The sequence below is a fragment of the Streptomyces glaucus genome (genome assembly GCF_039533365.1).
GTDB classification, from domain to species: Bacteria; Actinomycetota; Actinomycetes; order Streptomycetales; family Streptomycetaceae; genus Streptomyces; species Streptomyces glaucus.
The window spans coordinates 244,527-301,095 of sequence record NZ_BAAATK010000002.1 but is presented as its reverse complement, the minus strand read 5'-3'; the positions used below and the strand labels follow the sequence as shown (position 1 = coordinate 301,095).

The 56,569-nt window shown below is 73.1% G+C and carries 49 protein-coding genes and 1 pseudogene (2 of these 50 only partly in view); 30 read left to right on the top strand and 20 right to left on the bottom strand.

Annotated elements, in window-relative coordinates; genetic code table 11:
- The 3 genes from ABD363_RS02860 to ABD363_RS02850 all read right to left on the bottom strand — a co-directional run.
- Positions 1-248, bottom strand: the 5' end (the start) of a protein-coding gene (locus ABD363_RS02860; RefSeq protein ID WP_344599732.1) for a DUF5667 domain-containing protein. It extends 988 nt beyond the left edge of the window; only the first 248 of its 1,236 coding nucleotides appear in the window; the start codon lies at positions 246-248; the stop codon falls past the left edge of the window.
- 227 nt (positions 249-475) lie between these two features.
- A complete protein-coding gene (locus ABD363_RS02855) occupies positions 476-1,249 on the bottom strand; it encodes an ECF subfamily RNA polymerase sigma factor, BldN family (protein WP_344599731.1) in 774 nt (257 codons plus the stop codon).
- Between the two features lie 434 nt (positions 1,250-1,683).
- On the bottom strand, positions 1,684-2,595 hold the full coding sequence (locus ABD363_RS02850) for an HAD family hydrolase (protein WP_344599730.1): 912 nt from the start codon (positions 2,593-2,595) through the stop codon (positions 1,684-1,686).
- A gap of 163 nt (positions 2,596-2,758) precedes the next feature.
- On the opposite strand from ABD363_RS02850, the gene ABD363_RS02845 reads away from it, so the two are divergent.
- The 5 genes from ABD363_RS02845 (at position 2,759) to ABD363_RS02825 (ending at position 8,540) form a co-directional block, all read left to right on the top strand.
- Positions 2,759-3,037: a glutaredoxin family protein gene (locus tag ABD363_RS02845; protein ID WP_344599729.1), complete on the top strand. Its 279-nt coding sequence runs from the start codon at positions 2,759-2,761 to the stop codon at positions 3,035-3,037.
- Positions 3,038-3,386: 349 nt separating this feature from the next.
- Positions 3,387-4,148 (top strand): redox-sensing transcriptional repressor Rex, encoded by a 762-nt coding sequence (locus ABD363_RS02840; RefSeq protein ID WP_344599728.1) that lies wholly within the window; start codon positions 3,387-3,389, stop codon positions 4,146-4,148.
- Complete coding sequence (locus ABD363_RS02835) at positions 4,145-5,845, top strand: glutamyl-tRNA reductase (RefSeq protein WP_344599727.1); 1,701 nt, start codon at positions 4,145-4,147, stop codon at positions 5,843-5,845. The genes ABD363_RS02840 and ABD363_RS02835 overlap by 4 nt, the downstream gene beginning before the upstream one ends.
- Complete coding sequence (gene hemC, locus ABD363_RS02830; protein ID WP_344599726.1) at positions 5,842-6,837, top strand: hydroxymethylbilane synthase; 996 nt, start codon at positions 5,842-5,844, stop codon at positions 6,835-6,837. The genes ABD363_RS02835 and hemC overlap by 4 nt, the downstream gene beginning before the upstream one ends.
- On the top strand, positions 6,834-8,540 hold the full coding sequence (locus tag ABD363_RS02825; protein WP_344599725.1) for a bifunctional uroporphyrinogen-III C-methyltransferase/uroporphyrinogen-III synthase: 1,707 nt from the start codon (positions 6,834-6,836) through the stop codon (positions 8,538-8,540). The genes hemC and ABD363_RS02825 overlap by 4 nt, the downstream gene beginning before the upstream one ends.
- Before the next feature lie 67 nt (positions 8,541-8,607).
- Here ABD363_RS02825 and ABD363_RS02820 read toward each other — a convergent pair whose 3' ends face one another.
- Together ABD363_RS02820 and ABD363_RS02815 are read right to left on the bottom strand one after the other, a co-directional pair.
- Positions 8,608-8,814: a DUF397 domain-containing protein gene (locus ABD363_RS02820; protein WP_344599724.1), complete on the bottom strand. Its 207-nt coding sequence runs from the start codon at positions 8,812-8,814 to the stop codon at positions 8,608-8,610.
- Positions 8,811-9,644 carry a helix-turn-helix domain-containing protein gene (locus ABD363_RS02815; RefSeq protein ID WP_344599723.1) on the bottom strand — a complete coding sequence of 278 codons (834 nt, stop codon included), beginning with the start codon at positions 9,642-9,644 and terminating at the stop codon, positions 8,811-8,813. Before ABD363_RS02815 ends, ABD363_RS02820 begins: the two co-directional genes overlap by 4 nt.
- 467 nt (positions 9,645-10,111) lie before the next feature.
- Between ABD363_RS02815 and ABD363_RS02810 the strand changes: the two genes are divergently transcribed.
- Positions 10,112-11,068: a helix-turn-helix domain-containing protein gene (locus ABD363_RS02810; RefSeq protein ID WP_344599722.1), complete on the top strand. Its 957-nt coding sequence runs from the start codon at positions 10,112-10,114 to the stop codon at positions 11,066-11,068.
- Between the two features lie 201 nt (positions 11,069-11,269).
- On the opposite strand, the gene ABD363_RS02805 is transcribed toward ABD363_RS02810, so the two are convergent.
- Positions 11,270-12,142 (bottom strand): helix-turn-helix transcriptional regulator, encoded by an 873-nt coding sequence (locus ABD363_RS02805; protein WP_344599721.1) that lies wholly within the window; start codon positions 12,140-12,142, stop codon positions 11,270-11,272.
- Positions 12,143-12,245: 103 nt separating this feature from the next.
- Here ABD363_RS02805 and ABD363_RS02800 point away from each other — a divergent pair, with 103 nt between their 5' ends.
- Positions 12,246-13,745: an MFS transporter gene (locus ABD363_RS02800; protein WP_344599720.1), complete on the top strand. Its 1,500-nt coding sequence runs from the start codon at positions 12,246-12,248 to the stop codon at positions 13,743-13,745.
- A 200-nt stretch (positions 13,746-13,945) separates the two neighbouring features.
- Here the strand turns inward: ABD363_RS02800 and ABD363_RS02795 are convergent, their stop codons facing one another.
- Positions 13,946-14,539 carry an ALF repeat-containing protein gene (locus ABD363_RS02795; protein ID WP_344599719.1) on the bottom strand — a complete coding sequence of 198 codons (594 nt, stop codon included), beginning with the start codon at positions 14,537-14,539 and terminating at the stop codon, positions 13,946-13,948.
- A 389-nt stretch (positions 14,540-14,928) separates the two neighbouring features.
- On the opposite strand from ABD363_RS02795, the gene hemB reads away from it, so the two are divergent.
- Positions 14,929-15,924: a porphobilinogen synthase gene (hemB, locus tag ABD363_RS02790; protein WP_344599718.1), complete on the top strand. Its 996-nt coding sequence runs from the start codon at positions 14,929-14,931 to the stop codon at positions 15,922-15,924.
- 60 nt (positions 15,925-15,984) lie between these two features.
- Here hemB and ABD363_RS02785 read toward each other — a convergent pair whose 3' ends face one another.
- Positions 15,985-16,737, bottom strand: coding sequence for a DUF4232 domain-containing protein (locus ABD363_RS02785; RefSeq protein WP_344599717.1), 753 nt, complete (start codon positions 16,735-16,737; stop codon positions 15,985-15,987).
- Between the two features lie 212 nt (positions 16,738-16,949).
- Between ABD363_RS02785 and ABD363_RS02780 the strand changes: the two genes are divergently transcribed.
- The 5 genes and pseudogenes from ABD363_RS02780 to ABD363_RS02760 all read left to right on the top strand — a co-directional run bounded on the left by ABD363_RS02780 (position 16,950) and on the right by ABD363_RS02760 (position 22,321).
- Positions 16,950-18,437, top strand: a complete 1,488-nt coding sequence (locus ABD363_RS02780) for a helix-turn-helix domain-containing protein (protein ID WP_425577926.1) — start codon at positions 16,950-16,952, stop codon at positions 18,435-18,437.
- Between the two features lie 724 nt (positions 18,438-19,161).
- Positions 19,162-20,070: a zinc-binding dehydrogenase gene (locus ABD363_RS02775; protein ID WP_344599715.1), complete on the top strand. Its 909-nt coding sequence runs from the start codon at positions 19,162-19,164 to the stop codon at positions 20,068-20,070.
- 70 nt (positions 20,071-20,140) lie between these two features.
- Positions 20,141-21,058: an AraC family transcriptional regulator gene (locus ABD363_RS02770; RefSeq protein WP_344599714.1), complete on the top strand. Its 918-nt coding sequence runs from the start codon at positions 20,141-20,143 to the stop codon at positions 21,056-21,058.
- Positions 21,059-21,379, top strand: a pseudogene (locus tag ABD363_RS02765) (transposase); the annotation flags it as partial.
- A gap of 87 nt (positions 21,380-21,466) precedes the next feature.
- Positions 21,467-22,321, top strand: coding sequence for an arylamine N-acetyltransferase family protein (locus tag ABD363_RS02760; protein WP_344599744.1), 855 nt, complete (start codon positions 21,467-21,469; stop codon positions 22,319-22,321).
- A 15-nt stretch (positions 22,322-22,336) separates the two neighbouring features.
- Here ABD363_RS02760 and ABD363_RS02755 read toward each other — a convergent pair whose 3' ends face one another.
- The 3 genes from ABD363_RS02755 to ABD363_RS02745 form a co-directional block, all read right to left on the bottom strand.
- Entirely contained in the window at positions 22,337-23,131 is a 795-nt protein-coding gene (locus tag ABD363_RS02755; protein WP_344599713.1) for a DUF4253 domain-containing protein, read from the bottom strand.
- A gap of 63 nt (positions 23,132-23,194) precedes the next feature.
- Positions 23,195-24,037, bottom strand: coding sequence for a helix-turn-helix domain-containing protein (locus ABD363_RS02750; protein ID WP_344599712.1), 843 nt, complete (start codon positions 24,035-24,037; stop codon positions 23,195-23,197).
- Positions 24,034-24,837 (bottom strand): peptidoglycan-binding protein, encoded by an 804-nt coding sequence (locus tag ABD363_RS02745; RefSeq protein WP_344599711.1) that lies wholly within the window; start codon positions 24,835-24,837, stop codon positions 24,034-24,036. Before ABD363_RS02745 ends, ABD363_RS02750 begins: the two co-directional genes overlap by 4 nt.
- A gap of 306 nt (positions 24,838-25,143) precedes the next feature.
- Here ABD363_RS02745 and ABD363_RS02740 point away from each other — a divergent pair, with 306 nt between their 5' ends.
- Positions 25,144-25,587, top strand: a complete 444-nt coding sequence (locus ABD363_RS02740) for a peptidoglycan-binding domain-containing protein (RefSeq protein WP_344599710.1) — start codon at positions 25,144-25,146, stop codon at positions 25,585-25,587.
- A 79-nt stretch (positions 25,588-25,666) separates the two neighbouring features.
- On the opposite strand, the gene argS is transcribed toward ABD363_RS02740, so the two are convergent.
- On the bottom strand, positions 25,667-27,430 hold the full coding sequence (gene argS, locus ABD363_RS02735) for an arginine--tRNA ligase (protein ID WP_344599709.1): 1,764 nt from the start codon (positions 27,428-27,430) through the stop codon (positions 25,667-25,669).
- A 152-nt stretch (positions 27,431-27,582) separates the two neighbouring features.
- Here argS and lysS point away from each other — a divergent pair, with 152 nt between their 5' ends.
- Positions 27,583-29,340, top strand: a complete 1,758-nt coding sequence (lysS, locus tag ABD363_RS02730) for a lysine--tRNA ligase (protein ID WP_344599708.1) — start codon at positions 27,583-27,585, stop codon at positions 29,338-29,340.
- 397 nt (positions 29,341-29,737) lie between these two features.
- Here the strand turns inward: lysS and ABD363_RS02725 are convergent, their stop codons facing one another.
- Both ABD363_RS02725 and ABD363_RS02720 read right to left on the bottom strand, forming a co-directional pair.
- Positions 29,738-30,757, bottom strand: a complete 1,020-nt coding sequence (locus ABD363_RS02725; RefSeq protein ID WP_344599707.1) for a hypothetical protein — start codon at positions 30,755-30,757, stop codon at positions 29,738-29,740.
- Complete coding sequence (locus ABD363_RS02720; RefSeq protein ID WP_344599706.1) at positions 30,754-31,701, bottom strand: nucleoside-diphosphate kinase; 948 nt, start codon at positions 31,699-31,701, stop codon at positions 30,754-30,756. Before ABD363_RS02720 ends, ABD363_RS02725 begins: the two co-directional genes overlap by 4 nt.
- Before the next feature lie 392 nt (positions 31,702-32,093).
- Between ABD363_RS02720 and ABD363_RS02715 the strand changes: the two genes are divergently transcribed.
- The 6 genes from ABD363_RS02715 (at position 32,094) to ABD363_RS02690 (ending at position 39,087) form a co-directional block, all read left to right on the top strand.
- A complete protein-coding gene (locus ABD363_RS02715) occupies positions 32,094-32,306 on the top strand; it encodes a hypothetical protein (RefSeq protein WP_247464403.1) in 213 nt (70 codons plus the stop codon).
- Between the two features lie 170 nt (positions 32,307-32,476).
- Positions 32,477-33,667: a tRNA lysidine(34) synthetase gene (locus ABD363_RS02710; RefSeq protein WP_344599705.1), complete on the top strand. Its 1,191-nt coding sequence runs from the start codon at positions 32,477-32,479 to the stop codon at positions 33,665-33,667.
- Positions 33,668-33,685: 18 nt separating this feature from the next.
- Entirely contained in the window at positions 33,686-35,770 is a 2,085-nt protein-coding gene (locus ABD363_RS02705) for an FAD/NAD(P)-binding protein (protein ID WP_344599704.1), read from the top strand.
- Positions 35,771-35,774: 4 nt separating this feature from the next.
- The gene (locus ABD363_RS02700) at positions 35,775-37,100 is read left to right on the top strand and encodes an LLM class flavin-dependent oxidoreductase (RefSeq protein ID WP_344599703.1); all 1,326 of its coding nucleotides are present in this window, start codon (positions 35,775-35,777) and stop codon (positions 37,098-37,100) included.
- On the top strand, positions 37,097-37,426 hold the full coding sequence (locus ABD363_RS02695; RefSeq protein ID WP_344599702.1) for a hypothetical protein: 330 nt from the start codon (positions 37,097-37,099) through the stop codon (positions 37,424-37,426). The genes ABD363_RS02700 and ABD363_RS02695 overlap by 4 nt, the downstream gene beginning before the upstream one ends.
- Positions 37,423-39,087, top strand: a complete 1,665-nt coding sequence (locus ABD363_RS02690) for an amidase (RefSeq protein WP_344599701.1) — start codon at positions 37,423-37,425, stop codon at positions 39,085-39,087. The genes ABD363_RS02695 and ABD363_RS02690 overlap by 4 nt, the downstream gene beginning before the upstream one ends.
- On the opposite strand, the gene ABD363_RS02685 is transcribed toward ABD363_RS02690, so the two are convergent.
- The gene (locus ABD363_RS02685; protein ID WP_344599700.1) at positions 39,000-40,838 is read right to left on the bottom strand and encodes a M28 family peptidase; all 1,839 of its coding nucleotides are present in this window, start codon (positions 40,836-40,838) and stop codon (positions 39,000-39,002) included. The two genes, ABD363_RS02690 and ABD363_RS02685, sit on opposite strands and share 88 nt — an antisense overlap.
- A gap of 549 nt (positions 40,839-41,387) precedes the next feature.
- Between ABD363_RS02685 and asnB the strand changes: the two genes are divergently transcribed.
- The 4 genes from asnB to ABD363_RS02665 all read left to right on the top strand — a co-directional run bounded on the left by asnB (position 41,388) and on the right by ABD363_RS02665 (position 46,026).
- Positions 41,388-43,586, top strand: a complete 2,199-nt coding sequence (asnB, locus tag ABD363_RS02680) for an asparagine synthase (glutamine-hydrolyzing) (RefSeq protein WP_344599699.1) — start codon at positions 41,388-41,390, stop codon at positions 43,584-43,586.
- Positions 43,587-43,600: 14 nt separating this feature from the next.
- The gene (locus ABD363_RS02675) at positions 43,601-44,431 is read left to right on the top strand and encodes a hypothetical protein (RefSeq protein WP_344599698.1); all 831 of its coding nucleotides are present in this window, start codon (positions 43,601-43,603) and stop codon (positions 44,429-44,431) included.
- Positions 44,431-44,715, top strand: coding sequence for a PqqD family protein (locus tag ABD363_RS02670; RefSeq protein ID WP_344599697.1), 285 nt, complete (start codon positions 44,431-44,433; stop codon positions 44,713-44,715). The genes ABD363_RS02675 and ABD363_RS02670 overlap by 1 nt, the downstream gene beginning before the upstream one ends.
- Before the next feature lie 66 nt (positions 44,716-44,781).
- Positions 44,782-46,026, top strand: coding sequence for a diiron oxygenase (locus ABD363_RS02665; protein WP_344599696.1), 1,245 nt, complete (start codon positions 44,782-44,784; stop codon positions 46,024-46,026).
- A gap of 111 nt (positions 46,027-46,137) precedes the next feature.
- Here ABD363_RS02665 and clpX read toward each other — a convergent pair whose 3' ends face one another.
- Complete coding sequence (clpX, locus tag ABD363_RS02660; protein ID WP_344599695.1) at positions 46,138-47,421, bottom strand: ATP-dependent Clp protease ATP-binding subunit ClpX; 1,284 nt, start codon at positions 47,419-47,421, stop codon at positions 46,138-46,140.
- 208 nt (positions 47,422-47,629) lie between these two features.
- On the opposite strand from clpX, the gene eno reads away from it, so the two are divergent.
- Complete coding sequence (gene eno, locus ABD363_RS02655) at positions 47,630-48,910, top strand: phosphopyruvate hydratase (protein WP_344599694.1); 1,281 nt, start codon at positions 47,630-47,632, stop codon at positions 48,908-48,910.
- An 81-nt stretch (positions 48,911-48,991) separates the two neighbouring features.
- Positions 48,992-50,092 (top strand): aminotransferase class I/II-fold pyridoxal phosphate-dependent enzyme, encoded by a 1,101-nt coding sequence (locus tag ABD363_RS02650; RefSeq protein WP_344599693.1) that lies wholly within the window; start codon positions 48,992-48,994, stop codon positions 50,090-50,092.
- On the opposite strand, the gene ABD363_RS02645 is transcribed toward ABD363_RS02650, so the two are convergent.
- The 4 genes from ABD363_RS02645 to dhaM all read right to left on the bottom strand — a co-directional run bounded on the left by ABD363_RS02645 (position 49,986) and on the right by dhaM (position 54,207).
- Positions 49,986-51,314, bottom strand: coding sequence for an MFS transporter (locus tag ABD363_RS02645; RefSeq protein ID WP_344599692.1), 1,329 nt, complete (start codon positions 51,312-51,314; stop codon positions 49,986-49,988). The two genes, ABD363_RS02650 and ABD363_RS02645, sit on opposite strands and share 107 nt — an antisense overlap.
- Positions 51,311-52,840: an FAD/NAD(P)-binding protein gene (locus ABD363_RS02640; protein ID WP_344599691.1), complete on the bottom strand. Its 1,530-nt coding sequence runs from the start codon at positions 52,838-52,840 to the stop codon at positions 51,311-51,313. The genes ABD363_RS02645 and ABD363_RS02640 overlap by 4 nt, the downstream gene beginning before the upstream one ends.
- 700 nt (positions 52,841-53,540) lie before the next feature.
- Positions 53,541-53,831: an HPr family phosphocarrier protein gene (locus ABD363_RS02635; RefSeq protein WP_344599690.1), complete on the bottom strand. Its 291-nt coding sequence runs from the start codon at positions 53,829-53,831 to the stop codon at positions 53,541-53,543.
- Positions 53,815-54,207, bottom strand: coding sequence for a dihydroxyacetone kinase phosphoryl donor subunit DhaM (gene dhaM, locus ABD363_RS02630; protein ID WP_344599689.1), 393 nt, complete (start codon positions 54,205-54,207; stop codon positions 53,815-53,817). The genes ABD363_RS02635 and dhaM overlap by 17 nt, the downstream gene beginning before the upstream one ends.
- Before the next feature lie 57 nt (positions 54,208-54,264).
- Between dhaM and ABD363_RS02625 the strand changes: the two genes are divergently transcribed.
- From ABD363_RS02625 to dhaL, 3 genes are all read left to right on the top strand, one after another.
- Positions 54,265-55,041: an IclR family transcriptional regulator gene (locus ABD363_RS02625; protein ID WP_344599688.1), complete on the top strand. Its 777-nt coding sequence runs from the start codon at positions 54,265-54,267 to the stop codon at positions 55,039-55,041.
- A gap of 438 nt (positions 55,042-55,479) precedes the next feature.
- The gene (dhaK, locus tag ABD363_RS02620) at positions 55,480-56,490 is read left to right on the top strand and encodes a dihydroxyacetone kinase subunit DhaK (protein WP_344599687.1); all 1,011 of its coding nucleotides are present in this window, start codon (positions 55,480-55,482) and stop codon (positions 56,488-56,490) included.
- Between the two features lie 40 nt (positions 56,491-56,530).
- A protein-coding gene (dhaL, locus tag ABD363_RS02615; protein WP_344599686.1) for a dihydroxyacetone kinase subunit DhaL crosses the window boundary here: on the top strand, positions 56,531-56,569 show its 5' portion. It continues 603 nt past the right edge of the window; 39 of the gene's 642 nt are visible here — the first part of the coding sequence; it begins with the start codon at positions 56,531-56,533; its stop codon lies beyond the right edge, outside the window.

Here is a 56,569-nt window from a genome sequence, read left to right as displayed (position 1 = left end):
ATGGCCTCGAACGCGGCCACCAGCCGGGCCCGCTGCACGGTCTTGACCTCGGGGTCCAGCTCGGGCCTGGGCAGCGCGCCGAGGCCGGCGGCGAGGCCCAGCAGGCGCTCCTGCTCGGTCCGCTCCGCGGTGGCCTGGTCCGGTGCCGGTCTTTCGGACTGCTCGGCCGCCGTGCTCCGGTCGGACTGCTCCTCCAGAGCCTGGGCGAAGGCGTTCGCCCGCCGGTGCGCCGATACGTTCGCGATCACTGGCGGCACCTCCTCTCGTCATGACGGTCGGCTCCCCAGGGGAATCCTGAGGGTCGCACACCCTGGCCGCACGCACACGATCGAGTGGTGGGAGTCGGCCAGGGAGCGACCGCAGGGAGCCTGCATCCCGCACAACGAGCGGCGCGGTGCTTGGGTTACGGACGGCGGGCGAGCGGGCCGCGGAGGCAACGGTCTTGCGTCGGCGGCGAGTTGGCGTGGGCGGAGCGCTAGCGGGCGTCGTCCGGCAGGAGCCGGGCGAGGGTGCGGACGGCCCGGTACTGGAGGGTCTTGATGGCGCCCTCGTTCTTGCCCATCACGCGGGCGGTCTCGGCGACGGACAGGCCCTGGAGGAAGCGGAGCGTCACGCACTCCTGCTGCTGGGGGTTGAGCCGCCGCACGGCGTCGAGCAGGGCGGCGTTGGAGAGGGACTCCAGGACGGAGTCCTCGGGGGACCGCTCGACCTCGTTGGCGTCGAGCATCTCCCCGGTGGTCACCTCCAGCCGGAAGCGGCTGGACTTGAAGTGGTCCGCGACCAGGTTGCGGGCGATGGTGACCAGCCAGGCGCCGAAGTCGCGCCCCTGCCAGGTGAAGGTCCCGATCCGGCGCAGGGCCCGCAGGAAGGTCTCGCTCGTCAGGTCCTCGGCGGTCGCCTTCCCGCCCACCCGGTAGTAGATGTACCGGTAGACCGTGTCGCTGTACTGGTCGTAGAGGCGGCCGAAGGCGTCGGCCTCGCCGGCCTGGGCGCGCTCCACGAGGTCCATCATCCGGGCGCTGTCGCTGTCCGCGGCGGGACGGCGGGCGGCGGCGGCGCCGGCCGGGCGCCCTCGTCTGCCGACGGCGGCGCTGCCGTCGGCGAGCGCGTAGCACGGGCCGGCGGGGGCGGGGGCTGCGGCGAGGGCGGGGACGGCGTACGCGGTGGGGACGAAACCGCGCAACAGGCCCAGAACCGTTGCGCGCAGCGCAGCCAGGCCCGAGGCGTCAACCCCGACGTGTGGGTACACGGGACTCCCAGAGGCAGAGCTTCCATCACGTGCAGTGCGGGACCGTTCACCCGTCGTAGCGACGGTGGGGTACCGGTTTGCGTCTGAGGAGAATAATGCTTCGTGCAGGCGCTGCTACGCCCAGTTGCTCAAATCATCGATTACGTCGCTTCCGTAACCGATTGACGTCCGATCAAGTGCCACATATTGATCGCTTGTTGACCGGAACGCTTCGAGTTCCGTGTGGGTCCGGGCGTGTTGTGGCCGGGTGCGGGCCGGGTGGACTGAGGCGGGCGCGGCGGGGGTAAGCCAGTCGGATTGACCGGAGCCGCGCGGCGCCGCCGACGGGCGGCCGCGGGACGCGGTACGGGCCGCGGCGGGCCGTACCGCCCGCGCCCGGCGGGTTCGCGGCCGGGAACGCGGGCCTCCGGCCGGCCGGCCGGAGGCTGTCGTCGCTACCGCCGCCGCCGGTGCAGCGCGATCGCCGCGGCCGTCCCCCCGGCCACCGCCCCGACGCCGGCCGCGGCCGGGATGCCGACCTTCGCGGCCTTGCGGCCCGTGCGGTAGTCCCGCAGCCGCCAGTCCATCTCCCGCGCGTACTTGCGCAGTTTCGCATCGGGGTTGATCGCGTAGGGGTGACCGACGAGCGAGAGCATCGGGATGTCGTTGTGCGAGTCGCTGTAGGCCGCGCACCGCGAGAGGTCCAGCCCCTCCGCCGCCGCCAGCGCCCGCACCGCCTCCGCCTTCGCCGGCCCGTGCAGCGGCTCGCCGACCAGTCTGCCGGTGTACACGCCGTCGACCGACTCGGCCACCGTCCCCAGCGCCCCGGTCAGCCCCAGCCGCCGCGCGATCACCTGCGCGATCTCGACCGGCGCGGCCGTCACCAGCCACACCTTCTGCCCGGCGTCCAGGTGGGCCTGCGCCAGCGCCCGGGTCCCCGGCCAGATCCGCTCGGCCATGTACTCGTCGTAGATCTCCTCGCCGATCGACTGCAGCTCGGCGACCCGGTGGCCCTTCACGATCGACAGCGCGGAGTCGCGCGCGTCCTGCATGTGCTCCGGGTCCTCGACGCCCGCCAGCCGGAACCACGCCTGCTGCCAGGCGAACCGGGCGAGATCCCGCGTCTCGAAGAACTTCCGCTTGTACAGGCCCCGCCCGAAGTGGAACAGGGCGGCGCCCTGCATCACGGTGTTGTCCAGGTCGAAGAAGGCGGCGGCCTTGTCGTCGCCGTGGACCGGGAACTCCGGCTCCTCGCCGGAGACGTCCTGGGTGGACTTGCGGGCGGCCTCCGCCGAGGCCTCGCCTGCCAACACGCTCCGCGCCGTGGCGGAACGCCTACGGGGAGTGAGCCATCCGAGAGCGGCCATGCCCGTGAGCATAGCCAGTCTGTTCGGTGGTTCCGGAGTCGAGAGGTTCGGAGGCTGTGAACTCTCCGCGACCGCGTGGTTAAAGACGCCGCGGAGGAAGCGATCCGGACGGCGCCCCTCCCGGCGGTTCCGCGGGCTTCCTCCGGTGCGCCGTCGCGCGAGAATGGCCGACATGAGTCCTCTTTTCCGTCGCAGGCCCCCTCGGGACCGGCTCGTCACCCTCGTCCGCAAGCCCGGCTGTCATCTGTGCGACGACGCGCAGGCCGTGGTGGAGAAGGTGTGCGGCGAGCTCGGCGTCCCCTGGGAGCAGAAGGACATCACCCAGGACGCCGAGCTCCACGACCGGTACTGGGAGCAGATCCCCGTCGTCCTGGTGGACGGCGAGCAGCACACCTTCTGGCGCGTCAACGAGGACCGCCTCCGCAAGGCACTGAACGACTAGGCCAAGCCGCTGACCACCGGTCCCCGGCCGCCCGGACCGGGGCGTTGACCGAGTGGTCCGGGTAGTCCGGAGTAACCCGGAAAGTCGCTTAGGATCGATGGTGAAGAGGTCGCGGGGGCGTAGATCGTGAGGAGAGTGTGCGGCTTTGCCCCCCATCTCAGAGGAACGAGGGTGCGCCCGCGCCGGTTCCGTTTCCGTGCGCCGGGGGCGCGTGACCCCGGTCACGTTGGCCGGGCAAATCGGACACCATCTTTGTGCACGCGTTCACAAAGACATAGCCTGCATTCGACGGGGCGGTCATGTAGGGACGTATGACCGCCTACAGCCCCGCTCTACCCGCAGGAGCACCGTGGCAACTGGCCGAACACACCGACCGGCGACCCGCAGCCGAGGGATTCCCGAGGCCACCGTCGCCCGGCTTCCGCTGTACCTCCGAGCCCTCACCGCGTTGTCGGAGCGCTCGGTCCCCACGGTCTCCTCCGAGGAGCTGGCGGCCGCGGCGGGGGTCAATTCCGCGAAGCTGCGCAAGGACTTCTCGTACCTGGGTTCCTACGGGACCCGGGGTGTCGGCTACGACGTCGAGTATCTCGTGTACCAGATCTCCCGTGAACTCGGCCTGACCCAGGACTGGCCGGTTGTGATCGTAGGAATCGGCAATCTCGGCGCCGCGCTCGCCAACTACGGCGGCTTCGCCTCCCGTGGTTTCCGCGTCGCCGCGCTCATCGACGCCGACCCCGCGCTCACCGGCAAGCCGGTCGCCGGGATCCCGGTGCAGCACACCGACGACCTGGAGAAGATCATCAAGGACAACGGGGTGTCCATCGGGGTCATCGCGACCCCGGCCGGCGCCGCCCAGCAGGTCTGCGACCGGCTCGTGGCCGCGGGGGTCACCTCCATCCTGAACTTCGCGCCGACCGTGCTGAACGTGCCGGACGGCGTCGACGTGCGCAAGGTCGACCTCTCCATCGAGCTGCAGATCCTCGCCTTCCACGAGCAGCGCAAGGCCGGTGAGGAGGCCGCCGCCGAGGGCGCCGTCCCGGCCGCCGCCACCCGGCCGGATTCCGCCGACCAGGGGCCCGACGGGGACGTGCCCGCGGTGATGCCGGCATGAGTCTCCTCGTCGTCGGGCTGAGCCACCGCAGCGCCCCGGTCAGCGTGCTGGAGCGGGCCTCGCTGAACGCGGACGCCCAGAACAAGCTGCTGCAGGACACCGTGGCCGCCGAACCGGCCGCCGAGGCCGCCGTGCTCGCCACCTGCAACCGGATCGAGCTGTACGCCGACGTGGACAAGTTCCACGCCGGCGTCGCCGAGCTGTCCACGCTGCTCGCCCAGCACAGCGGGGTCGGGCTGGAGGAGCTCACCCCCCACCTCTACGTGCACTACGAGGACCGGGCCGTGCACCACCTGTTCTCGGTGGCGTGCGGGCTGGACTCCATGGTCGTCGGCGAGGGGCAGATCCTCGGCCAGATCAAGGACTCCCTGGCCCGGGCGCAGGAGCTGCACACCGCTGGCCGGCTGCTGAACGACCTGTTCCAGCAGGCCCTCAGGGTCGGCAAGCGCGCCCACTCCGAGACCGGCATCGACCGCGCCGGGCAGTCCCTGGTCACCTTCGGCCTGGAGCAGCTGGCCCGGGGCGCGGACGTGCGGGCCTGGGCCGGCGGCAAGAAGGCCCTGGTGATCGGCGCCGGTTCGATGTCGTCGCTGGCCGCGGCCACGCTGGCGCGCGCCGGGGTCGCCGAGGTGGTCATCGCCAACCGCACCTTCGACCGGGCCGAGCGTCTCGCGCGGACTCTCACCGAGGGCGACGACACCGGCGTGCGGGCCCGCGCGGTGCCGATGGAGTCGGTGGCCGCCGAACTGACACGTGCCGACATCGCCGTCTCCTGCACCGGCGCGACGGGCCTCGTGCTGACGGCCGAGGCGGTCGCCGCGGCGGTGGCGGACCGCACCGGGCAGCCGGTCGCCGAGATCGCCGACGACCGCCGTACGGCCGCGCCGGCCCAGGGCGCGCCGGCGTCCGTGACCGCAGGCGGCGACGAGGGGTGCCCGCTCGACCTGTCCGCCGTGCAGCCCGGCTTCTCCGTCATGGGGGAGGCCGCCGTGGCCGGCCTGGACGCGGCGGCGCTGGAGCAGCACGCGGCCTGGGTCGCGGGCGGCGCCGTGGACCGCCGGGAGGCCGCGCGCCGCGGTCCCGAGGCGGACGCCGAGCTGATCGGCGCGCTCGCCGCGACCGCGGCGAGCGCCGGCCGCGTCCCGGAGCTGCGCCGGCCCGAGCCGGTCGCCGAGGCGCCGCGTCCGCGGCCGGTGCTGTTCCTGCTCGACCTGGCCATGCCGCGGGACGTCGACGCGGCCGTGCACCGGCTGGCCGGGGTGCGGCTGGTGGACATCGAGTCGCTCGCCGAGGCCTCCGCCGACGCGCCGATGGCGGCCGACGTCGACCAGGTGCGGCGTATCGTCTCCGACGAGGTGGCCGCCTTCGGGGCGGCGCAGCGGGCGGCGCACATCACGCCGACCGTGGTCGCCCTGCGCACCATGGCCGCCGATGTGGTGGCGAGCGAGATCGCCCGCCTGGAGGGGCGGCTGCCCGGCCTCGACGACAAGCACCGCGCCGAGATCACGCAGACCGTCAAGCGCGTCGTGGACAAGCTGCTGCACGCGCCGACCGTCCGGGTCAAGCAGCTCGCGGCCGAGCCCGGCGGCGCCGGGTACGCGGACGCGCTGCGCACCCTGTTCGACCTCGACCCGGAGACCGTGGCCTCCGTCTCCCGCGCCGAGGACAGCACCGACAAGAACCGAGGGCCAGCATGAATGACAAGCCGCTGAGGCTCGGGACCAGGCGCAGCAAACTCGCCATGGCCCAGTCCGGGCAGGTGGCGGACGCCGTGCGCCGGGTGACCGGGCGGCCCGTCGAACTCGTCGAGATCACCACGTACGGCGACGTCTCCCGCGCGCACCTCGCGCAGATCGGCGGCACGGGCGTGTTCGTCACCGCGCTGCGGGACGCGCTGCTGCGGGGCGAGGTCGACTTCGCGGTCCACTCGCTGAAGGACCTGCCCACCGCGCAGCCCGAGGAGCTGGTCCTGGCCGCCGTGCCGGTACGGGAGGACCCGCGGGACGTGATCGTCGCCCGGGACGGGCTGAAGCTCACCGACCTGCCGCGCGGCGCGCGCATAGGCACCGGCTCCCCGCGCCGCATGGCCCAGCTGAACGCGTACGCGCGCGGCCACGGGCTGGACATCGAGACGGTGCCGATCCGCGGCAACGTCGACACCCGGATCGGGTACGTCCGCAGCGGCGAGCTCGACGCGGTCGTCCTGGCCGCCGCCGGGCTGAACCGGATCGGCCGCGGCGACGACGTGACGGACTTCCTGCCGGTCGACACGGTTCTGCCCGCCCCCGGCCAGGGGGCCCTGGCGATCGAGTGCGCCGCCGGTAACGCGGACCTGATCGCCGCGCTCGCCGAGCTCGACGACCCGTTCACGCGGGCCGCCGTGACGGCCGAGCGGTCACTGCTCGCCGCCCTGGAGGCCGGTTGCAGCGCCCCTGTGGGCGCGCTGGCCGACCTTCCCCCACTCTCGGCTCCGCTCGAGCGGGGGGACCCCCAGGCCGACCGGCAGATTGTCAAGGAAATGCGCCTGCGGGGCGTCGTCGGCACCACCGACGGCACCACGCTGGTGCAGCTGTCCACCACCGGTCCCGTGCCCCAGACGCACGACCGGGCAGTGGCGCTCGGCCGCGGACTCGCCGCCGAGATGCTCGCCCAGGGCGCGGCCGGTCTGATGGGGGAGCGAGCACATTGAGCCCCACCACCCTTCCCGCCGGTCCGGAACACGGGCACGTCACCTTCCTGGGTGCCGGACCCGGAGATCCGGGACTGCTGACACTGCGCGCCGTGGAGGCGCTGGCGAACGCGGACGTCCTCGTCGCCGAGCACGAGGTGCTCGACGTCGTCCGCAAGCACGCCCGGCAGGGCGTCGCCGAAGTGCACACGGACGCGGATCCGGCCACGGACCCGGTCTTGGGCACAGGCACGCCCCAGCTGACGGTCGTCAACGGCACGTCGACGACCGCTGGAGTCCCCGCTGTGCGGGATGCCGCACATCTTGTCATGGAGGCCGCGCGGGGCGGCAGGCGGGTCGTGCGTGCGGTGTCCGGGGACCCCGGGCTGGACGCCTACGCCGCCGAGGAGATGCTGGCGTGCGCCGCCGCGGGGGTGCCCTTCGAGGTCGTCCCGGGCGTCGCCACGGCCGTCGGCGTGCCCGCGTACGCCGGTGTGCCGCTGCGGGACGCGCACGGCGCCGACGTGCGGTTCGTGGACGCCCGCACCGCCTCGGACCGCTGCTGGACCGAGGTGGGCGCCTCCGACGGCACGGTCGTCGTCTCGACGACGCTGGACGGGGTGGGCGCGGCGGCCGGTGAGCTGGTGTCCGCCGGCCGCAAGCCGGACACCCCGATGACGGTCACCGTCGCCGGCACGACGACCCGGCAGCGGACCTGGACCGCCACGCTCGGCACGATCGCGCAGACGCTGAAGCAGGCCAAGGCGCTGCCCTCGCCGGAGGGCGGGCGGCCGGTGATAGCCGTGGTCGGCGAGCGGTCCGCCGCAGCCCGGCGCGAGCAGCTGTCGTGGTTCGAGAGCAAGCCGCTGTTCGGCTGGAAGGTCCTCGTGCCGCGCACGAAGGAGCAGGCGGCGTCGCTCTCCGACCAGCTGCGCTCGTACGGGGCCGTGCCGCACGAGGTGCCGACGATCGCGGTCGAGCCGCCGCGCACGCCCCAGCAGATGGAGCGCGCGGTGAAGGGGCTGGTGACCGGCCGGTACGAGTGGATCGCCTTCACGTCGGTCAACGCCGTCAAGGCCGTGCGGGAGAAGTTCGAGGAGTACGGGCTCGACGCGCGGGCGTTCGCCGGGATCAAGGTCGCGGCGGTGGGCGAGCAGACCGCGAAGGCGCTGATCGCGTTCGGCGTGAAGCCGGACCTGGTGCCCAGCGGCGAGCAGTCGGCCGCGGGCCTGCTGGAGGACTGGCCGCCGTACGACCCGGTCTTCGACCCGATCGACCGGGTGTTCCTGCCGCGGGCGGACATCGCCACGGAGACGCTGGTCGCCGGGCTGATCGAGCTGGGCTGGGAGGTCGACGACGTCACCGCCTACCGGACCGTGCGGGCCTCGCCGCCGCCGGCGGAGACCCGGGAGGCGATCAAGGGCGGCGGCTTCGACGCCGTGCTGTTCACGTCGTCCTCCACGGTGCGGAACCTGGTCGGCATCGCCGGCAAGCCGCACAACGTGACGGTGATCGCCTGCATCGGCCCGGCCACGGCGAAGACCGCCGAGGAGCACGGGCTGCGGGTGGACGTCATGGCGCCCGAGCCGTCCGTGCACAAGCTGGCGGAGGCGCTGGCCGACTTCGGCATGAAGCGGCGGCTGGCGGCGATCGAGGCGGGCGAGCCGGTGACGCGGCCGAGCGAGCGGCGGCCGGGGGCGCGGCGGAGGCGTACGACGACCTGAGAGCCGATGTGTCGGCGGCGGCTCCGTACCCGGGGATCGGGTGCGGGGCCGCCGCGCGTTCGTCCCCTCAGTGCCGGGCCGCGTACGGCAGGAAGGCCGTCCAGGTGGCGGGGGCGAGGGTGAGGCGGGGGCCGGTGGGGGTCTTGGAGTCGCGGACGAGGATGTGGTCGGGGATCGCTGCCACTTCGACGCAGGACGGGCCGTCGTCCGAGCTGTGGCTGCTCTTTATCCACTCCAGCTCGGTACCGGCTCCGCCAGAGGGCTTGAAGGTCATGACTCTCCCAGCACTGTCTCGATGAAGGCCAGCGACTCCCGGGGCGTGAGAGCCTGCGCTCGGATGATCCCATAGCGCATGTCGAGGACCGTGGTCTCCTTGGGGTTGCAGAACACGGGGTTCGTGAGTGGTGCTTCGCCGAGCCCCACGGTTGCCCCGTCCTTGAGTTTGAGCAGTCGGAAGGGGCCGCCGAGGCCTGAGTTCTCCTCACTGCCCAGAGGCAGGATCTGCAGGTCGACGTTGGGCAACCTGGCCACCTCCAGCAACCGTTGGAGCTGTCCGCGCATCACCATCCTGCCTCCGATCGGCCGCCGTAGCGTCGCCTCGCACAGCACGAAGTTGAACAGTGGCTTGGCCGTCGCGCTGCTGATGATCTCCTGGCGAGCCAGCCGCGCGGCCAGTTGCTGCTCCAACTCCTCCTCCGTGAAGGGAGGCCGCCGGGAGCTGAAGACGGCCCGTGCGTAGTCTCCGGTCTGGAGGAGGCCGTCGACGACCGAGTTGTTGTAGGAGCAGATCTGTACCGCCTCGACCTCCAGGCGCTTCACGTCCCGCACCTTCTTCGGGTACCGGACCTCCGCCACGTCCGTCTTCATCGCGGCGATCCGGCCGCCCGCCCCCAGCACCTCGTCCGCGCTGTCCAGGTACTCCGGGCGGGGAATGCGCCGTCCCCGCTCCACCGATGAGACCAGGTCCTCCCCGTAGCCGATGGCCGCGCCGAACTTGGCCTGCGTGAGGCCGGCCGCCTCGCGCCACAGCTTCAGCTGCCGGGAGACCGTGCGCATCACGGCCCCGGCCTCCTCGTCCTCCAGCCCCGCGTCCCAGTCGCTCATGCCGCTCGCCCTCCCGCCGAGTCCTTCTCTGTCCAACCGGGACGCCCGTACTCAGGTCACCCCGTACAGCCCGGACAGAAACCGGACACTCCACGGACGGTCGCCGTCCGCACGGGCCGCCTCGCCCGCTTGGCCGCACCGGCTCCCCGCCACGCGCCGCGGCGCCCGCCGGTGACCCGCTGCCGACGCGCCCCACCGGCGCCCGGAAACACGGGACCCGGTGGGGCGCGGGCCGGGGCCGCGGGCGGTAAAAGACCAAAGAACCGGAGGAAATAACCCTCCCAACCGACCAAACCCCGCGTACGTCACCCGGGCGGGTGAAACCGGTCGGTGCGGCTGGCGCGTCGGCGGCCCGGGCGTGCAGTCTCGCCCCCAGGCACCACCACAACCCCACACATGCATCGGCCCCCGCCGGGACTGCCATCCCAGTGCGAGGGCCTGACCATCGAGGAAGAAGGCCCTTCCCCATGGCTGAGAAGAAGCCTAACGCCGCCGCGCGTCCGAATCAGGACGTTCGGCGGACCACCACCCGCTCCGGCGTCACCCACGTACGGGCGTACCAGCCGGACAACTACACGATCGTCGGCAACCACCTCCTCCAGCACCGCGAGCTGTCGCTGACCGCCATCGGGCTGGCCACCCACATCCTGTCGCTGCCGGAGGGCTCCCCAGTCGACATCCGCAGCCTGGCCGAGCACTTCGCGGAAGGCCGGGACCGGATCGCGTTCGCGCTGCGGGAGCTGGAGGCGCACGGCTATCTGGAGCGGGTGCGCGAACGGACGGAGACGGGGCGTCTGTTCACGCGTACGTACGCCCACCACGTCCCCGGCAGGGCGAGCGGGACGGCCGAACCTCCCGCCTCCGGCCGCGTCGCCGCGCCGCGCGTCCGCGACCTCGGTCCCGCCGCCCGCCCTCCGGCGGACGGCCGGGAAACGCCTCAGGAGGACGGCCGGCCCGAAGCCCCCGCCCCCACCGCGCCGCCGGACCCGACGGAAGGGGACGCCCGTCGCGGTCGGCACCACGAGCGGGCCGTCACCCTCCTCGCCGGTCTGCGCCGCACCGACGAGCGCCTCACCCTCTCCCACCGGGACGTGCACCGGCTCGCGCCCGCCGTCACCGCCTGGTTCGACGGCGGCGCCACGGCCGCCGCCGTCCACCGCGCCCTGACCACCGGCCTGCCCCCGGACATCCAGAACCCGGCCCGGCTGCTCGCCTACCGCCTCCAGGAGCTCCTGCCGCCGCCCCTGCCCCCGCGTTCCGCGCCCGCGTCGTCCGCCGCACCGGACGACGAGGCCGCCCGCCGACCGCTTCCCTTCCAGACCTGCGACGGCTGCGAACGCGCCTTCCGCGCCGCACACCCCGGCCGCTGCCGCGACTGCCGGTCCGGGCCGCCGACGACAGCCGAGCCGCTCCGCGCCGCCTGAACCGTCCCGGTGCCCGGCCACGGCTCGACGCGCGCTCCAGGCGGCCCGGAACGCCCGCGACCCACCCGGCCGGACCCCGCGTCGCGGGCGTCCTCCCCGGGGGGCCGCCCGGCGGTCCGGACGGGGACTCCCCGCCGTTGCGGGCAACGACGTCGTCGACGGCGGAGCTGCGCCTGGGGCCTGTCCGATCAGGTCGGTGATTCAGCGCTGTCCGATCGACTGCGGCTCACCGGCCCGGCTGCTCTGATGGGCCAGGACTCGCAACGCGTCCGAAGAGGCTGAGTCCTTCGGGGTGTAGATCTCCACTCGGTGGTCGGGGCTGTCGGGTTGGAGCCACACCTGGTAGTCCACGTTCACGGCACCGACGGTGGGGTGCTGCAGGTGCATGGCCCCGACGGTGCAGTCGGATACGTCACCGGTGGCCCACATCGTGGCGAAGTCGTCGCTGCGCATGGTGAGTTCACCGATCAGTCCTGCCAGGCGGGCATCGGTGGGGTACCGGCCCGCGGTGAGTCGCAGGTAGGCGACGTGGATGCGGGCGAGTTCGTGCCAGTTGCGGTACATGTCGCGGGTGAGGGGATCGAGGAAGAACATCCGCGGGATCGACGGACGCCGTGCCGGGTCTCGCGGCGCTTCGTAGGAGATGTGCTCGGCGACGAGCGCGTGTCCGGTGCGGTTCCATGCGAGCACGTCCCCACGCCTGCCGAGAACAATCGCGGGTATGGCCTCACCGAGTGATTCCAGGAGCGTGAGGACTCGCGGGTGAGGCTCCTCGCGAGGCGGTTCGCACAGGCCGGGCTTCACGGATTGCCGAGCGAGATTGTGCAGGTGGACGGTCTCCACCTGGTCGAGCCGGAGCACACGGGCGAGCGCGTCGAGAACCTGCTCGGAAGCGGTCTCGGCCTGGCCCTGTTCCAAGCGCGTGTAGTACCCCACACTCACTCCGGCGAGCTGGGCGAGCTCTTCACGCCGTAGGCCGGGGACCCGGCGAGAGGTGCCGTAGGTGCGCAGGCCGATCTCGGCCGGAGTGACCCGATCACGGCGACTCTTCAGGAACGTTCCGAGACTCTCCATGAGCCCGAGCCTAGGATGCCGGCCAGGCCGGTGGGTGTACCTGTCAGGTGTACCCACGGCACGGGGATGGTTGCCGACCGCGTCGCGCCGGACCGTCGACGGCATGACTCAACAGCGTGTGCACAACTCACCCGGTCTGCGGGCGTGGCTCGGGCTCGCGGTGATCCTCGGACCGGTCCTCCTCGTCTCCATGGACGGATCGATCCTGTTCCTGGCGATGCCGCGGATAAGCCAAGCCCTCTCACCGACCGCCGACCAGGCGTTGTGGATCCTGGACATCTACGGCTTCGCCGTCGGCTCCTTGCTGATCGCCTTCGGCAGCATCGGCGACCGCTACGGCCGGCTGAAGCTGCTGATGATCGGCGCGACCGTGTTCGGAGCCGGGTCCGCCGGGGCAGCGTTCGCACCGGGCCCGGAGCTTCTCGTCGCCTTCCGAGCGCTCATGGGGGTGGCCGGCGCGACCCTCCTGCCCTCGGCCCTGGCCGTGCTGAGCGAGCTGTTCCCCGACTCCCGGCGCCGGGCGCAGGCCATCGGCATCTTCGCCGCCGCGTTCGCCGCCGGGTTCGCCGTCGGCCCGATCATCGGCGGCACCCTGCTGGAGCGGTTCTGGTGGGGCTCGGTCTTCCTCGTCAACCTCCCCGTCATCGTCGTGTTTCTGCTGTTCGCGCCTGTCCTTCTCCGCGAGGTCCGCGCGACTCGGCCAGGTCGCATCGACTCGCTCAGTGTCGCGACCTCCGCCGGAGGTCTCCTGCTCACGATCTACGGTCTCAAGGACATGGCCGCAGACGGAGTGTCGGTCCTGCCGGCCGTGACGGCGCTCCTCGGCGTCGTGCTGCTGACGTGGTTCGCTCTCCGCCAGCGGCACCTCGAGCACCCGCTGATCGACTTCTCCCTGTTCCGTGACCGCGTCTTCACGATCGCGATCATCACCGGTCTGCTGCCGCTGGCAGCGTGGTCGGCGGCGGCGTACCTGGCAGGCGTCTACCTCCAGTCCGTCCTGAGCCTGAGCGTCCTGCACGCGGCACTCCTGGCGCTCCCCGGTGCGGTCGTCCTCACGGTCTCCTGCATCGTCACGCCGGCTGTCGTCGATCGCATCGGCAAGAGGGCCGCGCTCATCATCTGCCACTTCTCCATCGCGGCCGGTCTGATGCTGTTGCTCCCCACCACGACAACAGGCGGGATCGGTTGGTACATCGCTTCGACGGCGATCACCGGCGTGGGTTACGGCATCTCCTTCAGCGTCGTCGCCGATACCGCGGTCGGGGCAGTTCCTACGGAACGAGCGGGATCGGCGGGCGCGATCGCCGAGACCAGCAACGAGATCGGCAATGCCCTCGGTATCGCGATCCTCGGGTCACTCGCCGCGCTGATCTTCCGGCTCCAGGGGCCGGATCTCGCCCCCACCCTCGACGAGACCCTCCAGCTGCCCGATCTCGCGCCCGCAGCGGTCCAGGAGGCGAAGGGGGCTTTCGTCACCGGTCTGCACGCCGCTGCCGTGGTGGCCGGCGTGCTGCACGCCGTACTCGGGACCGTTGCCCTGCGCCGGCTCCCCAAGTCGGTGCCCGGCGAGCCCACGACGGACCGAGTGGAAAGCAAGGCTTGATGGCTCACGCCAACGCACCCCTGTCGGCCGAGGGCCGACGGCCGGGCAAGGACCGCCGGCGCCAAACGCGGCTACGTCCACCTCCATTCCATGGTTGACGGATTCTCCCGGCTCGCCTGCACCGAGCCACTGGCCGCAGGCGGCCAGCCACCCGCAGCGAGCCTTCGGAGTGGCGTCACCAGCGTCCTGCCCTCGTACACCTAGCCGTCGACCTCGTACCGGCCGACCTCGAGGAAGTACCGCAGCGCTTCCGGAGTGTTGTCGTCCAGGGCCGCGCCCGCCGCCGCCCGCAGGGCGTCGCTGCTGCTGGGGTCGGCGAGGATGCGGGCGATGGCGACGCGGTCGTCCTCGGCCTGGGCGAGCCGGTAGCCGGTCTCGAGCCAGGCGCGCATCTCCTCGGGGGTGCCGTCGTCGAGGAGGGCGTTGGCCTCCCGGATCACGCGCCTGCCGCTGTCGGGGTCGGCGAGGGTGCGGGCGATGGCGACGCGGTCGTCCTCGGCCTGGGCGAGCCGGTAGCCGGTCTCGAGCCAGGCGCGCATCTCCTCTTCGGTGCCGCTGTCGAGGAGGGCGTTGGCCTCCTGGGTGACGCGCCTGCCGCTGTCGGGGTCGGCGAGGATGCGGGCTATGGCGACGCGCAGGTCGTCCACGTCCATCTCGTCGTAGGGGGAGCCCGTCTCCGACGCCGCGGCGGCGGCCGGGGGCGTCGTGGCGGCGGCGTGGGACGGAGCGGTGAGCAGCAGGGCCGGGGCGAGGGCGCCGGCGGCCACGGCGAGGGCGGTACGGGTCAGTCTCACGAAGTGAACCACCTTGTGTCGTAGGCACGGAACGGTCCGGCGGAGTGCCGTCGAGAGATCGTTCCAGGGGAAAGCGACCGGGACGCTATCAGGACCAGGCAGTCTTCGCAGATCTTTAACTGCCCGCGGCACGCAGGCGGTTCCGTCCCGGCCCGGGCCGCCCGGCGGTCCGGACGGAAGCCCTCGGCCGGCCGGGCGGACCGGAACGCCCGGGCTCGGCGCCGCGGGGGAGCGGGGGAACGGACCGGGCCGCCCGCGCAGCCGTGGGGCCGGCCCGGGACCGGCCGCCCGCCGCCCCGGAGGCAGCCGGTCACGCCCGCGTCCGTGGCGGCGCCGCGCCGACGCCGCGTCGGCAAAGGCGGGGGCGGGGCGGGCGTAGCGTAGAAGGCATGACGACGTACGGATCCTTCCCCGGCACGCGGCCGCGGCGTCTGCGCACCACCCCCGTCATGCGCCGGATGGTCGCCGAGACCAGGCTGCACCCCGCCGACCTCATCCTCCCGGCCTTCGTGCGCGAGGGCGTCAGCGAGCCGGTGCCGATCGCGGCGATGCCGGGCGTCGTGCAGCACACCCGGGACAGCCTGAAGAAGGCCGCCGCGGAGGCCGTCGCGGCGGGAATCTCCGGGATCATGCTGTTCGGCGTGCCGGAGGAGTCGAAGAAGGACGCGCTCGGCACGGCGGGCACCGACCCGGACGGCATCCTCCAGGTGGCCCTGCGCGACGTGCGGGCCGAGGTCGGCGACGACCTGCTCGTCATGTCCGACCTGTGCCTCGACGAGTTCACCGACCACGGGCACTGCGGGGTCCTGGACGAGCGGGGGCGGGTCGACAACGACGCCACCCTGGAGCGGTACGCCGAGATGGCGCAGGTCCAGGCCGACGCGGGCGCCCACGTGGTGGGCCCCAGCGGGATGATGGACGGGCAGATCGGGGTCGTCCGCGACGCCCTCGACCAGATCGGCCGCGAGGACGTGGCGATCCTCGCCTACACCGCGAAGTACGCCTCCGCCTTCTACGGGCCGTTCCGCGAGGCCGTCGGCTCCTCGCTGCAGGGCGACCGCAAGACGTACCAGCAGGACCCGGCCAACGTCCGGGAGTCCCTGCGGGAACTGGCCCTCGACCTGGAGGAGGGGGCCGACATGGTGATGGTCAAGCCGGCCGGGCCCTACCTCGACATCCTGGCGCGCGTCGCGGACGCGGTGGACGTGCCGGTCGCCGCCTACCAGATCTCCGGCGAGTACTCGATGATCGAGGCCGCCGCCGAGAAGGGCTGGATCGACCGGGACCGGGCCATCCTGGAGACGCTGACCGGCATCAAGCGGGCCGGTGCGCGCACCATCCTCACCTACTGGGCCGTCGAGGTGGCCCAGCGGCTCGGACGGTAGTTCCCCGCCGGTCGCCAGCGGGCCGGGGCGCCGGCTCTCAGTACGCCAGGGCGTCGGCTCTCAGTACGCCAGGGCGTCGGCCATGCTCGTCTGCCAGTACGTCACCTTCAGCGAGCTGTCGTAGTGGACGCCCTCGGCCGGCAGGGCCGGCGTCGCGGCGGGGCCGCCGCTGCTGCCGGGGGTGCGGCCCTGGAAGCCGACGGTGAGCCGGTGGCCGGTGGCGCCGCCGTCGCCGCTGCCGTCGGCGGCGGACAGCAGGACGCCCGCGTAGCCGGACTGGCCGGGCGCGAGGGTGGTCACCGCCTGCGGCTTCGAGCTCTCGATCGCCTGCGGGGCCCACTGCATCCCGTCGAAGCGGAGCACCGGGTAGTAGGTCAGGTCACACGTCTTCGAGCCGGTGTTCTTCACCGTGATCAGCAGGTGGTTGAGGGGGCGGGGGACCGGCTGGGCGGTGACGGCGGTGTTGGAGCCGTTGCAGGAGACGCGGTTCTCCGGGGCGTGGGGGTCGGTGTCCGCGCTCGCGGCGGAGGGCGTGTTCCGGCCCGCGGCGGAACCCCGGCTCGCGGCCGGGCCCTTGTCCGAGGAGGCCGTGGCCGTGGCCGTGGCCGAGGACGAGGACGAGGAGGAGGCGGCCGGGGCGCCGGTGCCGTCGGCCGTGGGCGCGGCGGTGGTCGCCGCCGCGGTGGGCCGCTGGGCGCCCTCGTCCCGGGTGCCGGTGCCGTCGTTGCACGCGGTGAGGGCCAGGGCGGCGAGGGTGACGCCGGCGGCGGCGAGCAGGCGGGTGCGGGGGAGAGCGGTGCGGTGGGTGCGCATGGCTGGTTCCTTTCCGATGGGCGTGAACCGGAGGCCGCCGTCCGACCGGAGACCGGCAGCGGCGTGCTTGGATGACCAGAGCTTGTGCGGCGATCCGTCCCGGCTGCCACATCCACCGGGCGATCAGGGACGCTGGAACGCTTGCACCGGCCTGACCTGGGGGAACGACCCTTCCCTGGAACGGGGACATGGGATGGGGGGATGGAGGCATGGTGTCGGACGGCACTGCCGCGGCTGACTTCGCCGCGATGCTGAAGGGGCTGAAGGACCGCTCCCGGCTGAGCTACGGGGTGCTCGCCAAACGGCTCCACATGAGCACGTCGACGCTGCACCGGTACTGCAACGGGGACGCCGTGCCCACGGACTACGCCCCCGTCGAACGGCTGGCCCGCCTGTGCAGGGCGACGCCGGAGGAACTGGTGGAGCTGCACCGCCGGTGGGTGCTGGCGGACGCGCTGCGCGGGCGCAAGGGGGGCGCGACGGCGGGAAGCCCCGCGGAGGCGGGGGCGTCAGCGGCTCCGGTGGCTCCGGAGACTCCAGTGACTCCGGTGGCCCCGGCTGCTCGGGTGGCTCCCGCGGAGACCGCGCCGCAGGCTCCGGAAGTCCCCGCGCAGGCTCCGGAAATCCTCGCGGAGACCGCGCCGAGGACACCGGAGACCGTGCCGGACGCCCCGGAGACCCCGGAGGCCGGCGCGGAAACGGCGCCGGTGCCCGCGTACGCGGCTTCGGAAGCGGTCGTGACCTCGGCGGCCCCGGAGCCGCGCCGCCGTGCCCGTGCCGCTGTCACCGCCGGGGCCGCCGTGGCCGCCGTCCTCGGGGCCGTCGTGTTCGCCGTGAACCAGCCCTCCGGCGGCACGGACGGCGACGGGCGCCGGAGCCACGCCGGAGCCGTCGCGCCGGCCGACGACGGAACCCGGGGAACCGCGTCCCCGTCCACCACCCGCTCGTCCTCGTCCTCGCCCTCCTCCTCGCCGTCCGCCTCCCCCTCCCGGAAGGAGGAGGACAAGCCGAAGGCGGCCGGCCCGTCGGCCACCGCGAGTCCCACGGGCGGCAGGCGCGGCGGCAGCGGCGGGTCCGGGGCCGGCGCCTCCTCGGCCGCCCCGCTGACCGTGAACACGTTCCCCTACGACTGGGAGAACCCCTGCGCCCAGCGCTATCTGGTCGACCGGCCGCCCGGCGAGGTGGAGGGGCCGCCGCTGGAGCAGGACGCGCCCGCCTGGGTGGCCAGGTACGGCGCCGTCTCCTCCGGAGAGCAGTACGTGAAACTCACCGTGCAGGGCACCGGCGAGGAGACGGTGGTCGTGGAGGACCTGACGGTCCGGATGGCCGGCAAGCGCGCACCGCTCGCCTGGAACGACTACGCCATGGGCTACCCGGACGTCGGCTGCGGCGGCGACGTGCCCAAGCGCTCCTTCACGGTCGCCCTCGACGCCGTGCGCCCCGCCGTCGTCCCGGACGCGGGCCACCAGGACTTCCCGTTCACGGTGAGCCGGTCCGACCCGGAGGTCTACTACATCCGGGCCGACGCCTCCGCCTACGACGTCAGCTGGTACCTGGAGCTGACGTGGTCCAGCGGCTCCCGGCGCGGGACGGTGACGGTGAACGACGACGGCCGCCCGTTCCGCACCAGCGGCAACAACGGGCGTCCCGCCTACGAGTTCTCGCTCAGCAGCGACGAGTGGGTCGAGGCGGGCACCTGAACCGGACCGTGACCGGCCCGGACCGTGACCGTTCCGGGCGCGGCCGCTTCGGGCCGGGGTCGCTCCGAGCCGAGGTCGCTCCGAGCCTAGGCGCCGTGCCGCGCCGCGGGCACGGCCGGCTGCCTCGCCAGATCGCGACGGGCCTTCGAGCGCGTGAAAGCTCTCACCGTCATCACGCCGATCGCGATCATCGGCGTCGACCTGATCCCGGGTGTCCCGAGGCTGTGCCGAGTTGAGGCCGTTCCTGGTGACACCCGTGTGTGGTCGCCGGGCGTGTATCGGCTCCGGATTCCGCATCGACGATCAGGCGCTGGCAGAGCGCGCGGCTCTCGCGCGGAGCGGCATCTCCGCCCCGATGCGCCTGGCCCGCTCCCGCCGCGCCTCCGCCCCCTCCCCGAAGCGGTACGCCCACTCCGGCGTCGGCGCGGTCGCCCGGAACGTCACCCAGCGCGACCCCGCCGCCCGACGGAAGTGCTGACGCCCAAGATCGTCACATTGCCGGGCATGTCTGTGCCCGGCACCGCGTCAATCACCGGGCGGGTGCGGGGCTCGACGCGCTGCGAGTCGCACTGACACAGATCGTCAACTGATTGATCCTCACGGGTCTGGCCGCTGTCCCGGCCCTGCGTAGGCTTCCAAGAAGGCGGCGGTGCGGATTTGCGCACTCGATCTGTTGCCACGCCGAGTGTTCACCCACGTCCGCGAGAGAAGGATGCACACCCCTATGCGCGCCCTTGTGGTCGATCACAGTGACGCCGGACCCGTCCGGTTCGCCGATGTCGATGAGCCCGTACCGTCCACCGGCGAGGCGTTGGTGGAGATACGACACATCGGTCTCAACTTCGGAGAGCTGAATTACGTGCGCCAGTGGCCGGCCGGCGCTGTGCACGGTCACGACGCGGCCGGCGTCGTGGTGCGCGCCGCATCCGACGGCTCGGGGCCGCCCGAAGGTACGCGCGTCGCAGTGGGAATGGCGTCCCACGCGTGGGCGGAGCGGGTGGCAGTCAGCCCCGCCTCGCTCGGCACCGTCCCTGAGGGCGTGGACCTGGCCGACGCCGCTGCGCTCGGGATCGCCGGAGTCACCGCATTCCGGGTGCTGCGCAAGCGTTCCCTGCTGGCGCGCAATGTTCTGGTCACCGGCGCCAGCGGGGGCGTGGGGCACTTCGCCGTCCAGCTGGCGGCGCTGGCGGGCGCCCGGGTGACGGCACTCGTCGGTTCGCCGGAGCGGGCCGCCGGACTCCGTGAACTCGGCGCCGACAGGGTCCTGACCGATCTGGCCGAAACCGGGGACCGGTTCGACCTGGTCCTGGACACGGTCGGCGGACCGCTGGTGGCCCAGGCGTGGAGTTCCCTCGCCGAGGGCGGCACCATCCACCTGGTCGGTTACTCCTCGGGGCAGGAAACCACGTTCCCGCCAGGGGCCTTGTTCGGCTTCGGTGAGCCCCGCAGCATCGCCACCTACGGGGACATGACACCGACCAGCGGGGAGCTGACGGATCTGCTGGGCCTCATGGCCGCCGGGAGGCTCTCGGCACCGATCGGACTGCGAGGCGACTGGCAGGACGTGGGCAACGCCGTCCAGGCGCTGTTCGCGCGGAAGGTGCGCGGAAAGGTCGTTCTTGACGTGGCCTGAAGCTGTGGACGAGGACACAGGCGCTTCGCCCTCCGGTGGGCGGTTCGCGGCGGTGGACGAGAATGGACCCATGGATGCGCTGGCGGAGGTCTTACGCGTTTCGGGTGCGCGTGGGGCGCTCGGAGTCGTGCTGAAGGCCGGAGGAACCTGGGGCCTGTGGCTGGACTCCTATCCGGGAGCGGCACTGCACGTGGTGTCCCGCGGCACTGTGTGGCTCCATGTCACGGGCGAGAAGCCTCTTCAGGTGCAGGCCGGAGACGCCGTCCTGGTGTCGCCGGGCACCGCACACGGGATAGCCGGCGGCGCCGGCGTGACGATGGGTTCCTGCGACCGTGAGGCGGCGGCCCGGGCTTTTGGCGATGGCCGGGCCCTGCGGCTGGGCTCGGCGCCGGTGCAGACGGAAGTGATCGTCCTGCACTACGAGCAGGACCCGGAGGTGCGCACACCGGTGCTTACCTCCCTCGCCCGGCCGATGCACGTCACAGCCCAGGAGAACGCGCAGCTCAGAAGGAGCGTCGAACTCCTCGCTGCTGAACTCGCACAGCCGCAGATCGGCACCACCGCCGCCATCAACAGCATCGTCGACCTTCTGCTCGTCCAGTTCGTTCGCGCCTGGCTGGCCCGCCACCCGCAGGAGCAGTCCGGCTCATGGCTGGGAGCGATGCGTGATCAGGTCGTGCGCGACGCTCTGGCATGTGTCCACGCCCGACCGGGACACCCCTGGACCACGGAGACCCTGGCCGCCGCGACGAGCGTCTCCCGGGCGACGCTGTCCAGGCGTTTCCGGTCCGCCCTCGGACAGACGCCGGGTGCGTACCTGACGCAGTGGCGCATCGACCTGGCGTCCGTCAGGCTCCGCGATACCGATGAGCCGGTCGAGTCGATCTCCGGCGCGGTCGGATACGGCTCTCCGCACGCTTTCAGCCGTGCCTTCAAACGTGCCCGAGGCACGGCCCCGGGCGAGTACCGTTCTCGATTTCGCAAGTGACCGCTCGTGCGTGGGATCCCGCCCACTCGCTCTCGTCGCGGCCCGCGCCGCCGGCGTCCGGCCAAGCTCCCCGCAGACAAGGGCTATGACTACGACCACCTGCGGAAACGGCTTCGTAGGCGTCGTATCCGCCACCGCATCGCCCGCAAGGGCATCGAGCCGTCCACGCGGCTCGGCCGACACCGCTGGGTCGTCGAAGGAACGGTCTCCTGGCCGGCCGGATGCCGACGCCTGCACCGCCGCCACGAGCGCAAGGCCGAGCACTTCCTGGCCTTCATCGGCATCGCCGCAGCACTCATCAGCTACCGCCGACTCACCGACTGGAACAACCTCTTAGGGCCAAAGACGGAGAACGGCTCCTACCGGGGGCGGCGGACGGGCCGGACGGGTCCCGCGTACGGTGCCGGTATGCCTGACATTGCGCGGACGACGTCCTTCGATCTGGACGCATATCTCAAGCGGATCGGCTGGGAGGGGGAGCGGCGGGCCGACGCGGCGACGCTGCGGGGCGTGCATCTGGCCCATGCGTGGGCCATCCCGTTCGAGAACCTGGACCCCCTGCGCGGCAGGGCTCCCTCCCTCGAACCGGCCGCCCTGACGGACAAACTGGTCCACAGCCGGCGCGGAGGCTACTGCTACGAGCACAACACGCTGTTCGCCCGCGCCCTGGAGGAACTGGGCTTCGGGGTGACCCGGCTGACCGCGCGGGTCGTGGTGGGCGCGGACACCCTCACCGACCGTCCGCGCACCCACATGGCCCTGCTGGTCCACGCCCCCGGCGACCCGCAGCCGTACCTGGCCGACGTCGGCTTCGGGGCGATCGGCGCCCTGCTGGAGCCGGTGCCGCTGATCGCGGACACGGAGTTCCACGACGCGGGGCGCAGGCACCGCCTGGTGCACGCGCCGCACCGGGGGCCGCTGGAGCTGTGGGTGCTGGAGGCGTACCAGGAGCGAAGGGACGGGGCCGGCCCGGGCTCGTGGGCGGCGCAGTACGCGTTCACGGTCGAGCCCTTCGAGGCGTCCGACTACGAGGTGATCAACTGGTACATCGCCACCAGCCCGCGCTCCCCCTTCAGCCGCCGCCCCTACGCCCAGAGCCTCACCCCCGGCCGGCACCTCCTCCTCGACGGCCGCGTCCTCACCGAGACCCGCGCCGACGGCACCGTCACCCAGCGGGAACTCACGCACGAGGAGGAGGCACGCCGCATCCTGGACGAGGACTTCGGCATCACGGTCCCGGACGGCGTGACGCTGCTGGAGTGACCCCGCGCGCCGGGATCAGTCGTCCCACCAGAAGTGCCAGACGGGCCGGTCGAGGACCTGGCTCCCGGCGTAGGCGGCCAGGGTGGTGCCGCCGCCCTGCCGGAGGGCGCCGGGGCAGAACGCGAAGTGCTCGGCGGCGACGGCCGCCGCCTCCCCGAGGGTGGCCGGCGGGGCCGCGACGGACAGCAGGAGGTGGTCGAAGCCGAGCGCCACGACCCGTATGCCGAAGCGGTCCTCCCAGGAGCGCAGGACCGCGCTGAGGCGGGCCGTGTCGCCCTCGTGGCCGACCGGGCCCGTCCAGCCGAGGGCCGTGGGGATGTCGGCGCTGCGCCGGGCCGGGACGAGGGCCACGCGGGGATCCTTCAGGGGCCCGCCGTCCAGGAGGGAACCGGCGACGGCGGCGGCGACGGACTCCGGGTCCGGGACGCCGTCCGGATCCGGGGCGGCGGCCAGGCCGGGCCACCGGTCCCCCTCCGCCGCGCACTCCTCCCAGAGGCCGGCCAGGACCTCCTCGGCGTCGTGGTCCCCGGGATAGGACATCTCCCCGGGCGCCAGCTCCCACTGCCGCGGCCCGCCGTGACCGCCGCCGACGTCGAGGACGACCGGCAGCAGACCGACGGTGCGCGGCACCGACGCCAGCGCGGCCCAGGCGCCGGGCACGGCTCGTTCGTCCGCGCACCACAGCAGCGGTTCGTGCCACGGCCCCTCGGCCGTGGCGTCGATCAGCTCTCCGGCGGGCAGGTCCAGCCCGAGCGTACGGCCGCTCGGATCGGTCACCAGTTTCGGCAGCGGGTTCGGAAGTGTCGCCATGCCGGTGACTGTAGGGGCGGCCACTGACAACGAGCCGGTGACGGAGAGGGCCCCACGAGGGCCCTACCGCACGCGGCCGTCGAAGCACTCCCGCCCGCCGTCCGCCGCGGGCCGGAAACAGGCCCGGACGACGGCGCCGGGGCGGGCCACGGTCATGGGGGTGAAGACGAACTCCTCCGTGTCGAGGCGGTTCTTCACCTGGGCGGAACGGGTGGGGCCGCCCGCGGTCACGGTCAGCCGGTCGCCGATCCGCGTGTTCCACATGCGGGCCCAGCCGGTCCCGCACGCCCGGCTGTGGCGCAGCTCCAGGCGGGCCCCGGTGGCGGTCCGGTAGGAGGCGAGGGTGCTCGGGCCGACGCCGCACCTCATGTGCATCGGGTTCCCGCCCTCGCAGGCGGCCCCCCGGCACAGCGGCCCGGTGACGGAGGAGGAGGGCGGCGGAGCGGACCGTGCGCCGTCCCGGTGCGGCAGGGTGAGGAGGGCCACCGCCACGCCGCCGACGGCCACGGCGCACACCGACGCGAGCACGGCCACCGCCGCCACGCCCCGGTGCCCGGCGGGCCCGGCCCGGGCGGGACCCGGCTCGGCGGGCGCCGCCGCGTCCGGCCGCCGCGGCGGCGTGTCCGGGCCGGCGGGCGTCCCCTCCGTCGCGCGCCCGCTCCACTGCGACTCCGCGATCTCCCACAGCGCCAGGCACCGCCCCTCCGCCTCGCCGGCGAGGCGGCACAGGTCCCGCACAGCCTGGCGCGGCGGCAGGGTCTTGCCGTTGAGATAGCGCTCCCAGGACGACTTGCTGTACGGGGTCTTCGCCGCCAGACCCGCCAGGCTCAGGCCGGTGCGCGTCTTCAGCTCCCGCAGTGCGGCGGCGAGCCGGGCGCGTTCCGGGGAGAGGGCCGGCGGGGTCATCGCCGCAGGGCTTTCCAGGTGTGCGGTCCGATGATGCCGTCCACGACCAGGTCGGCCCGCTTCTGCACGCGCTCCACCGCGCTCCGCGTCAGCGGGCCGTAGATGCCGTCGACGACTCCCGGCGAGAAGCCCGCCCGGCGCAGCAGGCACTGGGCCTCCGCCACCTCCGGGCCCGCGTGGCCCTCCGCCAGGACGGCGTCCTGGGTGCGGCTGTTGCCCGCGTACCAGAGGCCGTCGATCCGCTCCGGGCGGCAGGTGTACCGGGGCGGCCCCGAGGACGACGGCGGCGGCGACGCGGCGGACGACAGCGGGGGCGTCGCGCTCGCCGCGGTGTTCCCGGTGCCCTGGCCGGTGAACCGCACGGCCAGCAGGACGGCCGAGGAGACGGCCAGGACCAGGGCCACCGCCCCCGCCACCAGTGCGACGCGCAGCGAACGCCCGTACGTCCGGGGCTCCTCGGCCGCGGCCGACGACTCCTGCGCCGCCCTGACGGACACGTCGTCCGGCGCGCCGGACGATCCGCGTCCGCGTCCGTCCTCCCAGGCCTCGGCGGCGACCTCGCGCAGGGCGAGCAGCCGGGTCGGGTCGTCACCGGCGATCCGGGCCAGCGCCTCCACGGCCTCCGCGGGCGGCAGGGACCGGCCGCCCAGATACCGCTCCCACGACTTCGCGCTGTATCCCGTCTTCGCCGCGAGCTGCCGCAGGCTCAGCCCGCCGTGGTCCTTCAGGCGACGCAAGCGCACCGCCAACTGCCGGACGCGTGGATCCAGTTCCGAGGGCAGTGGTTTCCAACGCGACATGTTCCCCCTACTCGCGTCCAGGGGCCGCGGGCCGTGGTCGGCGGCCCCGTGCCCCGTCGCATTCTGCACCAGCATCCACGGCCCGTACCGGAACGCGGTTCCCGCACCGGCCCGGAATCGGCCACCGGCCGTCCCGCCGCACCGTCCCGGGGGACGACATCTTCGCAGGTCAGCGCGGGAGGCGTCCCACGAGTACGTCACTTCCACGGCGACTGTGGCGGCCCCGGCCACCGGCCCGCAGCCTTGTTGACGAGCCGGCCGGCGCGGCCGGCCCGCCCAACGCGAAGCAGCAACGGAGGGAACAGAATGCGAGCACTGACCAGGACCCTCGTCAGCGTCACCGCCGCCGCCGGGATCGCGGCCGGAACCCTGGCGGGCGCGGGAACCGCCTTCGCGGACTCCGCGCAGGCCCAGCAGCAGGCGGTGAGCACGGAGGCCGCCCCGCTCGCGGTGAACAACCTCGGCCTGACGACCGCCGAGGCCAAGAAGGTCCAGCAGTGGCTGAAGGCCCACTGGAACTACACCGGCACGATCGACGGGCAGCTGGGCACCAACAGCTGGAAGGCGTTCCAGCGCTGCCTGAAGGCCTACTGGGGGTACACCGGCAAGATCGACGGCATCGTCGGCGAGGGCACGATCAAGGCCCTGCAGCGCCTGCTGAAGGACAGCTGGGGCTACACCGGGGCGATCGACGGCAAGGCCGGGTCCGGCACCAAGAAGGCCTTCAAGCGGTTCGCCAACGGCGTCTGACGACCCGTACGGCACATGCTGCGGCCCGTCCTCCCACGGGGGAGAGGACGGGCCGCGTTCCGTGGGGCGGCGTCGCGTCTCAGAGCCGCTCGGGCGTCCGGATGCCCAGCAGGGCCATCCCCTGACGCAGCGTCCGGGCCGTGACGTCGCACAGGAACAGGCGGTTGGCGACCTGCTCGGGCGTCTCGGCCTTCAGCACCGGGCACTTGTCGTAGAAGGACGTGTACAGCGACGCCAGCTGGTACAGGTACGCCGCCAGCTTGTGCGGGGCGTACTCCGCCGCCGCCTCGGCCACCGTCGCCGCGAACGCGTCCAGGTGCAGGCCGAGCGCCCGCTCCGCCGCCGTCAGCGCCAGCTCCGGGCGGGCGGCCGGGCGCACCTCGCCCGCCTTGCGCAGGATCGACCGGATCCGGGCGTACGCGTACTGCAGGTACACGCTGGTGTCGCCGTTCAGCGAGACCATCTGGTCCAGGTCGAACTTGTAGTCCCGGTTCGCCGACGTCGACAGGTCGGCGTACTTCACCGCGCCGATGCCCACCTGGGCGCCCCGCTCGGCGATCTCCTCCTCGGAGAGGTCCTGGGCCTTCTCCCGCACGACCGCCGAGGCGCGGTCGATCGCCTCGTCCAGGAGGTCGACCAGCCGGACCGTCTCGCCGGCGCGGGTCTTGAACGGCTTGCCGTCCTTGCCCAGCACCGTGCCGAAGGCCAGCTGCACGGCCGTGACGTCGTCGTTCAGCCAGCCCGCGCGCCGGGCCGTCTCGAAGACCATCTTGAAGTGCAGGGCCTGGCGGGCGTCGACCACGTACAGCAGCGTGTCCGCCTTGAGGTGGAACACGCGGTCCCGGATCGCCGACAGGTCGGTCGCCGCGTAGCCGTAACCGCCGTCCGACTTCTGCACGATCAGCGGGACCGGCTTGCCGTCCGGGCCCTTGATGTCGTCGAAGAAGACGCACAGGGCGCCCTCGGAGCGGACCGCGACGCCCGACTCCTCCAGCAGGCGGCAGGTCTCGGCGAGCATGTCGTTGTAGCCGGACTCGCCGACGATGTCCGCGTCCCGGATCTCCATGTCCAGCTTCTCGAAGACGGAGAAGAAGTAGATCTTCGACTCGTCCACGAACTTCTGCCACATGGCGAGCGTGTGCGGGTCGCCGGCCTGGAGGTCGACCACCCGGCGCCGCGCCCGCGTCTTGAACTCCTCGTCGGAGTCGAAGAGCTTGCGGGCGGCCTTGTAGAGGCGGTCGAGGTTCGACATCGCCTCCTCGCCGGTGACCTGGGCGTTCTTGTGGTCCAGCTCGTGCGGGTGCTCGTCCAGGTACTGGATGAGCATGCCGAACTGGGTGCCCCAGTCGCCGATGTGGTGCCGGCGGACCACGTTCTCGCCGGTGAACTCCAGGAGCTTCGTCACCGAGTCGCCGATCACCGCGGACCGCAGGTGGCCGACGTGCATCTCCTTCGCCACGTTCGGCTGGGCGTAGTCGACGACCGTCGTGCCCGGGGCGTCCGCGTACGGCACGCCGAGGCGGCCGGTGTCGTCCGCGTACCGCGCGGCCAGGTTGGCGGTGATCGCCCGGTCGGTGACCGTGATGTTGAGGAAGCCGGGGCCGGAGACCTCGACGTCCTGGATCACGTCGCCGGTGACGACGTGCGAGACGACCTCGGCGGCCAGCTCGCGCGGGTTGGCCTTGGTCTTCTTGGCCAGGGCGAGGATGCCGTTGGCCTGGTAGTCCGCCCGGTCGCTTCGGCGCAGCAGCGGGTCCGCGCCGGCGGCCTCGGGCCGGGTGGCCGAGAGGGCGGAGGCGAGGTGCTGCTGGACGGAGTCGGTGAGAGACGTGACCGAGGCCATGGAGTGGCTGCCGTTCTGCTCGGGTTCGGGACTGCTACAGAAGCCGAGTATCCCACGCGGTGAAAAGCGGTTTTCGCGGATGTGGCCCCGCCTGGGAGAATGGAGCGGTCAGCCGTGCGACCGTACCGGCTGCCCGATGGAGAAAGAAGGACGTGCCGATCGTGGCTCAGAGCACCGAGACCACCGACTGGGTCTCCCGTTTCGCGGATGAGGTCATCGCCGAGTCGGAGCGTCGGGCCCCGGGCAAACCGGTCGTCGTCGCGTCCGGGCTGTCGCCGTCCGGCCCCATCCACCTGGGGAACCTGCGCGAGGTCATGACCCCGCACCTGGTCGCCGACGAGATCCGGCGCCGCGGGCACCAGGTCCGGCACCTGATCTCCTGGGACGACTACGACCGCTACCGCAAGGTGCCCAAGGGCATCGCCGGGGTCGACGAGGAGGCCTGGGCCGAGCACATCGGCAAGCCGCTGACCTCCGTCCCCGCCCCCGCGGGCTCCCCCCACCCCAACTGGGCCGAGCACTTCAAGGCGGCCATGGTCGAGTCGCTCGCCCAGCTGGGCGTCGAGTTCGACGGGATCAGCCAGACCGCGCAGTACACCTCCGGCGCCTACCGCGAGCAGATCCTGCACGCCATGAGGCACCGGCAGGAGATCGACGCCGTCCTCGCCCAGTACCGGACCAAGCCCAAGCCCGCCGACCAGAAGAAGCAGCAGGCCAAGCAGAAGCCCCTCGACGAGGCCGAGCTGGAGGCCGCCGAGGGCTCCGGCGCCGCCGCCGAGGACGACGGCAGCTCCGGTTCCGCCGGGTACTTCCCGTACAAGCCGTACTGCGGCAACTGCGAGAAGGACTTCACCACCGTCACCGCCTACGACGACGACTCCACCGAGATGACGTACGCCTGCACCGCGTGCGGCTTCTCCGAGACGGTCCGGCTGAGCGAGTTCAACCGCGGCAAGCTGGTCTGGAAGGTGGACTGGCCGATGCGGTGGGCGTACGAGGGCGTGATCTTCGAGCCGAGCGGCGTCGACCACTCCTCCCCGGGGTCGAGCTTCCAGGTGGGCGGCCAGATCGTCGGCATCTTCGGCGGCGAGCAGCCGATCGGGCCGATGTACGCCTTCGTCGGCATCTCCGGCATGGCGAAGATGTCGTCCTCGCGCGGCGGCGTGCCCACCCCGGCCGACGCGCTGAAGATCATGGAGCCGCAGCTCCTGCGCTGGCTGTACGCCCGGCGCAGGCCCAACCAGTCCTTCAAGGTCGCCTTCGACCAGGAGATCCAGCGGCTGTACGACGAGTGGGACCGGCTCGACGCCAAGGTCGCCGACGGCACGGCCCTGCCCGCCGACCTCGCCGCGCACGCGCGCGCGGTGGGCACCGCCGCCGGTGAGCTGCCGCGGACGCCCCGGCCGCTGCCGTACCGGACGCTGGCCTCGGTCGCCGACATCACCGCCGGCCACGAGGACCAGGCGCTGCGGATCCTCAGCGAACTCGACCCGGACCAGCCGCTGGCCTCGCTCGACGAGGCCCGGCCGCGGTACGACAAGGCCGAGGCGTGGATCAACACGCACGTCCCCGCCGACCAGCGGACCATCGTGCGCGAGGAGCCCGACACCGAGCTGCTGAAGTCGCTCGACGACCAGGGCCGGGAGTCGATCCGGCTGCTGCTCGACGGACTGGCCGACCACTGGTCGCTGGACGGGCTGACCCACCTCGTCTACGGCGTGCCCAAGGTCCAGGCCGGGTTCTCCGCCGACGCCACGCCCAAGGAGCTGCCGCCGGAGATCAAGACCGCCCAGCGGTCCTTCTTCGCGCTGCTGTACCACCTGCTCGTCGGCCGGGACACCGGCCCGCGCCTGCCCACGCTGCTGCTGGCGGTGGGGCAGGAGCGGGTGCGCAGGCTGCTCGGGGAGTGACGGGCGGGAGGAAGCAGGCGGCACGTGAGCCGTGCAGTCGCCCGTGACGTGCGGGTGCCGGAGACGAGGATCAGGCCCGGAGCGGCATGACGGGAGCCGCTCGCGGTACCGGCACTCCGGCCGGGCTTCTGCGTTTCCGCCGGTCAACGGCCTGGCGGTGAGGAGTGCAGCGGGGCTCGGCAGGCGTGGGGCGGTCTTGGACCGGCCGTCCCGCCCATGGGTGCCCGCGTCGCATGCGGTGACCGCGTCGGGCCCGTGCCCGAGACCGCCGCGCCGCCCCTGAGGACCGCCACGGCGCCCCTGAGGACCACCACGGCGCCTCTGGGAACGCCGGGGCCCCGCACGCACCGCTGCTGCTCGGGCGTGCGGGGCCCCGGGGCGGCCAGGACCGGCCAGGTCAGTGCCGGCGGCCCCGCCATTCGGCGGCGGAGCTGGGCGGGAGCAGGTCGGCGGAGGCCGGCCGGTCGGCGTCCAGGACCTCTGTGGCGACCCGGACGAAGTCCCAGGTGCCGACGGCCGGGTCGGCCGGGTCGAGCAGGCCGCACAGTTCGTCCCAGGAGAGGCGGGCACCACCTGAGACAGCGGACGTGATGCGGGCGAAGGCGTCCGCGTCGGCGACGGCCTCCAGCCGTTTCAAGGTGGCGTCGAGGTCGAAGTCGTTGGCGGGCAGCTCGGCTTCGAGCCGGGCCACCTCCTCGTACGCCTCCTGCTGGGCCCTGCGCGGGTCCGCCTCGCGGACGCGGGTGAGCAGCGCGCGCCGCTCCGGGCGGTCGAGGAAGATGCCGACCTCGCGGACGATGTCGGCGGGCTCGTCGGCCACGTGCACAAAGTTGATGATCTTGTTGGGCGGGTCGAGCACCGTGCGCAGGTGCTCGGGGCCGCGTGCGGCGGGGTCGGCCGAGCCCTTGAGGTCGGCCAGCCGGACCGAGCCGGGTACGGCGGGGTCGTACCGGTCGTCGCGGACGATCAGCAGCAGGGACTCGGTGACGCTGTGCATGAGCGTCATCAGTGCGAGCCGGTCGGTGGTGTAGACGTGCCAGTTGTACCGCCACAGCTCGCGCATGGAGTGCCGGTTGTGCCGGATGCGGGAGCTGGCGAGGACGCTGAAGCCCTGCTCGGTGAGGTAGCGCAGGGTGCGGTCGGCGCGGCGGGCCGCCATGCCGTCGCACTTGAAGCTGAGCAGCCCCAGCGGGCCCAGCGCCGCCGCCGCCGCGGCGCCGGCCGGCTCCGGTGCCCCGGCTCCGCCGGCGGCGCCCGCGGGCGGCCGCGCGCCGAACACGTCGAGGGCGTCCGCCCAGCACTCGCGGAAGTACAGGTCCTCGGCGAAGAGTTCCCGCTTGGTCGCCGAGGCGGTCAGGGCGGACCACTGCGCCTCGTCCGGGACCCGGGGGTCGTGTGCTGCGGGTGTGCTGGTCATGCGGTCGCTCGCTTCCAGGACTGCGGGTCGGGGTTGGTGAGCACCTTGGGGTGGCCCGGTTCGTCGTACTCGATGACGTAGGTGCCCAGGACCGCCAGGTCCCAGCGGTCGGGGCGGGCGCCGAGGGCCTCGAGGTCCGCGGTGAACTGCCGCCAGGCGATGCGTTCGCCGCGTTCCATCCGCGCCAGCGCCTCCCGGACGCTGCCGCTCGCCGGTCCGGGTCCGGCGGCGGCGACGGCCTCGGCGACCGCGCGGAGGGCGTCGGCGAGGGCGAGGGAGCGGCCGGGGGCGGGGAAGTCGTGGAGGGCGCGGTCGAGGGTGGTCTTGTCCTCGGGCGCGAGGTCGCCGGCGGCGAGCGCGGCGTACAGGCCGCGGCGGGCGGACTCGCCGAAGAGCAGGCCCAGTTCGCGTAGCAGGTCGGCGGGTTCGTCCGCCACGTGCAGCTGGCTGAGCACCCGGTTCGGCTGGCCGAGCAGGCTGCGCAGGGTGCCGGGCCGCTGGGCCTCCAGCGTGGCCGACCCCTTGAGCGTGGACATCCGTACGGTGGCGGGGAGCTCGTGGCCCGGGCCGCTGCGCAGCAGCAGCACCAGGGCGGGGCCGGCGCCGAGCAGGAGTTCGTTGACCGCGAGCCGGTCGAGGGTGGCCGAGGTGAGCTGGTAGCGCCACAGCTCCCGCCAGTGGTGCCCCTCGAAGCGGAAGTCGCGGACCGCGGCCACCTCGAAGTCGTGCTCGGTGACGAACTTCAGCACCGGGTCCAGTCTGGCCGCGGCCAGGCCGTCCGGCTTGAGCATGAGCAGGGCGGTCTCCCGCAGCACGGCGGGCAGCCGCCGGGGGCCCAGGACCTCCTCGGCGTCCCGCAGTCCTTCGCGGAACCAGGTCTCGCGGGCGTACAGGTCCTGCTTCTTCTGACTGCGCGTCAGCTCTGACCAGTCGAGCGTTGCCATCGGGCCCTTCCGCCGTGCCGGTGTGTCAGTTGCGTCGGTGTCGGTGTGTCAGGTCTGCCGTCGCCGGGACTCTAGCAGGGAGCGCAATTCGGGACGGAATCACGTGAGACGCGATTTGGGATTGCGGCCCCGGCGCCCCTCCAGGCGAGACAACTTCGATGTTTGAAGCGCCCGCCGGCACCCTCCGGCGAGGGCACGCCGGGTCAATCCGGACATATTCGATGGGGTCCGGGTTCCGTCGGGACCGCCGAGGGCGTCCCAGGTAAAGAAAAGCCCGGGCATATAGGCGCCGGAGGGCCACGGCCGTCCCTTGACGATCGCTGCCGGTATCCGGTTGATTTCCGGCAGCGGGAAATCCCTTCCCGTTCCGACACATAAGGAGGGTGGTTCACATGCGTGAAGCTGTTTCCACCGCTGTGCAGAGCAGCAACTTCAACCTGAAGAACGAGCTCGTCGAGCTCATTCCTTCCGGTGTTGCCGCCGAGCGCGCCGTCATGGGCGTCCGCGAGCTGGAGGCCTTCCGCGCCGCCGGTTCCTTCGTGCCGGCCTCGAAGCACGGCCTCGAGGTCATCACCGGCGCGAGCTGCGAGACCGGCGCCCAGTAATCGAGCCGCCGGGCGGGCCGTACCGCGTGAGCCGGCGGCCCGCCCGGCGCTTGCCGCAGTACCCGCACCCACCTCGGAGCCCATCGCTCCGCGATCTCCCGCCTTTCGTCGCCGGATAGGACAAGGTCATGACCGACACTTCTTCACGCGAGCTCCCCAAGGTTTCCGTTGTGACCTCGCACGGTCGGCAGCTGCTGAGCGGCGGAGCCGACGAGCGCCTGATCGACATCCTCGGCCGCAACCATGTGCCCTGGTCCGCGGTGGCGGCCTATGTGGTGCCCAAATCCGGTGGTGACCCGCGTCTTTCGCCCTCGCTCGACCGCACTCTCGCCGATTTCGAGGACGCCTCCGAAATTCTGCTGTACTTCAACCGGAACGTGAACCCGTTCAATTTCTCGATCGAGAATTTCAAGACGATCGAGAGCGACAATCCGGGCAGCGAGGCGACCGAGTACGTCTACCAGCGGCTCGACAACGAGACGGGCCTCGCGGAGTCGTTCCTGAAGAAGCTCAGCCCCGAGGAGTGCCGCCAGATCATCGCCGACCGCGTCGGCGACACCGTGCGCGCCGCGGTTCCCCAGGGCGCGGACCTGGTCGTCGGCGTCAGCGGCGGCGGCGACAGCAACGCCCTGCTGTACGGCCTGAGCCAGCTCGCCGACCACGGCATCAGGGTCCACCCGGTGATCCTCAAGGGCATCCCCGACTGGGACGCGGGTGTGCCGCGCGCCGAGGCGCTGTGCGAGAAGTACGGTCTCGAACTGACCGTCATGGAAGCCGACGAGGTGAAGCAGCTCCTCGGCATCCCCGCCGACTCGGTCGACCTCATCGACCGGTTCGAGCGCGAGTTCCAGGGCGACGACTTCGAGTTCCTGGGCACGCTGCTGATCCGTCTCGCGCTCTCCAAGGCGGCCCGCGACATCGGCACCCCGTACATCGCCACCGGGGTGAACCTGGAGGACATCGTCTGCGAGAACCTCTACCGGGTCACCACCGGGCTGAAGCCCGCCTCCTTCCCGGCCCGGCAGATCGGTGAGACGACGCTCGTCCTGCCGCTGTGGCTGTGCCCCAAGCGGATCATCGACGGGTGCTTCCCGAAGTACTCCCTGGAGAACTACGACGCCCGCTACCCCTGCTTCTCGCTCGGCCGCAACCTCTACTACAGCGTCGTCTACGCCATGCAGTCGCAGTTCCCCGGCTACCTGGAGCAGGTCGCCCGCGGGCTGTCGCAGCTCAGCCAGCAGGACCCGGTCGAGTACACGTACAACGAGCAGCTGGGCTTCCACGTGGAGCGCACCGTGCCCTTCCCGCTGCTGCGCAAGTTCCAGAAGATGCTCAGCGGTGCGCAGCCGGCCGTCGGCTGACGCGGCGGGACGGCAGGGATGACGGCACACACCGTGGCGGTGGTGGGCGGCGGCCCCCTGTGCACCTACGCCGTGGCGCACCTGGCCGCCGTGCTGCCCGACGCCCCTCCGGCGGGCCCGGTCCGCATCGTGGTCCTGGAGCGCGGCGGCCGGGCCGGGGCCGGCGAGGTGCACAGCGACACCCAGCCGCCGACCGGCTACCTGAACCGGGTGGCCGGGCAGATCGCCTTCGCGCCCGACGAGTCGAGCGACCCGCCCCGCAAACTGCTCCCGGCGGAGCTGCGGCCCACGTTCCTCCAGTGGTGTGCCGAGCGGTACGCGCGCACCGGGCACCCGGACTTCCTGCTGCGGCCCGACGAGGTGCCCCGCAGGTACGTGCACGGCATGGCGCTGCGGGAGATGTTCCTCGGATACGTCGCCCGGCTCGAAGCGGTACCCGGTGTCAGCGTCGAGCTGCGGACCGCCGAGGTGACCGCGGTGAGCAGGACCGGCGGGCCGGGGCCCGCCGACCGCTTCCTGATCCGCTCGTCCGACGGCGCGGAACTCACCGCCGACGAGGTCCTCTTCGTCACCGGCCACTCCTGGAACAGGCCGGCGCCGGGCAGCGAGGAGGAGCGGCTCGCCGCCCACGAGGGGTATGTGCCGACCCCGTACCCGCTGGCGGAGCGGCTGACCGAGCGCGCCGTGCCGGCCGGCCGGCCGGTGGCGGTGCGCGGGCTCGGCCTCACCGCCATCGACGTGCTGCTCCAGCTGACGGAGGGGCGCGGCGGGTCGTTCGTGCCCGACGAGCGGGCGGCACCGCACGGGCTGCGCTATGTGCCCGCGGGCCGGGAGCCCTCGGTGATCGTCGCGGTCAGCCCCAGCGGGGTGCCGGTCTCCGGCAGGCCGGTGAACCGCAAGGTGGCCGACCCGGCGCGGCTGGAGCACACCGGGGTCTTCTTCACGGTCGACGCGGTACGGACGCTGCGCGCCACGGCCGGCGCCCGGATGCGCGACGGACGCCTGGCGCTCGACTTCGACCTGCACCTGTTCCCGCTGGTCGCGCTGGAGATGGCCTGGGTGCACCACCGCACCCTGCGCGGCGACGGCACCGCCGGGCGGCTGCGGGCGGCGGTGGAGCCGCTGTACCGGGACTTCCTCGCCGGGCGCGCGCCCTGGGGCGAGCCCGGTGCCGACGCGCTGATCGCCGCCCTGGAGGCGCCGCTCGCCGGGCTGCCGGACGGTGACGGCGGCCGGTTCGACTGGCGCGCGGTGCACGACCCGCTGCCCGCGGCGTCCGCGCGCACCGGTGACGACGGCGCCGACTGGGCCCGGCGCACCGCCGAGTACCTGCGCCGCGACCATCTGGACGCGCTGGAGGGCAACCTCCGCAACGCGGTCAAGGCGGCCTGCGACGGGGTGTGGCGGGATCTGCGCCCCGTCTTCGCCGAGGCCGTGGACTTCGGCGGTCTCACCCCGGACTCGCACCGCCGGTTCGTCCGGACGCATCTGCGCCACTACAACCGGCTGTCCAACGGGGCCGGCACGGAGCCGATGCGCAAGGTGCTCGCGCTGCTCGACGCGGGGCTGCTCGACCTCTCGGTGGGGCCCTCGCCCGCCGTGGCGCCCGCGGAGGACGGGCAGGCCGGCTTCACGGTCACCGGCGGGCGCACGGGCGTGGTCCGCCGCGTGGATGCGGTGGTCGAGGGCCGGGTGCACCCCTTCGACCCCCGGCGCGACGTACTGCCGCTGTACCGGGCGCTGCTGGACGAGGGCCTGGTACGGCTCTGGCGCAACCGCGGCCCCGCGGAACCGGACGCCCCGGACGCCACCGGCGCCGGCTCCGAGGACGCGGGCGACTTCGTGCCCGGCGCCCTCGATCTCGACGACCGCTTCCACCCGGTGCTGCCCGGCGGCGGCACCGAACCCCGCCTCACCTTCCTCGGCGCGCCCGCCGAGGGGCTGCGGGTCTTCCAGCAGAGCGCCGCGCGCCCGTACTGCAACAGCTCGGTCCTCGCGGTCGCCGCGGAGTGGGCCGAGGAGGCGGTGCGGCGCACGCCGGGCGGCGAGGACGCGCCGCCGCCCGCCACGGAACACACCGCCGAACCGACCACGAAGGGCTGATGCGTTGACACGGCACCCCCACATGCGGCTCGGGGCCTTCCTCTACCCGACCGGCTACCACGTAGCGGCCTGGCGCCATCCCGCTGTGCCGGCCGACGCCGGGGTGAACTTCGCCCACTACGCGGAGCTGGCCCGCACCGCCGAGCGCGGCAGGATGGACTTCCTGTTCCTGCCGGACAGTTCGGCGATGCGCGGCGAGAACATGGACGAGCTCAGCCGCACCGCCATCCGGTACGTGGCGCAGTTCGAGCCGCTGACGCTGCTCGGCGCGCTGGCGGGCGTCACCGAGCGGATCGGGCTGACGGCCACGGTCTCCTCCACGTACACCGAGCCCTACCACACGGCCCGGATGATCGCCTCGCTCGACCACATCAGCGGCGGACGCGCCGGCTGGAACCTGGTGACCTCCCAGAACCCGTACGAGGCCTACAACTTCGGGCTGCCCGAACACCCCGAGCACGACGCGCGCTACGCCCGGGCGGCGGAGTACGCGCAGGTCGTCAAGGGACTGTGGGACACCTGGTCGGACGGGGCATGGCGGGGGGACAAGGCGGCCGGGCGGTTCTTCGACCCGGACGGGGTGCGCCCGCTCCACCACAGCGGCGAGCACTTCTCGGTGCGGGGGCCGCTGAACATGCCGCGCCCGCCGCAGGGGCACCCGGTGACCATCCAGGCCGGCTCCTCCGAGCCCGGCCGTGACCTGGCCGCCTCGGTGGCCGACGTGGTCTTCACCGCCCAGCACTCCCGGGAACAGGCGCTGCTGTTCGCCGAGGACGTGCGGGTGCGTGCCGCGAAGGCGGGCCGTGACCCCGAGTCGGTGGTGGTGCTCGCGGGTGTCTTCCCGTACGTGGGCCGGACCCGCGCCGAGGCCGAGGAGAAGGCCGAGCGGCTCCAGGACCTGATCGATCCGCACGTGGGTCTCGCGCTGCTCTCCAGCGAGCTGGGCCATGTGGACCTCAGCGGCTGCGACCTGGACGGTCCGCTGCCGGACATCCCGGTCTCCAACGCGGGCCGGTCGCGGCGTGACCTGCTGGTGCGGATGGCCGCCGAGGAGGGGCTGACCGTGCGGCAGCTGTACAAGCGGGTGGCGGGCTCCCGGGGCCACCGGCAGGTCGTGGGCACGCCCGAGTCGGTCGCCGACGACCTGGAGGACTGGTTCGGCAGCGGGGCGGCCGACGGTTTCATCGTGATGCCGCCCCAGCTCCCGGGCGGCCTGGACGACTTCGTCGATCTCGTGCTGCCCGAGCTGCGGCGGCGCGGCCTGTTCCGCGCCGAGTACGAGGGCACGACGCTCCGCGACCACCTGGGACTGGAAAGGCCGGGCCGATGAACGCGACGGCTCATGACGGCGGTCGCGACCTGGCGGCCGAGTTCGATCTGGTGACGGCCCGCGCGGGGCTGCCGGTCCCGGCCGAGTGGCGGGCCGGGGCGGTCGCCTCGTACGCCGAGCTGATGGCGTTCGCGGACCTGCTGCGCTCACCGGGGCGGCCGGCCGGCAGCGAGCCGGCGGCCGTGTACCGCATCGAGGAGTGCGACGCCGAGGCCCCCGGGGCCGACGGCGACCGGGCCGGTGGCGCCGGCGCGCCCGACCGGACCGGCGTGGACGACGGGACCCCGGTACCCGACGGGACCGGCGTGGAAGGGGGCCGGCGGTGACGACCACGACGATCGCGCAGGCGGCCCCCGCCGCGGGCACGGCCGCAGACGGCACGGCCGCAGACGGCACGGCCGCCCGGGCCGCGACCGCCGCGCCCTTGGCCACCGGTGTCGCGGCCCCGGCCCAGGGCCCCGCGGCCGAACCGCCGGCCGCGCTCCACGAGCTGTCCGTGGCCCGGGCCGGTGCCCTGCTGCGTTCGGGCCGGCTGTCCTCCACCGAGCTGACCCGGTACACCCTGGCCCGGATCGAGGAGCTGAACCCCCGGCTGAACGCCTTCGTCACGGTCACCGCGGAGCGTGCGCTGCAGGACGCCGCCCGCGCCGACCGGGAGCTGGCGGCCGGGCTGGACCGGGGCCCGATGCACGGCATCCCCTACGCCCTGAAGGACATCTTCGACACCCGCGGCATCCTCACCACCAGCCACTCCTGGCTGATGGCGGACCATGTGCCGCAGGAGGACGCGGAGGTCGAGACGCGGCTCGCCGCGGGCGGCGGAGTGCTCGTCGGGAAGCTGGCCACGCATGAGTTCGCGCTCGGCGGGCCCAGCCCCGAACTGCCCTTCCCGCCCGCCCGCAACCCCTGGAGCACCGACCACTTCACCGGTGCCTCCTCCTCCGGGGCGGGGGCCGCCGTGGCGGCCGGTCTGGTGCGGGTCGCCATCGGCTCCGACACCAGCGGCTCGGTCCGCGGCCCCGCCTGCCACTGCGGCACGGTCGGGCTCAAACCCACCTACGGGCTGGTGTCCCGGCGCGGCGCCTTCCCGCTGTCGTACGCGCTGGACCACATCGGGCCGCTCGGCTGGACCGTCGAGGACACCGCGCTCGCCACCCAGGTGGTGGCCGGGTACGACCCGCGCGACCCCGGCAGCGTCCGGCGGGAGGTGCCCGACCTCACCGCGGGGCTCGGGCTCGGGGTGGAAGGGCTGCGGATCGCGTACGCGCCCGGGTGGTTCCGGGACGATCCGGCGACCTCGCCCGAGGTGACCGCCGCGATCGAGCGGGTGCTCGGGGAGCTGGCGGCGCGCGGCGCCCGGGTGACCGAGGTGGAGCTGCCGCCGTACCGGCTGTTCAACGCCTGCGGCCGGGTGATCATGGCAGCGGAGGCGTACGCGATCCACGAGGCCGACCTGCGCACGCGGCCCTCCTCGTACGGGCGCTACACCTACCAGCGCATCGCCCCGGCCGCCGGGCTGACCGCCGCCGACCTGGTGCAGGCCCACCGGCTGCGGCTGGAGCTGGCCCGCGCGCTGCGGCGGGCGGTGTTCGACGACCACGACGTGCTGGTGACCGCGACGGGGCTGGCGCCGGCGCCCCGGCTGGACGCGTTCCCCGCCGACTGGCCGCCGCCGCGCGAGCTGACCGCGATGCAGACCATCCCCTTCAACGTGACCGGCCATCCCGCGCTCGCCCTGCCGGCCGGCCTGTCCGCCTCGGGACTGCCGCTCGGGATGCAGATCGCGGGCCGCCCCTTCGACGAGACGACGGTGCTGCGGGTGGGGGCGGCCGTGGAAGCGGTCACCGGCCACCCGGCGCGACGGCCCCCGGTGGCCGCGGCAGCCCCCGCTCGCGCCGGTCAGGACTCGGCCAGCCAGCCCGACTCCAGCAGCGCGTCGAAGAGCAGGGCGGTGGTGCCGGACCGAAGCGGGCGGCGCAGGCCGTAGGAGGTGTCGGCCACCACGGCCGCCCGGTCGCGCCGCCCGTCCGCCCGGATGGCGAGGTTGAACAGGACCGACAGGTGGTGCTTGTCCTCGGCGATCATCCCGCCGAGGCGGTCCCTGGTGGCGGGCGGCAGCGCGCCCAGCATGGCCCGCAGGTTCAGCGGGCCCTCCCAGTTGCGGTGCACCGGCCGCCCGCCGCCCGGCCGGCCGGTGCCAGGGTCCCCGCTGCGGCCCTCGGCCAGCGCGCGCGCCTCGGCCGCGGGCGCCCCGGCGGCCAGCGCGCGCAGGGCGGCGGTGCGGCGCGCGACATGGTCGGCGAGACCCCGGCCCCAGTCGGTGCCGGCCCGGCCCAGTCGCCGGACGGTGGCCTCGGCCGCCGCCCGCTCACCCTCGCACCAGCGGTCCACCACGTCCGTCAGCACCGTCCGGGAGGGCCCGCCGGACGCCAGGACGTGGGCGAGCGCGGCACCCGCCGCGGTGGCGCGGACCATCTCCACCTGCGACACCTTGTCCGGTGTGTCGGCCGCCGAGTGGTTGAAGCGGTCGGCGGGATGGCAGAACTGCACGGCCGGGCGGTCCACCGAGGGGTCGGCGTACAGCGCGTGGTCGGAGAAGCCGAGGAACGGTGACGGCGACCAGGTGCCGGGGCTGTGCGCGGTGGCCGCGAAGACCCGGTCCACGACGTGTTCCGCGAGGGGCGCGAGCAGGGTGGGGGTCGTCTCCGGCGGCCGTTCGACGACGAAGGGCGAGCGGCACAGCGCCTGGTCCTCGCCGACCATGTCCAGGTTGATCAGCGCCTCGGGCAGCGGTCCGCCGCCCGGCTGTGAACGGCCGTGCAGGACGGCGGCGTTGCCGAGGAACTCGGCGCCCCAGAAGAAGCGGATCGCATGCCGGGCGCCCGTCCGCGCGTCGGCACGCCGGACGCGGGACAGCGCGGCGGCGGCTCCGAGCAGGGCGGCGACCCCGGAGGCGTTGTCGTTGGCGCTCGGGCGGGGATGGCAGAGGTGGGCCGTCAGCCAGATCTCGCCCCCGGTGCCGTCGCCCGGCAGCACCCCGCTCACCACCGGCATGGCGGCGGTCCGGTCGACGGTCACCTCCGCCCGCGCGACCGCGCCGCGGTCGGCGGCGGCGGCGAGGCGCCGGAACCCGTCGGGCGTGAGACTGAACCCGAACAGGGCACTGTCCGGGGGCAGTTCGATACGGCCGGGATGCTGGTCGTCGTCGGCGCCCTTCCACGGGGCGTCCGTGACCAGGCCGAGCGCGCCCGCGGCCGTGAGTTCGGCGAGCAGCGACCCGCGTACGAAGGCCGCGCGGTCCACCACGGCCACCGCGCCGGCCAGGCCGGGCCCGGGGGGCTCGGTGCCGGTGAGGCGCACCAGGGGGGCGGTGACCCCGCCCGCGGGGGTGGGGGCGGAGTAGGTCGCCACCGTGAAGGGCTGCTCGGCGTGGTCGGCCCGCAGGACCGGCGGGGCGCCGGTGTCCTTCCCCGGGTGGACGGTGAGCCGGGCGGTGAGCGGGGTCCAGGAGACCGGCGCGCGGAAGGACCACCACTGGGGTCTGCCGTCGGCGGCGTAGCGGTCGACGGTGACGTCCGTCAGGCCGGCGGCCTCGGCGGCGTCGGCCACCATGCCGGCGGCCCGCTCCAGACCGAGCGAGGCCTGGTACCGGTCGTAGGAACTCAGGCGGGCCACATGGTCCATGACGTCCTCGGCCGGGACGGCACGCAGCAGGCTCTCCACCGGTACGTCGTCCACGGAAATTCCCCCCGAAATATCGCCCGGAACAGTTCCCGGCAGACCTTACGCGCCGGCCGGCCGCCCCATCTATACAGAAGGCGCCCGAGCCGTCGCAATCGCCGGTCCGTCTCACGTCGTCGCCTTCTTTCTGCGCGGCCGGGGAGCGGGACCGGACCCGGGCTGGCGCGGCCACCTGCGGAAACGTCAACTTGGCTGTGAAGGCAGGGGTGTTGGTTGTCTCATGTGGCGCTTGACGCCCGCCCCGGCCGGCTGTTGCATTCCTGGCGTCGCAATCGAGGAATGAGCGTCCTGCGGTTTTACCGCTATTCGCCGTTCCGGAACACGCGGGGGAGGTGAATGTAATGCGCAAGTACACCAAGCCGGCTGCCAAGGAGGTCACCTCCGGCACCGTCCTCAAGGTCCTCGTCTGAGTCCCGGACGGGACCGCGACGAGCCGCGCCCGGCTCCGGCCGGGCGCGGTGATCCCCGCACCGGTGCCCGTGGCCGTCTTCGGCGGCGGCCCTCCTCGCACCGGTGTCCCATCTCCGCAGCGAGCGAGGTAGTTGTATGTGTGGCCTGACCGGGATCGCGCGGGTCGACGGCCGTCCCGTCGGCGACGAGGCGGACGACCTGCTCCGCCGGATGGCACGCGCCGTGGCCCACCGGGGCCCCGACGACGAGACGTACTTCCGGTCCGGTCCTCTCGGCCTGGGCTTCGTCCGGCTCTCCCTGGTGGACCCGGAGGGCGGCGCCCAGCCGCTCGCCACCGACGACGGGTCGCTCGTACTGATCGCCAACGGCGAGATCTACAACCACCGGGAACTCGCCGCGGGTCTGCCCGCCGGCACCCGGCTGCGTACCCGCTCCGACTGCGAGGTGCTGCTGCACCTCTACCGCAGGGACGGGCTGCGCTTCCTCGACCGGGTGCGCGGGATGTTCGCGCTGGTGCTGTGGGACCGCGACCGCGGGAAGCTGATCTTCGCCCGCGACCGGTTCGGCATCAAGCCGCTCTTCTACCACCTCGACCGCGAGCGGATCGTCTTCGCCTCGGAGATCAAGGCGCTCTTCGAGGAACCGTCCTGCCCGCGGCAGCTCGACTGGGACGCGGCGCTGCGCGACCAGATGCTCACCATGGCCCCGGTCACCGACCACAGCCCCGCCCACTCCTGGTTCTCCGGCATCGAGCTGGTGCCCGCCGCCTCCATCGTCACCTTCGACCTGAAGGACGGCACCTCCACCACCCACCGGTACTGGGACTTCCCGGCCTACGAGGGCGACTCGGCCGCCTCCGAGGAACAGCTCGTCGCCGACTACGGCAAGTACCTCGCGCAGAGCGTCGAGGAGTGCCAGATGGCCGATGTGGAGATCGGGCTGTTCCTCAGCGGCGGCATCGACTCGGCGGCCGTGGCCGCGCTCGCCGGGGTGAAGCCGCGCACCTTCACGGCGCTCAACGGCAGCACCCTCGCCAACGGCGACGCCGAGTCCGCCCACAGCATCGCCCGCACCCTGGGCCTCGACAACCACCAGGTGCTGCTGGACACCGCCCACACCCCCACGGTGGACGAGTGGAAGAGGCACCTGTGGCTCCTGGAGACACCGCTCGCCGGGCCCGAGACCTTCTACAAGTACGAGATGTACCGCTATGTGGGCGCCAACGCGCCCGAGATCAAGGCGATGCTGCTGGGCGGCGGCGCCGACGAGTTCAACGGCGGCTACTCGATGACCATCGCGGGCGGCGGCGGCTGGGAGGACTTCACGCGCAACGTGCGCGGCCTCGGCATCGCACGCGACCGCGCCCTGCGCCCCGACCTCGGCGTGTGGTGGGACCCGGCGGGCCGTTCCCCGATCAACGCCGACTACCTGCGCGAGGCGGCGGGCGGCCCGGCGAGCGACCCGTACGCCGCGCTGTTCCGGTGGAAGTACCGCGACGTGCAGCTCTACAACTGCTGGCACGAGGACCGCACCGCCGCGGGCAACGGCATCGAGGCCCGGGTGCCCTTCCTCGACCACCGCCTGATCGAGCTGGTGGCCGCCGTGCCCGAGGCGCTGCGGCCGAAGCTCGTGTGGGACAAGCAGATACTGCGCCGGGCCATGGTCGGTGTGCTGCCGCCCGAGATGGTCGACCGGCCCAAGGGCCCGTTCTTCTACGGCGACGGCGAGCACCACACCTACCGCACCTTCCTGCGGATGCTCGCGCAGGACGGCGACCGGCTGGTCGAGGAGGCCCTCAGCTCGCCCGCCGCCCGCCACCACCTGGACGCCGACGGGGTGCGCGACAAGCTGCGCCGTCTGGAGCGCGATCCGTCGGCGGGCCATGTGGAGCTGCTGATGCGGCTGGTCAACCTCGGTCTGCTGGAGCGGATGACCGCCGACCTGCCCTCGCCGCACGTCTCCTCGGCGAAGGCGCCGGTGCCCGTGTCGGTGCCGGTCACCGACTGGTCCGCCGAGCGCGAGGCCATCGAGGCCCGGGTGGTGCGCCGCCCCGCGGTCGACGAGACCGGCGTCCTCCAGCTGGCCGGCAACGTGCTGCTGCTGCACTCCGCGGACGAGCCGGCCACGTGGTACCTCGCGGTCGACGGCAGCGTGGAGTACGTGCTCGACGAGGACGACAACCCCGGCTGGGTCCGGCTGCTGCACGCCTTCGACGGCAAGCGGCCCCTCGGCGAGCTGATGGCCGACCTCGGCGTCGGGGCCGAGGGCGTGGAGCCGCTGGTGGCCGAGGCGCTGGAGCTGGGACTGCTCACCAGCGCGGTCCCGGCGGCGTGAGCGGGCAGGGCGGCGTGGACAGTGCGACCCTGCTCCAGGGGCCGTGGGAGACGCCGGCTGCCAGGGCCGGTCTGGCCGGCTGTCTGGAGGGCCTGGAGCTGCGCGGCCTGCTGCCCGCCGACCACCTCGCCGTGATCTGCGTGGGCTCGGTGGCCCGCGGCTGGGCCAACGACGGCAGCGACTACGACTTCAACGTGATCGCGCCCGGCCCCTGGCACGGGCCGAGCGCCCGGACCATCCCGGTGCCGCTGCGCCCCGGCACGGTGCCCTCGGCGGTCGAGTACGTGGACGGGCGGCGCTGGGAGGTCAAGTACTGGCTGGACATCCAGGTCGAGCAGATGCTGGCCAAGGTGTCCTGGTCGGAGTTCGAGCAGGGCGGCGCCGCGGCGCGGGCGCTCACCGACGCCGAGGAGCTGTTCCTCGAACGGCTGAGCACCTGCATCACGCTCAGCGGCGCCTCCTGGGTGCGCGGGAAGCGGCAGGCGCTGGCGCGCACCGCCTTCCGGGCGTTCGTGACGACCCGCTCGCTCGTCGAGGCCGACGAGGCGGTCGAGGACGCGCTGGGGCAGCTCGCGGCCGGGGACACCGACAGCGCGGTGCTCTCGGCCCACAAGGCGTTCGGGCACGTGGTGGACGCCCTGCTGGAGAGCCACGGGGTCTACGGCTCCCGCACGCCCAAGTGGCGCGCCCGGCGCCTGGGGGAGGCCCGGCCGCGGCAGCTGTCGTACGCGGACTACTGGTCGGTCGAGACGATGCGCGACCTCGACCCGGACCACCCGGCGGCCTGGGTGACCCAGGTCGTCCAGCGGTGCAGAGACCTGTCGATCGAGGTGGAGATTCACTGATGGGGGAGACCGAACTGGGCCCGGACAGCGTGGTGCGGCGCCGCATGGAGGCCCGTGTGCGCAAGTACCGGGGCAATCTGTTCATCGCCGTCCGCGACCAGGCGCTCGAACTGGACGAGGTGGCGCAGGCCATCTTCCGCCGTATCGACAGCACCTCCACGCTGCGCGAGATCGCCGCCCGGCTCGCCGAGGAGTACGACATCCCGGTGGACGAGGCGACCGGCGACACCGTCGACTTCGTGGCGCAGCTGGTGGGCCACGGCGTGGTGGAGGTCGTGGAGTGACCGGCGTCGCGGCGGGGGGCCCGGCTCAGGCACGCCCGGCCCGCCGGACGGGGTGAGGGGGACGTCATGTGCGGGACCGTAGGGATGTTCGTCGGTTGCTCGGCGCTGTCGTACTGCCCCCGGCGGCTGCTTGCGGGACCCGCTGCGGACAGCGAACGGGAGGCCGGTGAGGACGCGGCCGAGGACGCCGGACGGGACGCCGCCCGGACACCGGGGCGGCGTCCCGTGCCGGAACCGGGCGAGTACCGCAGTCCCTTCCAGAGCTGGTACGAGCGCTCCAGCGTGCGCAGCGCCCCCCGGCGGACGGTCGGCGACGGCGACGGCGCCGCCGGCACACCCGCGGACGGCCCCGAGGACACCGGCGGGGCCCCTCGGGGCGCGCGGGCCGGCCGGGCGGACGCAACCGGGCCGGTCGGCGGAGCCGGGCAGGCGGACGCCGGCGCGGAGGCGGAGGACGGCACGGGCCCCGGCGGGGCGCGGCGGTTCTTCCCGCCGGAGCTGGTGCCCGTGACCCGGCACCCGCTGATCAGGGCGCTCCCCGCGACCGTGTTCGACGAGGTGCTGGTCCAGCACCTCTACCGCTACCTCGACTTCACCATCAAGCTCGAACACCTGGTCGTCAACCGGACCGTGCTCGGTATCGCGCACGGCTCGGTGGGGGTCGCGGTCCCCGAGGAGATGCGCCTCGACGCGTACAAGATGTACTGCGACGAGGCCTACCACGCCCTCTTCTCGGCCGACCTCGCCGCCCAGGTCCGGCAGGCGACCGGGATCGTGCCGCGGCTGCCCGGCGAACCCTTCTTCCTGCGCAGGCTCCGGGAGATCTCGGCCGGGCTCCCCGCGAGCCGGCGGCCCCTGGCCGAACTGTTGTTCGTGATCGTCTCGGAGACGCTGATCTCGGCGAGCCTGGCCGACGTGCCGGGGCACGAGGGCGTCGTCCCCGCGGTCACCGGCACCATCCGCGACCATGCGCTCGACGAGGGCCGTCACCACGCCTACTTCGCGCACTTCCTCCAGCGCCTGTGGGCCCAGCTCGAACCGGGGGAGCGGCGCGCCGCGGCCCGGCTGGTGCCCCGGCTGATGGACGCCTTCCTGCGGCCGGACACCGAGGCGCTGCGCGCGGAACTCACCGGGTACGGGCTCACGCGCGACAGCGCCGAGCAGGTGGCCGCCGAGGTGTACACGCCCGAGGTGCTCAGCTCCCACGCCCTCGCCACCTCGCGGCAGGCCCGGCGCTACTTCCGCGAGCTGGGCGCCTTCGACGACGCGCAGGTGCGCGACGAGCTGGCGGCGTACGGCCTGCTGGAGTGAGCCCCGCCCCGCGGCGGACCCGCCCGGGGCTCTCCTCCCCCCACGGTCACGGGCGGGGCCGGGTGACTCGTCTCCCCGGCCCCGCCCGTCCAGCACCCGCCCGGCCCGGCCTCAGCCGGGCAGCGGGGGCTCCGCGCGACGGGTCAGCAGCGGCTCCTCGCCCTTGAGCACGGTCCGCTCGGTCACCGTCACCTTCACCACGTCCTCCAGCGACGGCACGTCGTACATCACCGAGATCAGCGCCTCGTCGAGGATGGCCCGCAGGCCCCGGGCGCCGGTGCCCCGGCTGATCGCCTGGTCGGCCACCGCCTCCAGCGCCTCGGTCTCGAAGGCCAGCTCCACACCGTCCAGTTCGAACAGCCTGCGGTACTGGCGCACCAGCGCGTTCCTGGGCTCGGTGAGAATCCTCAGCAGCGCCTCGCGGTCCAGCTGGGTCACCGAGGTGATCATCGGCAACCGGCCGATCAGCTCGGGGATCATGCCGAACTTGACCAGGTCCTCGGGGGTCACCGAGTCGAACAGGTCGTCCGCCGCCGCCTCCTGGCGGGAGCGGACGCTGCCGCCGAAGCCGATGCCCTGAGCGCCGGTGCGCGCCTCGATGATCTTCTCCAGGCCGGCGAAGGCGCCGCCGCAGATGAAGAGGATGTGCGAGGTGTCGAGCTGGATGCCCTCCTGCGCGGTGCGGCTGCGGCTGCCCTGCGCCGGAGACCCGCCCCGGCTCTGCGGCGACACGGTCACCACCGAGCCCTCCAGCACCTTCAGCAGCGACTGCTGGACACCCTCGCCGGACACATCACGTGAGACGGCCGGACCGTCGCCCCGGCGGGCGATCTTGTCGATCTCGTCGATGTAGACGATGCCGGTCTCCGCCTTCCTGGGGTCGCCGTCGGCGGCCTGGATCAGCTTCATCAGCATCGCGTCCACGTCCTCGCCCACATAGCCGGCCTCGGTCAGCCCGGTGGCGTCGGCGATGGCGAAGGGCACGTCGAGGATGCGGGCCAGGGTCTGCGTGAGCAGGGTCTTTCCCGAACCGGTGGGCCCGAGGAGCAGGATGTTCGACTTGGCCAATTCGACCTCGCCGTCGTCGGCCGGGGTTCCGGAGCGCACCCTCTTGTAATGGTTGTAGACAGCCACCGAAAGGGACCTCTTGGCCCGGTCCTGACCCACCACATAGGTGTCCAGGAATGCCCGTATCTCACGTGGCTTCGGAAGGCCGCCGACCAGCCGGGCCTTTGCCTCCTCGCTTCTCGCCTCGGCGACGACTTCGGCGCACAGGTCGACGCACCCGTCACATATGTGGACACCCGGTCCCGAGACAATCTTAAAAACCTCGTCCTGTCTCTTCTGGCAGAAGCCGCAGGCGAGTTGGGGTCCCTGGTTGCCGACGACCGTCATTCGGTGAACTCCTTCGAACCATCGGTGAAATCTTCGGGGCGCCGCACTCGGGCCCGTGCTCGGACCAACCGGAAACCGGAGCGGATCAATTGAGTAACACCCCGCTCATTCGGCCGGGTCGGGATTGCGCATGGTGAGACGCACGTCGCGCGGATGCCTCAACTCTGGCAGGATGTCGGTGATTAGATCAATGCATTCGAGGAGTCACATGACCGCGGTATCCCGGATCGTTGCCCGTGAAATCGTCGACAGCCGTGGCAACCCGACCGTCGAGGTCGACGTCACCCTGGAGGACGGCTCGTTCGGCCGCGCCGCGGTGCCGTCGGGTGCCTCGACCGGCGCCAACGAGGCCGTCGAGCTCCGGGACGGCGACGGCGCCCGGTTCCACGGCAAGGGCGTGCGCAAGGCCGTCGACGCGGTCAACGGCCCGCTGGCCGAGGCGCTGATCGGCCTGGAGGCCGAGGACCAGGCCACCATCGACGAGACGATGATCGAGCTGGACGCCACGCCCAACAAGGGCAACCTCGGCGCCAACGCCATCCTCGGCGTCTCCCTCGCCACGGTGAAGGCCGCCGCGGCCGCCCACCGGCTGCCGCTGTACCGCTACGTCGGCGGCGTCGGCGCCCGGCAGCTCCCGGTCCCGATGATGAACATCATCAACGGCGGTGCGCACGCGGACAACCCGATCGACTTCCAGGAGTTCATGATCGCGCCGATCGGCGCGGAGAGCTTCGCGGAGGCCGTGCGCATGGGCTCCGAGGTCTTCCACACCCTCCGCAAGAACCTCGCCGAGGCCGGCCACAACACCGCCGTCGGCGACGAGGGCGGCTTCGCGCCGAACCTGCGCTCCGCCGACGAGGCACTGGCCTTCATCGTCCGTGCCATCGAGCAGACCGGCTACACCCCCGGCCAGGACGTGTGCCTGGTCCTCGACCCCGCCACCTCCGAGTTCTTCCGCGACGGCGTGTACGACTACGCCGGCGAGGGCGTGAAGCGCACCGTCGACGAGCACATCGCCTACCTCACCGAGCTGGTGGGCCGCTACCCGATCGCCTCCATCGAGGACGCGATGGCCGAGGACGACATCGAGGGCTGGAAGAGCGTCACCGCCTCCCTCGGCGGCAAGATCCAGCTCACCGGCGACGACGTCTTCTGCACCAACGTGGAGCGCCTGAAGGACGGCATCCGCGACGGGTACGCCAACTCGATCCTGGTGAAGGTCAACCAGATCGGCTCGCTCACGGAGACCCTGACCACCGTGGAGACCGCGCACAAGGCGGGCTACACCGTGGTGATGTCGCACCGCTCCGGCGAGACCGAGGACACCACCATCGCCGACCTCGCCGTAGCCACCAACTGCGGCCAGATCAAGACCGGTTCGCTCTCCCGCTCGGACCGCACCGCCAAGTACAACCAGCTCATCCGGATCGAGGAGGAGCTGGGCTCCCAGGCCGTCTACCCGGGCGGCAGCGTCCTGCACGTGCGCTGACCCGGCCGCCGTCCCACCCCGCCCCGCGGCCCTCGCCGCGGGGCGTGCCGTCACCGCTCGCCAGGAAGGTCGCCACCGGTCATGCCCCTCGCCATCGGCTCGTACGAGAAACTGCGCGATCTCGACGACGGCGCGGGCCTGCTCAACCTCGCCTGGACCCAGGACGAGCGCGAGCACCTGTCGGCCGACGTGATGGCCGTCGTGGCCGGCGAGCTGGCCGCCGAACTCGCCGAGGACCTGCCCTACATCGGCGACTACCTCGTCCAGGACCCCTACGGCGAGAAGCTGCTCGGCCCGGTGGTCGCCGCGTACTTCGGCCGGCCCGGCTGGGACGCCTCGGTGACCTGCGGCGCCGGCGTCGGACCGCTGCTGCACGATCTGAGCCTGCTGGCCCGCGGGGGGACGGTGCAGGCCGTCACCGACGTCTACCCCGACTTCCCGCACTGGGTGGACCGGGCCGGCGGCCACTGCGCGCCGTCCGGCACCGGACCGGACGCGGGCGTGCTGCTGCTGGAACGCCCCGCGCTCACCGGCCGGCGGTACGCGGAGCTGGACGCCGTGCGCGAGCTGTGCGCCACCGCGGCACGGCGCGGCGCCGTGGTCCTGGTGGACGAGTCCAACGCCAACTACTGCCCGCCCGGCTACAGCGCGGCGAACCTGGCCCCCGAGGTGCCCAACCTGATCGTGGTGCGCGGCCTGTCCAAGGCGTACGGGCTGGGCGGGGTACGCCTGGGCTACTGCGTGGCGTCGTCCGCGATGACCGACACCGTGCGCGGGGCGGTGACACCCCTGGGGGCGTCGTCGCTGTCGCTGCGCATCGGCCGCCGCGTCCTCGGGCTCGGCGATGTGACGGGCGGTCTGCGCGAGCGGATCGCGCGGACCAGGCCGTACGTGCGCGATCTGCTGGCCGGCGCGGGGCTGCCGGAGCCGGTCGAGGCCGCCGACGGGCTGCCGTACGTGCTGTTCCCCGACGAGCCGCGGCGGGCCGTGGAACTCCTCGCCGCGCGCGGGGTGCAGGCCAAGGTGCATCCCGTGTGGTCGTTCCGTTCCGGCGGCCTCGTGGAGGTCGGCCGGGTCAGCGTTCCCCTGCGGGGGAGCCGACTGACCGACCTCGAGCAGCGGCTCGCCCGGACTCCGTCCCCGGCGTCCGCCCCGCGGCCGCCGGAGCGGGCCGGGAGCTGAGCGCGAGGAAGCACACCGCGAGCAGCGCCAGCGCCGGCACCGCCACGGCCGCCGCGAGCAGTTCCGCGCCGACCTTCCCGGGCAGCGCCAGCAGCGCGGTGTACACGGCGCCGGACGCCATCTGGAGGAAGAAGAACAGCCCCGAGGCGGCCCCGGCGTGCTCCCCGTCATAGCGCATCATGCCCGCCTGACAGGTGGGGAACATCGCTCCGACGCCCAGCATGCACACCGCCATCGGCACCACCAGGCTCAGCGCGCTGTCCGGCCAGACCCGCACCGCCACCGGCATCACCAGGGCCGCGGCCGCCGCCACCACGGACGCGGTGCGCGCCAGGAACTCCAGCGAACGGTTCCTGCCGAGCCGTTTGGCGGTGGTGCTGCCGCCCACGTAGCCGAGGATGACCAGCGTGTAGAGCAGGCCGTAGAGCGTGGGCGAGGCACCGAACTCGAGCTGGACGAGGTCGCTGGAGTACGTGGTGAAGGTGAAGTACGCGCACCACGCCAGGGCGATGGCCGCGGCGAACACCACGAAGTCGCGGTGGGCGAGGACCGTGCGGTAGGCCCGCGCGTACCCCCGCAGGCCACCGGGGGTGCGTGCGGCGGAGACCGGCCCGTCGGCGGGCAGCAGCCACAGCACTCCGGCGGCCACCACGACGCCCAGGACCGTCATGAAGGCGAAGAGCGCACGCCAGGACACATGCTGCACCACGAGTCCGGCGACCGGAGGCGAGGCCGCCGGGGTCACCGCGATCACGGTGGAGAGCATGGTCAGCATCGGCAGCCGCCGGTTCTCCGGCAGCGTCCGCTGCACCCACAGCCGGGAGACGACCGTGCCGGTGCCGGCGCCGAGGGCCTGGAGCACCCGGCCGGTGAAGAACGCCCCGTACCCCGGCGCGAGCAGGCACAGCAGGGAGGCGCCGGAGAACAGGAACAGCCCGGCCAGCTGCACCCGGCGGGCCCCGTAGCGGTCGGCGAGGTTGCCGGTCAGCAGCATGCACACCGCGTAGGCGGCCATGTAGGCGACGAGGGAGCCGCTGGTGCCGTCGGTGCCGACGCCGAAGGACTCGCCGACCGACGGCAGGGCGGGCACATAGGCGGCGAGGGCCAGTTGCGGCACGAAGACCAGCGAGGCGAGACAGACCGCGAGGCCGCGCCGCGCCTCGCGCCGGGCCTCGGGCCGGGCCCCGGCGGCGGGCACACCGCCGGGGCCGCCGCCGCTCACTGGGCCGCCCCCGCCAGGACCCGGTCCGAGGCCGGCACCAGCCGCTCGGCGACGGTGTTCGCCTGCCGGGCCACCAGCTCCATCGAACTGGTGTGGAAGTGCTCGCCCGAGGCCAGGTCGCCGACCACGTAGAGCCCGTCGCGGACACCGCCGCCGGAGTCGAGGACCTGGTTCGTCGCGGGGTCGACCCGTACGCCGCCCAGCGGATGGGGGACGAGGGTGCCGCGTGCGACCAGCCGGGAGACGAGGGAGGTCGCGGGCGCGGCGGACGTGTCGATGGTGCGTCCGACCGCGTTGACGACCACGTCGTGGTGGGTGGCGGTGCCGTCGGCGTAGGTGGCGGTGAACCCGCCGCCGACGGCGGGCTCCACTCCGGTGATGCGCCGCCGGAAGGCGAGCTGCCCGCTGTCGCACAGCGCGAGCAGCTTCTGCGCGTTGGTCGTCGGCATGGGGCTGCGCAGGCAGTTGTACGTGCGGTGCTGGGCGCGCAGGAACGCCCGCTGCTGGGTGGCGGGCAGGGCGCGCCACAGCGCGGAGTAGTGGGGCGCGAGCGCGCCGACGCAGCGCTGCGCGAGACCGCCGGGCAGCGGATGCGCGAGGCGGTGGCGCAGCAGGTCGGGGGCGGCCCAGTCCTCGGTGTACGGGAGCAGTGCCTCGGCCAGGCTGGTGCCGCCCGCGCGCAGCGCGGTGTCGAGGATCCGGTGGATGCCCTGGAGGGTGACACGGCCGCGCGCCAGCAGCTGCCGGGCGTCGCTGAGGAGGTCCGGCAGCGGCGAGGAGGCGAGGTCGGTGCGGACGTCGGGGACGCGGCCGGAGCGCGAGGCGAGGGTGAGGCCCGCGCGGTGGCCGTTGTCGGCGAGCACCAGGGCCACGTCCACCGCCGTGAGTCCGGAGCCCAGCACGAGGACGTCGCGGTCCGGGCCGACCCGGTCGAGCGACCGGTCGAGGGGGTAGGGCTGGTGGACGAAGCCGTCGGTGCCCAGCAGGCCGAAGACGTCGGCGGGCGGCAGCGTGCCGATCGCGAGGACGGTGACATCGGCCGTGTGGCGCTGCCCGTCCGCGGTGGTGAGCAGGTGGCCGCCCGCGCCGTCGGCGCATATGTCGGTGACGGCGGACGGCACGAGGGTGATCCGCGTGCCGAGCAGGGCGAGGTCCTCGCAGGCCTCCCGGAAGACGTCCTCCAGGTAGTTCCCGAAGAGGTTGCGGGGGACGAAGTGGCCGGCCGGCACGTGGGGTAACGCCGGTGCCGCCGGGCGCCCGGCGGACCTGCGCCGGTACAGCCAGCGCCGGAACTGGCCGGGGTCGCCGTAGTCCACCGACATGGCGGAGTACGGGCGGTTGAGCAGTGCGGTGTCCGCGTCCTGGGCGTAGGCCACGCCCGGGCCGTACCGCTGCGCGGACTCGAACACGATGACGTCGGCCGCCGTGCCGGCGATCTCGCTGGACAGCCGGCGTGCGTACGCGGCGATCAGTGACGTACCTGCGGCCCCGCCGCCTACGACGGCAAGGGTCGGTTGCTGTGACACGAGGGCTCCGTTGCTCTGTGATGGGTGCCGTGTCCCGGTGCGCGGATACGCGTCTGCCGGGTGGGGGGTGCCCGCGCCCGCGGCGTCCCCGGTGCGGGGCGTGCGCGTGCGCGGTCGTACGAGTGGTCGGGTGCGGGGTGAGGCGCGCGGCCGGCGGTGAGTGCGGCACGTGTGCGGCGGGACCGGGCACGCGGTCGCGGATGCCGGCCGGCACACACGCCGCTGGGCGTGGGCGCGGCGCGCCCGGGTGCGCGGTGGGCGGCTGCCTCGGGTGCGCGGGTCGCCCACGGGAGGCCGGCCCGGGGCGGCTGCCCGGTGGGCGGTTCTTCAGGGAGGGGGGCCCACGGGCGGCTGCCCGGTGGGCGGTTCCTCGGGGAGGGGCGCCCGGTGGGCGGGCGCCGGCGGTGTGCGGGGGGCCGCTCGGCGGCGGGCGGCCAGGGGGTGGTTGCCCGCGGCGGGTGTCCGGTGGGTGGCTGCCTCGGGTGTGCGGGCGGCCCACGGGTGGTCGTTCAGGGGCGGGTGCCCGGGGGAGGGCCGCTCGGGGGCGGCGGGTGATCGGACCGCCTCTGCCCCGCCGTGCCGCAACCCGGCGGGGCCCCGTGCCGCCGCCTGGGCCCGGACACCGCACCGCCGCGGCCCCGTCGACGCATCCGCGGCTCCCGGCGCACCGTGCGCCGCGGCCCCCGTCGCGCCGTCACGGTCACTCCGCCTCGGCGAGGATCTGCGCCAGCGCGGTGGCCGCCTCCTCGGCGCCGGGGCCCTCCACGATCAGGTCCACCGGATCACCCGCCCGGGCGCCGAGCGCCATGAGGGCGAGCACGCTGGTGGCGCCGGTCGTACGCCCCCGGTGTTCGACCCGGGCGGTGACGCCCTCGAACCGGCCGGCCGTGGAGGCCAGCCGTCCCGCGGGTCGCGCGTGCAGGTCGGCGGGGAGCAGGACACGTACCCGATGGCCGGGCCCGGCCGGTGCGGGGTCAGAACTTGTGTGCATTGCGGGCCTCCTCTGCGCTCTTGAGCACGGTGGCGAGATCGGCGCCGCCGGCGGCGGCGACCATGGCGGCGACGGCGCCCTCCACGAAGGGCGCGTCGGCGATGACGGCGTCGAGGTGCGGGTGGTCCTGGAGCACGGTGCGGGTCATCAGTACCGAGCTGCCCAGGTCGGGCAGCACGACGACGCCGCCGCCGCGGTCCGCGGCCGTGAGGGCCTCCCGCACCCGGCGGTAGCTCGTGCCGAGCGAGCCGTCGTCGGTTCCTCCGGCCATGGCGACCGGCACGTCCTCCGAGCCGATCTGCCCGATCAGCTCCCCCACTCCGGCGGCGAGTTCTGCGCTGTGTGACACCAGTACGATGCCAACGGACGGTTCCATGAACGGGTACATTAATTCTCAGAACAGAGTTCAGCAATAACGAACAGGGGAAGAGAGATGGTCCAGTCGGTCCGACGTGCGGTGCATGTCCTGCGTGAACTCACGGGCGCCGCTCCCCGACTGGGCGTGACAGAGCTGGCCGACCGCATCGGCGTCTCCAAGCCGACGGTCCACGCGCTGCTGCGGACCCTGGAGGCCGAGGGGCTGGTGGTGCAGGACGCCGAGTCGGGCAAGTACCAGCTCGGGCCTGCCCTCGTCACCCTCGGCAACGCCTACCTGGACACCCATGAGCTGCGCACCCGCTCCATGACCTGGGCCAATGCGCTGGCCGCCAAGACCGGGGAGGCCGTGTGGGTCGGAGTGCTCGTGGGCGACCAGGTGATGGTGGTCCACCACGCCTTCCGGCCGGAGGGAATGGTTCAGGCGCTGGAGACCGGTGCCACGCTGCCGTGGAACGCGACCGCCCTCGGCAAGGCCGTCGTGGCCTTCGCCCCCGAGGCGCAGCAGGAGAAGCTGCTGAGCGGCACGCTGGTCGCCCTGACCGGACGCACCGTCACCGATCCGGAGGTCCTCCGGGCCCAGCTGGAGCAGGTCAGGGACATCGGCTACGCGGTGGAGTCGCAGGAGCTGACCCTGGGAGACGCGGGGATCGCGGCCCCTATCTTCGAGCGCAGCTCCGCGGTGGCCGGGGCGATCGGGCTCGTCGGTCCGGTGGAGCGTCTCCTGGACGAGGAACACCGCCAGGCGCACGCGATCGCGACCCGTGAGACGGCCCGCAATCTCTCCCGTGAGCTGGGCGGTTTCCGTGCCGGCGGACGGCTTCCGGCCTTCTGACGCAGCCGCTCGCGAGCGCCGGTCCGCACCGGTGCCGCCGGTGTGCCGGGCCGGTGGCGCGCTTCGTGCCGCACCTCACCACAGTGTTCCCCCTTCACTGCCGTCACCGGGACGGCCGTCCGCCGGGCCCTTCGCGTAGCCTGGCCGTGACCTCGCGGTGATCTGACCGAACGTTACCCGGTGGCCAGGTATCGGACAACTGATATCGGCCAGTGTCATGTGCATGAGATGACTTTCCGGAGGATCCCGGTCCACAGCTCGTCACGTCCTTGACATGACAGAAATCCGCCCCGTAATTTTCCGGCAAACGTTCAGCAATGGGGAACACCGTTCATGTTTAAGCGGGGTTCGCCGGGAATAGTGTTCACCAGATCCGAACACGCATCGGCGGATCGGCCGTTCGATGCGGTCGGTCGGCTGAGGTGAGGGGGGCCTGCGATGAAGAAGCTGATGAACTCCGCCGAGTCCGTGCTGGCGGACTCGCTGGCCGGCATGGCACTGGCCCACCCCGATCTCCGGGTCGACCCGGAGACCCGGGTGATCAGCCGGGCGGGCGGGCCGGTCCCCGGCAAGGTGGGACTCGTCTCCGGCGGCGGCGCCGGCCACGAGCCGCTGCACGGCGGCTTCGTCGGCCGGGGGATGCTCGACGCCGCGGTCGTCGGCGAGGTCTTCACCTCCCCGACGCCCGACCGCATCCTCGCCGCCCTGCGCGCCGCCGACTCCGGACGCGGGATCCTCCAGATCGTCAAGAACTACACCGGAGACACCCTCAACTTCGCCATGGCCGCCGAACTCGCCGAGGACCTCGGCCTGACGGTGCGCACCGTGGTGGTCGACGACGACGCGGCGACCGGCATCCCGGCCGGCGCGCAGGGCCGCAGCACGGGGCGCCGCGGCACCGGCGCCACCGTCTTCGTGGAACGTATCTGCGGCGCCCTCGCCGAGCAGGGCGCCGACCTCCCGGCGATCGCCGAGGCGGGCGAGCGGGTCAACGCCGCCTCCCGCAGCATCGCCGTGGCCCTCGCCCCCTGCACCGTGCCGGCCGTCGGCCACCCCGGCTTCGAACTGGCGGACGACCAGATGGAATTCGGGGTGGGTATCCACGGTGAACCGGGGCTGCGCACGGAGCCCCTGCGCCCCGTGGCCGAGATCGTCGCGGACGCCCTGGCGGTCCTCCTGGACCAACTGCCGGCGGGCGGCGACGACCGGACCATCGTGATGGTCAACGGACTCGGCGCGACTCCGCTGCTGGAGCTCTACGTCGTACTCAACGAGGTGTACGCAGTGCTGCGGAAGGCCGGCCTGACCATCGCGCACACCCTCGTCGGCAACTATGTGACCGCACTCGACATGGCCGGCGTCTCGCTCACCGTCTGCAGGGCGGACGAGCAGATGCTCGGCCTCTGGAAGACCCCGGTGAGCACCCCGGCCCTGCGGTGGGGCTGCTGACGGGTTGACCCATGCCGGTACTGGAACCTTGGGAGGACCGTTGGACTCCGAGCTGACGCGGGCGTGGTTACTCAACGCC

Bases quoted from the DNA above. Each gene is read 5' to 3' on its own strand.
- ABD363_RS02850 (WP_344599730.1), bottom strand. From the start codon at position 2,595: ATGGCCGCTCTCGGATGGCTCACTCCCCGTAGGCGTTCCGCCACGGCG.
- hemB (WP_344599718.1), top strand. From the start codon at position 14,929: ATGACGACGTACGGATCCTTCCCCGGCACGCGGCCGCGGCGTCTGCGC.
- ABD363_RS02810 (WP_344599722.1), top strand. From the start codon at position 10,112: ATGGCTGAGAAGAAGCCTAACGCCGCCGCGCGTCCGAATCAGGACGTT.
- ABD363_RS02695 (WP_344599702.1), top strand. From the start codon at position 37,097: ATGAACGCGACGGCTCATGACGGCGGTCGCGACCTGGCGGCCGAGTTC.
- ABD363_RS02750 (WP_344599712.1), bottom strand. From the start codon at position 24,037: ATGACCCCGCCGGCCCTCTCCCCGGAACGCGCCCGGCTCGCCGCCGCA.
- ABD363_RS02835 (WP_344599727.1), top strand. From the start codon at position 4,145: ATGAGTCTCCTCGTCGTCGGGCTGAGCCACCGCAGCGCCCCGGTCAGC.
- ABD363_RS02805 (WP_344599721.1), bottom strand. From the start codon at position 12,142: ATGGAGAGTCTCGGAACGTTCCTGAAGAGTCGCCGTGATCGGGTCACT.
- ABD363_RS02725 (WP_344599707.1), bottom strand. From the start codon at position 30,757: ATGACCAGCACACCCGCAGCACACGACCCCCGGGTCCCGGACGAGGCG.
- dhaK (WP_344599687.1), top strand. From the start codon at position 55,480: ATGAAGAAGCTGATGAACTCCGCCGAGTCCGTGCTGGCGGACTCGCTG.
- ABD363_RS02720 (WP_344599706.1), bottom strand. From the start codon at position 31,701: ATGGCAACGCTCGACTGGTCAGAGCTGACGCGCAGTCAGAAGAAGCAG.
- ABD363_RS02775 (WP_344599715.1), top strand. From the start codon at position 19,162: ATGCGCGCCCTTGTGGTCGATCACAGTGACGCCGGACCCGTCCGGTTC.
- eno (WP_344599694.1), top strand. From the start codon at position 47,630: ATGACCGCGGTATCCCGGATCGTTGCCCGTGAAATCGTCGACAGCCGT.
- ABD363_RS02800 (WP_344599720.1), top strand. From the start codon at position 12,246: ATGACTCAACAGCGTGTGCACAACTCACCCGGTCTGCGGGCGTGGCTC.
- ABD363_RS02740 (WP_344599710.1), top strand. From the start codon at position 25,144: ATGCGAGCACTGACCAGGACCCTCGTCAGCGTCACCGCCGCCGCCGGG.
- ABD363_RS02845 (WP_344599729.1), top strand. From the start codon at position 2,759: ATGGCCGACATGAGTCCTCTTTTCCGTCGCAGGCCCCCTCGGGACCGG.
- ABD363_RS02820 (WP_344599724.1), bottom strand. From the start codon at position 8,814: ATGACCTTCAAGCCCTCTGGCGGAGCCGGTACCGAGCTGGAGTGGATA.
- ABD363_RS02755 (WP_344599713.1), bottom strand. From the start codon at position 23,131: ATGGCGACACTTCCGAACCCGCTGCCGAAACTGGTGACCGATCCGAGC.
- argS (WP_344599709.1), bottom strand. From the start codon at position 27,430: ATGGCCTCGGTCACGTCTCTCACCGACTCCGTCCAGCAGCACCTCGCC.
- ABD363_RS02770 (WP_344599714.1), top strand. From the start codon at position 20,141: ATGGATGCGCTGGCGGAGGTCTTACGCGTTTCGGGTGCGCGTGGGGCG.
- asnB (WP_344599699.1), top strand. From the start codon at position 41,388: ATGTGTGGCCTGACCGGGATCGCGCGGGTCGACGGCCGTCCCGTCGGC.
- ABD363_RS02745 (WP_344599711.1), bottom strand. From the start codon at position 24,837: ATGTCGCGTTGGAAACCACTGCCCTCGGAACTGGATCCACGCGTCCGG.
- ABD363_RS02635 (WP_344599690.1), bottom strand. From the start codon at position 53,831: ATGCACACAAGTTCTGACCCCGCACCGGCCGGGCCCGGCCATCGGGTA.
- ABD363_RS02715 (WP_247464403.1), top strand. From the start codon at position 32,094: ATGCGTGAAGCTGTTTCCACCGCTGTGCAGAGCAGCAACTTCAACCTG.
- clpX (WP_344599695.1), bottom strand. From the start codon at position 47,421: ATGACGGTCGTCGGCAACCAGGGACCCCAACTCGCCTGCGGCTTCTGC.
- ABD363_RS02625 (WP_344599688.1), top strand. From the start codon at position 54,265: ATGGTCCAGTCGGTCCGACGTGCGGTGCATGTCCTGCGTGAACTCACG.
- ABD363_RS02650 (WP_344599693.1), top strand. From the start codon at position 48,992: ATGCCCCTCGCCATCGGCTCGTACGAGAAACTGCGCGATCTCGACGAC.
- ABD363_RS02815 (WP_344599723.1), bottom strand. From the start codon at position 9,644: ATGAGCGACTGGGACGCGGGGCTGGAGGACGAGGAGGCCGGGGCCGTG.
- dhaM (WP_344599689.1), bottom strand. From the start codon at position 54,207: ATGGAACCGTCCGTTGGCATCGTACTGGTGTCACACAGCGCAGAACTC.
- ABD363_RS02785 (WP_344599717.1), bottom strand. From the start codon at position 16,737: ATGCGCACCCACCGCACCGCTCTCCCCCGCACCCGCCTGCTCGCCGCC.
- ABD363_RS02760 (WP_344599744.1), top strand. From the start codon at position 21,467: ATGCCTGACATTGCGCGGACGACGTCCTTCGATCTGGACGCATATCTC.
- ABD363_RS02705 (WP_344599704.1), top strand. From the start codon at position 33,686: ATGACGGCACACACCGTGGCGGTGGTGGGCGGCGGCCCCCTGTGCACC.
- ABD363_RS02670 (WP_344599697.1), top strand. From the start codon at position 44,431: ATGGGGGAGACCGAACTGGGCCCGGACAGCGTGGTGCGGCGCCGCATG.
- ABD363_RS02665 (WP_344599696.1), top strand. From the start codon at position 44,782: ATGTGCGGGACCGTAGGGATGTTCGTCGGTTGCTCGGCGCTGTCGTAC.
- hemC (WP_344599726.1), top strand. From the start codon at position 5,842: ATGAATGACAAGCCGCTGAGGCTCGGGACCAGGCGCAGCAAACTCGCC.